The organism is Stenotrophomonas sp. YJH_SMC_119, assembly GCF_059368315.1.
In genome coordinates, this window is record NZ_JCAFRP010000001.1 from 225,424 (window position 1) to 282,162 (window position 56,739).

Annotated in this window: 50 protein-coding genes and 1 riboswitch (2 of these 51 cut by a window edge); of the genes, 19 read left to right on the forward strand and 31 right to left on the reverse strand. The window is 66.7% G+C overall.

The annotated features are described in order from the left end of the window. From AC5P6S_RS01080 to rlmD, 5 genes are all read right to left on the reverse strand, one after another. Nucleotides 1-463, reverse strand: the 5' portion of a protein-coding gene (locus AC5P6S_RS01080; protein WP_005410592.1) for a hypoxanthine-guanine phosphoribosyltransferase. Its footprint begins 92 nt before the window's first position; the window shows 463 of its 555 coding nt (coding positions 1-463); it begins with the start codon at nt 461-463; its stop codon lies beyond the left edge, outside the window. Beyond that, a complete protein-coding gene (gene nagZ, locus AC5P6S_RS01085; RefSeq protein WP_005414204.1) occupies nt 463-1,470 on the reverse strand; it encodes a beta-N-acetylhexosaminidase in 1,008 nt (335 codons plus the stop codon). Before nagZ ends, AC5P6S_RS01080 begins: the two co-directional genes overlap by 1 nt. Nucleotides 1,471-1,630: 160 nt before the next feature. Then, nucleotides 1,631-2,326 carry a DsbA family oxidoreductase gene (locus AC5P6S_RS01090; protein ID WP_005414203.1) on the reverse strand — a complete coding sequence of 232 codons (696 nt, stop codon included), beginning with the start codon at nt 2,324-2,326 and terminating at the stop codon, nt 1,631-1,633. 113 nt (nt 2,327-2,439) lie between these two features. Continuing rightward, the gene (locus AC5P6S_RS01095) at nt 2,440-2,925 is read right to left on the reverse strand and encodes a CYTH domain-containing protein (RefSeq protein ID WP_012480971.1); all 486 of its coding nucleotides are present in this window, start codon (nt 2,923-2,925) and stop codon (nt 2,440-2,442) included. 34 nt (nt 2,926-2,959) lie between these two features. Continuing rightward, on the reverse strand, nt 2,960-4,294 hold the full coding sequence (gene rlmD, locus AC5P6S_RS01100) for a 23S rRNA (uracil(1939)-C(5))-methyltransferase RlmD (protein WP_005414201.1): 1,335 nt from the start codon (nt 4,292-4,294) through the stop codon (nt 2,960-2,962). Nucleotides 4,295-4,421: 127 nt separating this feature from the next. Here rlmD and AC5P6S_RS01105 point away from each other — a divergent pair, with 127 nt between their 5' ends. Next, entirely contained in the window at nt 4,422-5,150 is a 729-nt protein-coding gene (locus tag AC5P6S_RS01105) for a response regulator (protein WP_005410597.1), read from the forward strand. A gap of 568 nt (nt 5,151-5,718) precedes the next feature. Here the strand turns inward: AC5P6S_RS01105 and recO are convergent. The 9 genes from recO to rpoE all read right to left on the reverse strand — a co-directional run bounded on the left by recO (nt 5,719) and on the right by rpoE (nt 14,387). After that, a complete protein-coding gene (gene recO, locus AC5P6S_RS01110) occupies nt 5,719-6,438 on the reverse strand; it encodes a DNA repair protein RecO (RefSeq protein WP_005410598.1) in 720 nt (239 codons plus the stop codon). 18 nt (nt 6,439-6,456) lie between these two features. After that, a complete protein-coding gene (era, locus tag AC5P6S_RS01115) occupies nt 6,457-7,353 on the reverse strand; it encodes a GTPase Era (RefSeq protein WP_005410599.1) in 897 nt (298 codons plus the stop codon). Continuing rightward, nucleotides 7,350-8,030, reverse strand: a complete 681-nt coding sequence (gene rnc / locus AC5P6S_RS01120; protein ID WP_005410600.1) for a ribonuclease III — start codon at nt 8,028-8,030, stop codon at nt 7,350-7,352. Before rnc ends, era begins: the two co-directional genes overlap by 4 nt. Continuing rightward, the gene (locus tag AC5P6S_RS01125; protein WP_005410601.1) at nt 8,020-8,403 is read right to left on the reverse strand and encodes a DUF4845 domain-containing protein; all 384 of its coding nucleotides are present in this window, start codon (nt 8,401-8,403) and stop codon (nt 8,020-8,022) included. Before AC5P6S_RS01125 ends, rnc begins: the two co-directional genes overlap by 11 nt. 52 nt (nt 8,404-8,455) lie before the next feature. Continuing rightward, nucleotides 8,456-9,250 carry a signal peptidase I gene (lepB, locus tag AC5P6S_RS01130; RefSeq protein ID WP_005410602.1) on the reverse strand — a complete coding sequence of 265 codons (795 nt, stop codon included), beginning with the start codon at nt 9,248-9,250 and terminating at the stop codon, nt 8,456-8,458. Between the two features lie 54 nt (nt 9,251-9,304). After that, nucleotides 9,305-11,098 carry a translation elongation factor 4 gene (gene lepA, locus AC5P6S_RS01135; RefSeq protein ID WP_005410603.1) on the reverse strand — a complete coding sequence of 598 codons (1,794 nt, stop codon included), beginning with the start codon at nt 11,096-11,098 and terminating at the stop codon, nt 9,305-9,307. A 180-nt stretch (nt 11,099-11,278) separates the two neighbouring features. Continuing rightward, nucleotides 11,279-12,814, reverse strand: coding sequence for a DegQ family serine endoprotease (locus AC5P6S_RS01140; RefSeq protein WP_005410604.1), 1,536 nt, complete (start codon nt 12,812-12,814; stop codon nt 11,279-11,281). A 74-nt stretch (nt 12,815-12,888) separates the two neighbouring features. Beyond that, complete coding sequence (locus AC5P6S_RS01145) at nt 12,889-13,770, reverse strand: sigma-E factor negative regulatory protein (RefSeq protein WP_005414198.1); 882 nt, start codon at nt 13,768-13,770, stop codon at nt 12,889-12,891. Then, the gene (gene rpoE, locus AC5P6S_RS01150; protein WP_005414197.1) at nt 13,767-14,387 is read right to left on the reverse strand and encodes an RNA polymerase sigma factor RpoE; all 621 of its coding nucleotides are present in this window, start codon (nt 14,385-14,387) and stop codon (nt 13,767-13,769) included. The genes AC5P6S_RS01145 and rpoE overlap by 4 nt, the downstream gene beginning before the upstream one ends. Before the next feature lie 235 nt (nt 14,388-14,622). Here rpoE and AC5P6S_RS01155 point away from each other — a divergent pair, with 235 nt between their 5' ends. From AC5P6S_RS01155 to AC5P6S_RS01170, 4 genes are all read left to right on the forward strand, one after another. Further along, on the forward strand, nt 14,623-16,686 hold the full coding sequence (locus AC5P6S_RS01155; RefSeq protein WP_495204430.1) for a 3-hydroxyacyl-CoA dehydrogenase NAD-binding domain-containing protein: 2,064 nt from the start codon (nt 14,623-14,625) through the stop codon (nt 16,684-16,686). Nucleotides 16,687-17,321: 635 nt separating this feature from the next. Next, nucleotides 17,322-18,185: a pirin family protein gene (locus AC5P6S_RS01160; protein WP_012480977.1), complete on the forward strand. Its 864-nt coding sequence runs from the start codon at nt 17,322-17,324 to the stop codon at nt 18,183-18,185. Between the two features lie 121 nt (nt 18,186-18,306). Next, complete coding sequence (gene aqpZ, locus AC5P6S_RS01165) at nt 18,307-19,026, forward strand: aquaporin Z (RefSeq protein WP_005414195.1); 720 nt, start codon at nt 18,307-18,309, stop codon at nt 19,024-19,026. 195 nt (nt 19,027-19,221) lie between these two features. Beyond that, nucleotides 19,222-19,680, forward strand: coding sequence for a hypothetical protein (locus tag AC5P6S_RS01170; RefSeq protein WP_005410610.1), 459 nt, complete (start codon nt 19,222-19,224; stop codon nt 19,678-19,680). Nucleotides 19,681-19,808: 128 nt separating this feature from the next. On the opposite strand, the gene AC5P6S_RS01175 is transcribed toward AC5P6S_RS01170, so the two are convergent. Continuing rightward, the gene (locus tag AC5P6S_RS01175; RefSeq protein ID WP_033834360.1) at nt 19,809-20,660 is read right to left on the reverse strand and encodes a pirin family protein; all 852 of its coding nucleotides are present in this window, start codon (nt 20,658-20,660) and stop codon (nt 19,809-19,811) included. Nucleotides 20,661-20,875: 215 nt separating this feature from the next. On the opposite strand from AC5P6S_RS01175, the gene AC5P6S_RS01180 reads away from it, so the two are divergent. Beyond that, nucleotides 20,876-22,957: a carbon starvation CstA family protein gene (locus AC5P6S_RS01180; protein ID WP_005410612.1), complete on the forward strand. Its 2,082-nt coding sequence runs from the start codon at nt 20,876-20,878 to the stop codon at nt 22,955-22,957. Then, nucleotides 22,957-23,181 (forward strand): YbdD/YjiX family protein, encoded by a 225-nt coding sequence (locus tag AC5P6S_RS01185; RefSeq protein WP_005410613.1) that lies wholly within the window; start codon nt 22,957-22,959, stop codon nt 23,179-23,181. Before AC5P6S_RS01180 ends, AC5P6S_RS01185 begins: the two co-directional genes overlap by 1 nt. A 351-nt stretch (nt 23,182-23,532) precedes the next feature. Here the strand turns inward: AC5P6S_RS01185 and AC5P6S_RS01190 are convergent, their stop codons facing one another. Next, nucleotides 23,533-24,783 carry a DUF819 family protein gene (locus tag AC5P6S_RS01190; RefSeq protein ID WP_012480981.1) on the reverse strand — a complete coding sequence of 417 codons (1,251 nt, stop codon included), beginning with the start codon at nt 24,781-24,783 and terminating at the stop codon, nt 23,533-23,535. 127 nt (nt 24,784-24,910) lie between these two features. Here AC5P6S_RS01190 and AC5P6S_RS01195 point away from each other — a divergent pair, with 127 nt between their 5' ends. Beyond that, nucleotides 24,911-25,300 (forward strand): VOC family protein, encoded by a 390-nt coding sequence (locus tag AC5P6S_RS01195; protein WP_005410615.1) that lies wholly within the window; start codon nt 24,911-24,913, stop codon nt 25,298-25,300. An 86-nt stretch (nt 25,301-25,386) separates the two neighbouring features. Here the strand turns inward: AC5P6S_RS01195 and AC5P6S_RS01200 are convergent, their stop codons facing one another. Together AC5P6S_RS01200 and AC5P6S_RS01205 are read right to left on the reverse strand one after the other, a co-directional pair. Next, nucleotides 25,387-26,673, reverse strand: coding sequence for a sensor histidine kinase (locus AC5P6S_RS01200; protein WP_005410616.1), 1,287 nt, complete (start codon nt 26,671-26,673; stop codon nt 25,387-25,389). Next, a complete protein-coding gene (locus AC5P6S_RS01205; RefSeq protein WP_005410617.1) occupies nt 26,660-27,373 on the reverse strand; it encodes a response regulator transcription factor in 714 nt (237 codons plus the stop codon). The genes AC5P6S_RS01200 and AC5P6S_RS01205 overlap by 14 nt, the downstream gene beginning before the upstream one ends. A gap of 131 nt (nt 27,374-27,504) precedes the next feature. Between AC5P6S_RS01205 and AC5P6S_RS01210 the strand changes: the two genes are divergently transcribed. The 4 genes from AC5P6S_RS01210 (at nt 27,505) to AC5P6S_RS01225 (ending at nt 34,298) form a co-directional block, all read left to right on the forward strand. After that, entirely contained in the window at nt 27,505-29,208 is a 1,704-nt protein-coding gene (locus AC5P6S_RS01210) for an ArnT family glycosyltransferase (RefSeq protein ID WP_005410618.1), read from the forward strand. A gap of 111 nt (nt 29,209-29,319) precedes the next feature. Then, nucleotides 29,320-30,072 carry a phosphatase PAP2 family protein gene (locus AC5P6S_RS01215; RefSeq protein ID WP_005410619.1) on the forward strand — a complete coding sequence of 251 codons (753 nt, stop codon included), beginning with the start codon at nt 29,320-29,322 and terminating at the stop codon, nt 30,070-30,072. Beyond that, entirely contained in the window at nt 30,069-31,718 is a 1,650-nt protein-coding gene (locus AC5P6S_RS01220; RefSeq protein ID WP_241876195.1) for a phosphoethanolamine transferase, read from the forward strand. Before AC5P6S_RS01215 ends, AC5P6S_RS01220 begins: the two co-directional genes overlap by 4 nt. A gap of 615 nt (nt 31,719-32,333) precedes the next feature. After that, the gene (locus AC5P6S_RS01225) at nt 32,334-34,298 is read left to right on the forward strand and encodes a M2 family metallopeptidase (RefSeq protein WP_111189069.1); all 1,965 of its coding nucleotides are present in this window, start codon (nt 32,334-32,336) and stop codon (nt 34,296-34,298) included. 635 nt (nt 34,299-34,933) lie between these two features. On the opposite strand, the gene AC5P6S_RS01230 is transcribed toward AC5P6S_RS01225, so the two are convergent. From AC5P6S_RS01230 to AC5P6S_RS01240, 3 genes are all read right to left on the reverse strand, one after another. Further along, the gene (locus tag AC5P6S_RS01230) at nt 34,934-35,326 is read right to left on the reverse strand and encodes a hypothetical protein (RefSeq protein WP_005410623.1); all 393 of its coding nucleotides are present in this window, start codon (nt 35,324-35,326) and stop codon (nt 34,934-34,936) included. A 68-nt stretch (nt 35,327-35,394) separates the two neighbouring features. Beyond that, nucleotides 35,395-36,291: a siderophore-interacting protein gene (locus AC5P6S_RS01235; protein WP_043034529.1), complete on the reverse strand. Its 897-nt coding sequence runs from the start codon at nt 36,289-36,291 to the stop codon at nt 35,395-35,397. A 140-nt stretch (nt 36,292-36,431) separates the two neighbouring features. Then, a complete protein-coding gene (locus AC5P6S_RS01240) occupies nt 36,432-37,658 on the reverse strand; it encodes a multidrug effflux MFS transporter (RefSeq protein WP_032966071.1) in 1,227 nt (408 codons plus the stop codon). A gap of 299 nt (nt 37,659-37,957) precedes the next feature. Beyond that, nucleotides 37,958-38,060, forward strand: a riboswitch (glycine riboswitch). A 62-nt stretch (nt 38,061-38,122) separates the two neighbouring features. Between AC5P6S_RS01240 and gcvP the strand changes: the two genes are divergently transcribed. Beyond that, on the forward strand, nt 38,123-40,990 hold the full coding sequence (gene gcvP / locus AC5P6S_RS01245; RefSeq protein ID WP_495204431.1) for an aminomethyl-transferring glycine dehydrogenase: 2,868 nt from the start codon (nt 38,123-38,125) through the stop codon (nt 40,988-40,990). A gap of 93 nt (nt 40,991-41,083) precedes the next feature. On the opposite strand, the gene AC5P6S_RS01250 is transcribed toward gcvP, so the two are convergent. From AC5P6S_RS01250 to AC5P6S_RS01260, 3 genes are all read right to left on the reverse strand, one after another. Further along, nucleotides 41,084-41,494, reverse strand: a complete 411-nt coding sequence (locus tag AC5P6S_RS01250; protein ID WP_005410627.1) for a VOC family protein — start codon at nt 41,492-41,494, stop codon at nt 41,084-41,086. A gap of 103 nt (nt 41,495-41,597) precedes the next feature. Next, nucleotides 41,598-42,965: an amino acid permease gene (locus tag AC5P6S_RS01255; protein ID WP_414498612.1), complete on the reverse strand. Its 1,368-nt coding sequence runs from the start codon at nt 42,963-42,965 to the stop codon at nt 41,598-41,600. 82 nt (nt 42,966-43,047) lie between these two features. Then, the gene (locus tag AC5P6S_RS01260) at nt 43,048-43,770 is read right to left on the reverse strand and encodes a helix-turn-helix transcriptional regulator (RefSeq protein ID WP_005410629.1); all 723 of its coding nucleotides are present in this window, start codon (nt 43,768-43,770) and stop codon (nt 43,048-43,050) included. Between the two features lie 114 nt (nt 43,771-43,884). On the opposite strand from AC5P6S_RS01260, the gene AC5P6S_RS01265 reads away from it, so the two are divergent. Further along, entirely contained in the window at nt 43,885-45,975 is a 2,091-nt protein-coding gene (locus tag AC5P6S_RS01265) for a catalase (RefSeq protein WP_005414177.1), read from the forward strand. A 22-nt stretch (nt 45,976-45,997) separates the two neighbouring features. Further along, on the forward strand, nt 45,998-46,489 hold the full coding sequence (locus tag AC5P6S_RS01270) for a hypothetical protein (RefSeq protein WP_099480891.1): 492 nt from the start codon (nt 45,998-46,000) through the stop codon (nt 46,487-46,489). A 9-nt stretch (nt 46,490-46,498) separates the two neighbouring features. On the opposite strand, the gene AC5P6S_RS01275 is transcribed toward AC5P6S_RS01270, so the two are convergent. Then, a complete protein-coding gene (locus AC5P6S_RS01275; RefSeq protein WP_111198032.1) occupies nt 46,499-47,239 on the reverse strand; it encodes an alpha/beta fold hydrolase in 741 nt (246 codons plus the stop codon). 140 nt (nt 47,240-47,379) lie between these two features. Here AC5P6S_RS01275 and AC5P6S_RS01280 point away from each other — a divergent pair, with 140 nt between their 5' ends. After that, complete coding sequence (locus AC5P6S_RS01280) at nt 47,380-47,919, forward strand: hypothetical protein (RefSeq protein WP_049459392.1); 540 nt, start codon at nt 47,380-47,382, stop codon at nt 47,917-47,919. Nucleotides 47,920-47,933: 14 nt separating this feature from the next. Then, entirely contained in the window at nt 47,934-48,224 is a 291-nt protein-coding gene (locus tag AC5P6S_RS01285; protein ID WP_044570698.1) for a hypothetical protein, read from the forward strand. A gap of 89 nt (nt 48,225-48,313) precedes the next feature. Here the strand turns inward: AC5P6S_RS01285 and AC5P6S_RS01290 are convergent, their stop codons facing one another. Next, nucleotides 48,314-50,440, reverse strand: a complete 2,127-nt coding sequence (locus tag AC5P6S_RS01290) for a methyl-accepting chemotaxis protein (RefSeq protein WP_049396059.1) — start codon at nt 50,438-50,440, stop codon at nt 48,314-48,316. 232 nt (nt 50,441-50,672) lie between these two features. Between AC5P6S_RS01290 and AC5P6S_RS01295 the strand changes: the two genes are divergently transcribed. Together AC5P6S_RS01295 and AC5P6S_RS01300 are read left to right on the forward strand one after the other, a co-directional pair. Then, entirely contained in the window at nt 50,673-51,635 is a 963-nt protein-coding gene (locus AC5P6S_RS01295) for a L,D-transpeptidase family protein (protein ID WP_049459393.1), read from the forward strand. Between the two features lie 4 nt (nt 51,636-51,639). After that, nucleotides 51,640-52,317 (forward strand): M23 family metallopeptidase, encoded by a 678-nt coding sequence (locus AC5P6S_RS01300; protein ID WP_049459394.1) that lies wholly within the window; start codon nt 51,640-51,642, stop codon nt 52,315-52,317. On the opposite strand, the gene AC5P6S_RS01305 is transcribed toward AC5P6S_RS01300, so the two are convergent. The 5 genes from AC5P6S_RS01305 to hflK form a co-directional block, all read right to left on the reverse strand. Then, nucleotides 52,253-52,915: a hypothetical protein gene (locus AC5P6S_RS01305; protein WP_197584617.1), complete on the reverse strand. Its 663-nt coding sequence runs from the start codon at nt 52,913-52,915 to the stop codon at nt 52,253-52,255. The two genes, AC5P6S_RS01300 and AC5P6S_RS01305, sit on opposite strands and share 65 nt — an antisense overlap. Before the next feature lie 117 nt (nt 52,916-53,032). Then, entirely contained in the window at nt 53,033-54,325 is a 1,293-nt protein-coding gene (locus AC5P6S_RS01310) for an adenylosuccinate synthase (protein ID WP_005410639.1), read from the reverse strand. Beyond that, the gene (locus tag AC5P6S_RS01315; protein ID WP_425519296.1) at nt 54,282-54,851 is read right to left on the reverse strand and encodes a DUF2065 domain-containing protein; all 570 of its coding nucleotides are present in this window, start codon (nt 54,849-54,851) and stop codon (nt 54,282-54,284) included. Before AC5P6S_RS01315 ends, AC5P6S_RS01310 begins: the two co-directional genes overlap by 44 nt. A gap of 67 nt (nt 54,852-54,918) precedes the next feature. Further along, nucleotides 54,919-55,782, reverse strand: coding sequence for a protease modulator HflC (gene hflC, locus AC5P6S_RS01320; RefSeq protein ID WP_005414169.1), 864 nt, complete (start codon nt 55,780-55,782; stop codon nt 54,919-54,921). Continuing rightward, nucleotides 55,779-56,739 carry the 3' portion of an FtsH protease activity modulator HflK gene (gene hflK / locus AC5P6S_RS01325; protein ID WP_005414168.1) on the reverse strand. It continues 173 nt past the right edge of the window, so only the last 961 of its 1,134 coding nucleotides appear in the window; its start codon lies off the right edge, out of view — the gene reads right to left on this strand; the stop codon is at nt 55,779-55,781. Before hflK ends, hflC begins: the two co-directional genes overlap by 4 nt.

Sequence of the window (56,739 nt, forward strand, 5' to 3'; positions counted from 1 at the left end):
TGCCGGCGTAGTCGGCGGTCACGTCCGGCAGCGCGCGGTCGTGCTTCTTCACCGTCATCGCGGCGATGCGCACGTCGGTTGCGCCCTGTTCCAGGCACCAGGTGCGAACGCCCTGCAGGGTGTAGCCCTCGTCAAGGATGTCGTCGACCAGCAGCACGCGGCGGCCGAACAGCGAGGTGGCCGGCTTGTGCTTCCAGACCAGGTCGCCGCCGGTGGTTTCACCGCGGTAGCGGGTGGCGTGCAGGTAATCAAACTGCACGTCCTGGCCGCGCGCGCCCAGTTCCAGCGCCAGCTGGCCGGCGAACGGCAGCGCACCGTGCATGATGGACAGGAACAGCGGCACCTCGCCCTTGTAGTCGCGCGCGATGGCGTCGGCGATACCAGCGATGGCCTTGTCGATGGTGGGGCGGTCGACCAGCAGGTCAGCCTGGGCCAGGGCCTGGGAAATGGTGAGGTTGGGCATCAGACGGTTCTTCCAAGGGTTTCAAGCAGACGGGTTTGGGTGTCGCCATGGCGGGCATCGGCCAGCAGGCCATCCCAGCCAAGCGCGCCGCGGCCGATCAGGCCCAGCAGCGCAGCGGTATTGAGGGAGCGCCCCTGCACCGCGTGCAGGGCTTCATCGACCAGCTCCGGGTGGCAGACGAGCACCACGTCGCAGCCGGCGTCCAGATGGGCGTGCACGCGCGCCGGCACGCCGCCGGCGCTGTGCGAGGCGGCCATGCCGATGTCGTCGGAGAACACCACGCCACGGAAGCCGAGCTCGCCGCGCAGGATGTCCTGGATCCAGCGCGGCGAGTAACCTGCCGGTTCAGGCGCAATCTGCGGGTAGATCACGTGCGCCATCATCACCGCATCGGCACCGGCGGCGATGCCGGCCTGGAACGGCACCAGGTCCTGCGCACGCAGCTCGTCCAGCGCGCGCGGATCGATCGCAGTATCGACGTGGGTGTCTTCCAGCACGGTGCCGTGGCCGGGGAAATGCTTGAGCGTGGCGGCCATGCCGACCGAGTGCATGCCACGCACGTAGGCGGCGGTGAACGCGGCCACCACCTGCGGGTCTTCACTGAAGGCGCGGTTGCCGATGGCACGGTTGCCACGGCCAAGGTCGACCACCGGCGCGAAGCTCAGGTCCAGGCCGCTGGCGCGTACTTCGCTGGCCATCAGCCAGGCGTGCCGTTCGGCCAATGCCAAGGCCTGCTGCGGGTCGGTGGCATACAGGGCACCAATGTCCTGCAGTGGCGGCAGATCGCTGTAACCCTCGCGGAAACGCTGTACACGACCGCCTTCCTGGTCCACGCAGATCAGCTGCGGGCGCGGCGCGGCGGCGCGGATCGCCGCGCTAAGATCGGTCACCTGCTGGCGGGAGGCGAAGTTGCGCTTGAACAGCACCACCCCGGCCACGGCATCGTGCTGCAGCCAGTCACGTTCCTGGGCGGTCAGTTCGGTGCCGGCAACGCCGATCAGCAGCATGGTCGATCTCCACAACGCGCGCCCGCATGGCGCAGTGCCGCATTGTCGCAGAACCGGCCGACAGGCGCAGTGGTCAGAAAAAGGGGAGTGTGCGGTCAGAGCCCCTGCGGGGATCTGTCCCCGGGGCCGGATCCCCGCAGGGGCTCTGACCCCGATCTGCTCAGACCTTGCAGCCGTCCGGGCCGCAGGCCTCGTCGTCGCCAGCCGGGGTGGCCGGGGCGCCCTGTTCGGCGGCAATCTGGCGCAGGGCGTTGGCGAAGGCCTCGGGGGGCTGCGCCCCGGAAATGGCCCACTTTCCATCGATGACGAAGGTCGGCACCGAGGAGATGCCCAGCGCATGCGCCTCCGCCAGCTTGGCTTCGACCTCGGCCAGGCCGCGGTCGGAGGCCAGCATCTGCGCGATTTCGCCGCCGTCCAGGCCGCCCGCCACACCGGCCTTGATCAGCACCGCGCTGTCCGCCAGGTTCTGGCCAAGCTCGAAGTGGGCGCGGAACAGCGCCTCCCCGACCGCGTCCTGCACGCCGTGCTGGCCGGCCAGCCACAGCACCCGATGTGCCGGCAGCGTGGTCACCCGCACCTGGCCCCGGCTGAAGTCCATCGGCAGGCCTTCCGCACGCGCCGTGGTCTGGGTCTGGCCGAGGATCTGCTCGGTGCGCTCGACGCCACCGAACTTGCGCACATAGGCCTCGCGCAGCGGCACCGGGGTGTCGTCCGCGTCCGGGTCCAGCTGGAACGGCTGCCAGTGGATATCGAGTTCAGGCGCATCGGCGCCCAGCAACTGCACGCCCTGCTGGAAACGATGCTTGCCGATCCAGCACCAGGGACAGACCACGTCGGAGTAGATGTCGATTCTCATCCCCCCGACATGGGGCCCGCCCCCGCCGAAAAAAGGGGACGGAGGGGATTAAGTCGCTTTCCGCACAGGCGGGGTAAGGACGACTTAATCCCCTCCGTCCCCTTTTCAGGGTTTCACCACTGTGAATAGGGATGACTGGCGAGCGCGACGTTGTAGTAGCGGGCGTCGTCGGTGACTTCCGCGCCGGCCCAGTCCGGCAGCTCGATGGCCTGGTCGGCGCTGTCCAGTTCCACCTCGGCCACCACCAGGCCGGCGTTGTCGCCGAGGAACTCGTCCACTTCCCAGGTCAGGCCGGCGTGCTCGACCAGATGGCGGCGCTTGTCGATCAGGCCACCCACGCACAGCGCCAGCAGCGCGCGCGCGTCCTCCACCGGAATCGGGTAATCGAATTCCTGCCGGGTGTGGCCGATGGTGCGCGACTTCAGGTTCAGCGCAGCATGGTCGCCCTCGATACGCACGCGCACCGAGGCGTTCTGGGTACCGCGATCCAGCGCGCCCATGTCGTTGATGTAGCCCTGCGCCATCGGGATCACCCGGTGCGCAGCGGATCGCCAGCCATCGTTGATGACCAGGAATTTGCGTTCGATTTCAATGCCCATGGCGCGATTATGCGCCATGGGTGATGACAGCCGCTCAGCGCTTCTCGAACACCGCGATGCTTTCCACGTGCGCGGTGTGCGGGAACATGTCCATGGCACCGGCACTGACCAGGGTGAAGCCCTGTTCGTTGACCAGATAGCCGGCATCGCGCGCCAGCGAACCCGGGTGGCAGCTGACGTAGACGATGCGCTTGAACTGCTTCAGCGGCAGCTGCTGCAGCACTTCGATGGCGCCCGAGCGCGGCGGGTCCAGCAGCAGCTTGTCGAAGCCCTGGCGCATCCACGGCGTGCTGCGCTGGTCCTGGGTCAGGTCGGCGCTGAAGAACTGGGCGTTGGCCAGGCCGTTGCGCACGGCATTCTCACGGGCACGCGCGACCAGGCCGGCATCGCCCTCCACACCCACCACTTCGCGCACGCGGCGGGCCAGCGGCAGGGTGAAGTTGCCCAGGCCGCAGAACAGGTCAAGCACGCGTTCGTCCTCGCCCGGCTCAAGCAGGTCCAGAGCGTGGGCGATCATCTTTTCGTTGAGCTTGGCGTTGACCTGGATGAAGTCCAGCGGGCGGAACGCCAGTTCCACGTCCCAAGGCGCCAACCGGAACGACAGCGGTACCCCCTGCCCGTCCAGCGGCTGCACGGTGTCCACGCCGCCGGATTGCAGGTAGATCACGAAACCATGCTGCTGGCCAAAGGCGGCCCAGGCGGCGCGGTCGGCATCGCTGAGCGGCTGCAGGTGACGTACGGTCAGCACCACCGCCTGATCGCCGGCGATGAACTCGATCTGCGGGATGTCGCGCTTGCCATCGAGCGATTCGATGAAGGTCGACAAGGCCTCGACCTTGGTACCGATCTCCGGGATCACGGTCAGGCACTGGCTGAGATCGGCGACGAAACGCGGGTCCTGTTCACGGAAACCGACCAGGGTCTTGTCCTTCTTCTCGACCCGGCGAACCGAGAAGCGGCCCTTGCGGCGATAACCCCAGCTCTCGCCGACCAGCGGCGCCAGCACCTTGCCCGGCTTCACATGGCCGATCCGCTCCAGGTTGTCCATCAGCACGCGCTGCTTGGCGACGATCTGCTGGTCTTCGTCCAAGTGCTGCAGCACGCAGCCGGCGCAGGTACCGAAATGCGGGCACTTCGGGGTCACGCGCTGGGGCGAGGCCTGCAGCACTTCCACCGTGCGTGCCTCGTCGAAATGGCGGCTGCGGGCGGTCTGTTCGGCCATGACCACCTCGCCCGGCAGGGCGCCGCTGACGAAGGTGACCTTGCCGCCCTCGCCTTCACGGCGGGCGACACCGCGACCATCATGGCTGAGGTCGAGGATCTCGGTCTGGAACGGGGTACGGTCGATGCGGGAGCGGGATCGGGCCACGTGGCAACAGGCTGCGGGCAAAAATGGGGGCACATTGTCGCAGATCCTGACTGGCAGGGTCCGGACCCGCTTGCGCCCGCCGCCGCCGTGCTTGATGATTGCAGCAGCTGACATGGAGGCAGCCCTGATGCAGATGACCCCGCGGGCCAGCCGGCCCCGCTTCCTGCTTGTCGAGGACGACATCATCAGCCGCGGTTTTTTCAAAGCGGCGTTGGAAACGTTACCGGCGGACGTGGACACCGCAGATTCATTGGCCAGCGCGCTGGCCAGCGCCGAGCCCGGCGCGCATGACCTGTGGCTGATCGACGTCAACCTGCCGGACGGCAATGGCGCGCAGCTGCTGCGTGAACTGCGCCGTTCACACCCCGATACCCCGGCATTGGCGCATACCGCCGATGGCGACACCTCCATCCATGCCCGCCTGCGCGAAGCTGGCTTCAGCGACACGCTGGTCAAGCCGCTGGGCCGCGACCAGTTGCTGAAGGCCGTGCGCCGGGCACTGGTGAACAGCCCGGCGGGGATCTCCGTTGCCCCGGCTCCGGCAGCGGTCGAGCTGCAGGTACAGGACTGGGACGAGACCGCGGCACTGGCCGCGCTCAATGGCCAGCGCAACCACTTGATCGCGCTGCGCGAGCTGTTCCTGGCCGAGTTGCCGGGCGTACGCGACGCGGTCGAGCAGGCCGTGGACCAGCACGACGAGCGCCAGCTGCGCAGCCAGCTGCACCGGTTGCAGGCGAGCTGTGGGTTTGTCGGCGCGGCACGGCTGGGACGGGCGGTGCGGCAGCTGCATCATGCGCCCGAGTCCGGGCAGGCCCAGGCGGGGTTCCGCGACGCGGTGGCGGCCCTGCTGCATTGAGGGTTTTTCGGCAGGGCTGCGCCCTGCACCTGCCGAAGCTTCAAGCCAGGGCAACACCAAAGGCCAGAGCCAGAGCGGCTCTGGCTTTCTGCTTGTTGGGCGGGGCGGTGTGGGTTGGCAGGACACGCCGTAAACCCATCCCTGGGGGCTCGATGGCGCCATCCATGGCGCCAACGGTCCTGCCAACCCACACCGCCCCACCCCCGACAGATTCCCGGTGACGGCGGGTAGATCCACGCCATGCGTGGATGAATCTCAATCAGAATCAAATATTTCGAATTGAAATCGAAACGCATCCACGCATGGCGTGGCTCTACTGTGTCGACCAAGGTCGACACCCACCAGAGCAGAGTGCCGTTCCGACAGCTCGCAGGAATCTGTCGAAGGCGGGGTGGGTCCGGTTGCGGGAGTGTCCGCGGCATGGATGCCGCGGCCAAGCCCCCAGGGACGGGTTTACGGCGTCTCCCGCAACCGGACCCACCCCGCCATCCCACGGAATGCATGCTGTTGTTGTTGCTGTTGCTTTGGCCTCGGCAGGTGCAGGGCTGCAAGCCCTGCCGAACACCCCCTACCTGCGGGGCGCGAGCTGCTCGAGCATTTCCCAGGACTTCAGGCCGCGTGGCCCGAGGTGATGGGCCAGCACCCGCCGCATCGGCAGGCGCAGGCTGGCCAGGTCGGCGGCAGCGGGCTCTTCGTCGGCCGCCAACGCCAGCAGCGCCGAGCCAGTGGCCGCTGCCCGGCGTTCCCCACCGCGCTCACTGAGCAGGCGCTGCGCGCCTTCCTGTGGGTCCAGCTCGTAGCGCGCGGCCGGGTCGATCGGCTGGCCGTCGCTGGCACTGTCCAGTTCGAAACCCAGGCCCAGCGCGGTCAGCAGCTCGCGCTCGAAACGACGCAGCGTCCAGGCCAGGCCGGCACCGACCGCCAGCCGCGCGCGCGCTTCGCCATAGGCCAGATACAACTCAGGCAACGGATCCTGGCGAGGTGCCAGGCGCAGGGTCAGTTCACTCAGATAGAAGCCGGCCAGCATCGCCTGGCCGACCAGGCGCGGGGCCGCATCCAGCGCTTCAGCGCCGCGCAACTGGGCCAGTTCACCGCGCTGCTGGGCGCTGAAGCGGATCCACTGCAATGGCTGCAGGGCAGCGCGCAGCACCTGGCCCTTCGCGGTTGACACACCACGCGCGAGCAGGCCGACGCGGCCATGCTGCGCGCTCAACACCTCGACCAGCAGGCTGGTCTCGCGGTAGGCCCGCGCATGCAGCACGAAGCCGGTGTCGTCCTCGATCATCATCGAAGCGACCGCAACGGCTTACTCGTAACCGAAGGCCTTCAGCGCGGCCTCGTCATCGGACCAGCCTTCACGCACGCGCACCCAGGTCTCAAGGAACACCTTGGCCCCGAACAGACGCTCCATCTGCAGGCGGGACTTGGCGCCGATCTCCTTGAGGCGGGCGCCGCCCTTGCCGATCACGATGGCCTTCTGGCCTTCGCGCTCGACCCAGATCACCGCGCCGATGCGCAGCAGGTTGCCGTCCTCGGTGAAGCGCTCGATCTCAACGGTGGTGGCGTACGGCAGCTCCTCGCCGAGCTGGCGCATCAGCTGCTCGCGTACCAGCTCGCCGGCCAGGAAACGCTGGCTGCGGTCGGTGATCTCGTCCTCGCCGAACATCGGCGGCGCTTCCGGAAGCAGCTTCAGCACGTCGCGCACCAACGCTTCCAGGCCATTGCGCTTCTGCGCCGAGATCGGATGCACGGCAGCGAAATCACGGCCTTCGGTAACCTGCTGCAGGAACGGCAGCAGCGCGCCCTTTTCCTTCAGGCGATCGATCTTGTTGACCACCAGCACCACCGGAATGCCGGCATCGCGCAGCACATTGAAGGCCAGGCTGTCTTCTTCATCCCAGCGACCGGCCTCGATCACCAGCAGGCCGGCATCGACGCCCTCCAGCGAGCCGCGCGCGGCACGGTTCATCACCCGGTTCATCGCCCGCTTCTGCACCTTGTGCAGGCCGGGGGTATCAACCAGCACCAGCTGGCCTTCCGGGTAGGTGGCGATGCCCAGCAGGCGATGGCGCGTGGTCTGCGGACGGTTGGAAACGATGCTGACCTTCGCACCGACCAGGGCATTGGTCAGGGTCGACTTGCCCACGTTCGGGCGGCCGATGACGGCCACGCTGCCGCAATGATGAGGAGTTTGTTCGCTCACTTGGAATCCAGTTGTTCTAGGACGGCCGCAGCCGCCTGTTGTTCGGCAAGCCGCCGCGAGGCGCCTTCGCCCTCGGTGCTGGCGGCCGGGTCGGCTACGTTGCAGCGTACCCGGAAGTGCTTGGCATGGTCGTCACCGGATTCTGACACCAGTTCATACTGCGGCAACGCCTTCTGTCGGGCCTGCAGCCATTCCTGCAGGCGGGTCTTGGGGTCCTTCTCGGGACGGCCGGAGGCCGGCAGCGCCTCGATCGAAGCGCTGAACCAGGGCAGTACCACCGCCCGGCAGGCCTCGAAGCCGGCATCCAGGTAGATCGCCGCCACCACGGCTTCCACTGCGTCGGCCAGGATCGAGTCGCGGCGATGACCGCCGGACTTCATTTCGCCCGGACCCAGGGTCAGCCGCTCGCCCAACTGCAGGGTGCGCGCGATCACCGCCAACGCGCCTTCGCGCACCAGCTCGGCACGGGCACGGGTCATCGCCCCTTCGTCAGCCTTGGGCCAGCGTCGGTACAACGCCTCGGCCGCCATCATGTTGACGATGCTGTCGCCGAGGAACTCCAGGCGCTCGTTGTGCGGCGCACCGGCACTGCGATGCGTCAGCGCCTGCTTGAGCAGGGCCGGGTCGCTGAAGGCATGACCGATCAGGTCGCCACGTTGGATGAATTTACTGGGCACCGCTTCGTGTCAGGTCCTGGGAAGAATCGAATTTGCCAACCACATCGAGGTTGCCGATCAGCTGGCGACGCACTTCGTAGTTGACCTTGAGGGTCCAGCCATTGTCGCGACGGTCGAACTTCACGTTGGCCGGCTTCACATTGTCCGAGTAGTTGATGTACAGGCGCTTGAAGAACAGGTCCTGGATCCGCGACGGCTCCATGCTGCCCACGCCCGGCTCGTTGGCCAGGCTCTTCATCGCCGAGCGCACGGCGTAGTACTCCTGGTACATCGGGAACAGCTTCATGCCGATGTAGAGGAAGAAACCGACCACGATCAGGACCGTCAGGAACGAGGTCAGGGTCATGCCGCGCTGCGTGTTCATCGTCTTCATTGCGTTCTCCCCAGATACGCGTTGGATGTGAAGGTACTCAGTTGATGCCCGATCAGTTGATGCTCGAGCCGATCCGCGACGGCTCGAAGCCATCCTTGCAGAACCAGCCCTGGCAGTTCAGCCAGATCAGGAAGGCCTTGCCGCGCAGGTTCTCTTCCGGCAGCAGGCCCCAGAAACGGCCATCGTCGCTGTTGTCGCGGTTGTCGCCCATCACCAGGTACTTGCCGGCCGGCACCGTCCACTGGCCCTGGCCGCGCGGGTAGTCGGTCTCCAGCACGGTGTGGGTGCGGCCCGGCAGGTGCTCGACCAGCAGGTTGGCGCCTTCGCCCTGACCCTTGTGGCCGGCGTAGATGCCCTTGTTGTCGTACTTCAGCGGCTCGCCATTGAGGATCACGCCGTCGCCTTCGAAGACCACGGTGTCACCCGGCACGCCGATCACGCGCTTGATGAAGTTCTCGCCCTTGGCCGGGTCGTTGTCGCTGTGGCCGGGGAAGTGGAATACCACCACGTCGCCACGCGAGGGCTCGCCGAACGGCACGATCCTGGTGTTGCTGATCGGCAGGCGCAGGCCGTAGGAGAACTTGTTGACCAGGATGAAATCGCCGATCAGCAGGTTCGGCATCATCGAGCTGGACGGGATCTTGTACGGTTCGGCAATGAAGCTGCGCACGATCAGCACGATCGCCAGCACCGGGAAGAACGCACGCGAGTAATCCACCAGCACCGGCTCGGAATCGAGCAGGCCGGCGCGCTGGGCGCGACGCTTGGCGAGGTACAGCTTGTCCGCAAGCAGGATCAGGCCCGAGGCTAGGGTCAGCACGACCAGGAGGATCTCAAACAGTTTCATTCAGGGTCCTTTGCAACGTCACCGGACGACCGGCCCCGCAGGGCCGGTGCGGGATTACTTGTTGTCCATCTGCAGCACGGCCAGGAACGCTTCCTGCGGGATCTCCACGCGGCCGACCTGCTTCATGCGCTTCTTGCCTTCCTTCTGCTTTTCCAGAAGCTTCTTCTTGCGCGAAACGTCGCCACCATAGCACTTGGCCAGCACGTTCTTGCGCATGGCCTTGACCGTGGTACGGGCGATGATCTGCGAGCCGACCGCAGCCTGGATGGCGACGTCGAACATCTGGCGCGGAATCAGGTCCTTCATCTTCTCGCACAGCTCACGGCCACGACGGTCGGCATGGCTGCGGTGCACGATCAGCGACAGTGCGTCGACCTTGTCGCCGTTGATCAGCACGTCCACGCGCACGAACGGGCCGGCGTCGAAGCGGACGAAGTGGTAGTCCAGCGAGGCGTAGCCACGGCTGACCGACTTCAGCTTGTCGAAGAAGTCCAGCACTACCTCGGCCATCGGCAGCTCATAGCTGATCTGCACCTGGCTGCCCAGGTAGTTGATGCCGATCTGGCTGCCGCGCTTTTCTTCGCACAGCTTGATGATGTTGCCGATGTACTCCTCGGGAGTGAGCACGTTGGCACGGATGATCGGCTCGCGGATCTCCTCGACCTGGTTCACCGGCGGCAGCTTGGCCGGGTTGTCCATGTTGATGATCGAGCCATCGGTCTTCAGGACTTCATACACCACCGTCGGCGCGGTGCTGATCAGGTCCAGGTTGTACTCGCGCTCCAGGCGTTCCTGCACGATTTCCATGTGCAGCATGCCCAGGAAGCCGCAGCGGAAGCCGAAGCCCATCGCCTCGGAGCTTTCCGGCTCGAAACGCAGCGCGGCATCGTTCAGGCGCAGCTTGTCCAGCGCTTCGCGCAGGTCCGGGTAATCTTCGGCATCGACCGGGAACAGACCGGCGAACACGCGCGGCTGCATTTCCTGGAAGCCCGGCAGCGGCTTCGGTGCCGGGTCGCCAGCCAGGGTCAGGGTGTCGCCGACCGGCGCACCGTGCACGTCCTTGATGCTGGCGGTGACCCAGCCCACTTCACCGGCACGCAGCGCAGGCAGCACTTTCCGCTTCGGCGTGAACACGCCGACGTTGTCGACCTGGTGGTTGCGGCCGGTGGACATCACCTGCAGCTTGTCACCGGCCTTGATCTCGCCCTGCATCACGCGTACCAGCGAGACCACGCCTAGGTAGTTGTCGAACCAGGAGTCGATGATCAGCGCCTGCAGCTTCTCGGTGTCGCGCGGTGTCGGCGGCGGGATGCGATGCACGATCGCTTCCAGCACGTCCTGCACGTTCAGGCCGGTCTTGGCACTGACCGGCACGGCGTCGGAGGCGTCGATGCCGATCACGGCCTCGATCTCGGCCTTGGCGCGCTCGATGTCGGCGGTCGGCAGGTCGATCTTGTTGATCACGGGCACCACTTCCAGGCCCTGCTCCACCGCGGTGTAGCAGTTGGCCACCGACTGCGCTTCCACGCCCTGGGCCGCATCGACCACCAGCAGCGCGCCTTCGCAGGCGGCCAGCGAGCGGCTGACTTCATAGGAGAAGTCGACGTGGCCGGGGGTGTCGATGAAGTTCAGATGGTAGGTCTGCCCGTCCTTGGCCAGGTACGGCAACGACACCGACTGCGCCTTGATCGTGATGCCGCGCTCGCGCTCGATCGGGTTGGAGTCGAGCACCTGCGCTTCCATCTCGCGGGCCTGCAGGCCACCACAGAGCTGGATGATGCGGTCGGCCAGCGTGGACTTGCCGTGGTCGACATGGGCGATGATGGAGAAGTTGCGGATGTTCCGCATCGAATCAGAAGACATAGGTGGCGGCGGCGCGCGGCGTCGTCAGGGTAACGGTCGATTATCGCATGCCCGGCGCCCCACCGCGAAAGCGGACTGCTCGGGCCCCGCCCGGAAAGGCCGAAGCCCCGCCAGGGCGGGGCTTCAGGGGAGACACAGGGGCCGCCGAAGCGGCCCCGGCAGGCCTTACTGGCCGGCCTTGACCGCCACGAAGGCGCTGTTGCCGTTGCCGGTGCGCACCAGCAGCATCACCACGTCGTCCTTCTTGTAGCTGGACAGCGCCCGGTTCAGGCTCTCCACGCTGCCGACCGGGGTGCGGCCGACCTGCAGGATCACCATGCCCGGAGACAGGCCGGCATCACGCGCCGCCTGGCCCTTGACTCCGGTGATACGCACGCCTTCGTTGCCATCCAGGCCGAACTGCTTGCGCTGCGGTGCGGTCAGGTCGCTCACGTCCAGGCCCAGCAGGGCATTGGCGCCGGCCTGCGGTGCCGCATCGGGCCTGGCGGCAGACGCCGCACGGGCATTGCCCTGACCGTCTTCGCTCAGCGCCGTGAGCGTGGCGCTGAGGTCGCGCGGCTTGCCGTCGCGGATCACCCCCAGCGTGACCCGGCTGCCCGGTGCCATCGCACCGATCAGCGGCGGCAGGTCGGACCAGCTGTTGACCGGGCTGCCGTTGACCGAACGCACCACATCGCCGATCTGCACACCGGCCTTCTCTGCGGCACTGCCGGCGACGATCTGGTTGACCAGCGCGCCACGGCTGTCGGGCAGGCCCAGGCCCTGCGCCTTCAGCGCATCGATCGGCTCGACCACCGCACCCAGCTGGCCACGGGTGACCTTGCCACTCTTCTTGATCTGCTCGACCGCGCTCATCGCCAGGTCGATCGGGATCGCGAAGCTGATGCCCATGTAGCCGCCGGAGGCGGAGAAGATCTGCGAGTTGATGCCGACCACTTCGCCGCGGGTGTTCAGCAACGGACCGCCGGAGTTGCCCTGGTTGATCGCCACGTCGGTCTGGATGAACGGCACGTAGCGCTGGTCGGCGCCACCCGTGCTACGCCCCAGTGCACTGACGATACCGGCGGTGACCGAATGGTCGAGACCAAACGGCGAGCCGATCGCGACAACCCACTGGCCGGGCTTCAGCGTATTGGAATCACCCACGCGCACGGTCGGCAGGTTCTTGCCATCGATCTTCAGCAGCGCCACGTCGTACTGCTGGTCGCTGCCCACCACCTTGGCGTTGAACTCACGGCTGTCGCCCAGCTTGACCTTCACGTCGCTGGCATCGGCCACCACGTGGTAGTTGGTCAGCACATAGCCATCGGGCGAAATGATGAAGCCCGAGCCCATGCCGCGGCCCTTGATGCTGGGGCCACCGTCCGGGCCGCCCGGGCCCTGCCCCGGCATCGGGAAGTCCGGGCCGAAGAAGCGACGGAAGAATTCCGGCATGTCGTCGTCACCGCCCATCGGGCCCCGCGAAGCCTGGCGGTTGGTGCGGACGATGGTGGTGTCGACGTTGACCACACCCGGCCCGACCTGTTCAACAAGGTTGGTGAAATCGGGCAGGCCGGTAACCAGCGGCTGTGCCGGTGCCCTTGGCGCGGTGGCTGGAGCAGCCTGGGTCGGGGCGGCCGGAGCCGGTGCCTGCGCGCAGGCCACCAGCGGCAGGGTCAGGGCCAACAGGCCCATGGCCTGCGTGCGGAGTCGGGGAGTCATCGGACGGCAACCTCCGGATCGGATGGAAAGAGGAATACGGGCCCCGCTGACGGCGGGGCGTGAAAGCGCCCGGCTCAGTCGCGCGGGCGCGGCGGCACCGGCAGGTCGTCCTGCAGGCGCGGCTCGAACGGGTAGAAGGCGGCGCCACCGGTATGGGCCGGGAAGCTGGCATTGAGCGCGCCGCCGGCGGCAGGCGCCAGGCTGGAACGCGGCCACGGCCGCGCCTGCAGCCCACCGACCTCGCCAAACGGCATGTTGCGGCTGCCATTGGCCGGTACGGTCGGGGTCAGCGGCGCCTGCGCAGCAGCCACCGCGCGTTGCGGCACGTCCTCACGCTGGGCGGCACGCGCGGCCTGCTGGCTGCGGGTAGCACTGGCGCGGCGGGTGTCCTGGCGGCGACCGGCAGTGGCCATCGCCAGGGCGGGAGCCGCCGCCACAGCCATCGCGGCCGTGTCTGCAGAGGCTTCGGTAACCGGGGCAGGATCGGTCGGCACGGTCGGCAGCTCCGCCTGGCTGGCGATCACCTGAGGTGCCAACGGCTCGCCCGGGGTGGCTTCCTTCAGCTTCTCACCGCCCATGAACAGCGCCACCGCCGCCACTGAAGCGGCCAGTGCGGCACCACCGCCCCAGGCCCGCCAGCCACTGCGACGCACCTGACGGCGCGGCTCGGCCTGCGGCGCAGGCTCGGCGGCGATGGCAGCAGCCACGGCGGAACTGAACCCGGCCGGGGCCAGTGCCGACGCCTGCCCACGCATCACGTCGCCCAGCAGCTGCCAGCGCTCCTGGCAGCCGGCCAGTTCGGGGTCATGCTCCATCCGCCGCAGCAGGAAGCGCGCTTCATCGGCGCCCAGCTCGCCATCGACCAGGGCCGACAGCTGCTCGCGATGGCGCTGGTCCAGGCGCTGCCCGGCGGGCGATTGATGGTTCTGCGATTCGTTGAACGGGTTACTGGTCATACGCGGCTCTTCTCACGGGTGGCGCTGCCGATGTCCAACAGCGGCCGGAGTTCGGTGTCGATCGCCTCGCGCGCCCGGAAGATCCGTGAACGCACGGTGCCGATCGGGCACCCCATTTTCTGCGCGATTTCCTCGTAGCTCAGGCCTTCCACCTCGCGCAGGGTGATCGCCGACCGGAGCTCTTCCGGCAGCGCGTTGACGGCCTTCATCACCGTCTGTTCCAGCTCCTGGCGCATCAACTCGCGTTCGGGCGTGTCGGTGTCGCGCAGGCGCGTACCACTGTCGAACTGTTCGGCATCGCCGATGTCGATGTCATCGGTCGGTGGCCGTCGATTGTGTGAAGCCAGGTAGTTTTTGGCGGTATTCACGGCGATTCGATGCAACCAGGTTGAGAACTGGGCGTCGCCACGGAAACTTCCGATCGCGCGATAGGCGCGGATGAAAGTGTCCTGGGCAACGTCCTGACATTCGCTCCAGTCGGCGATGTAGCGGCCGACAAGGGCCACCACGCGATGCTGGTACTTGCGCACCAGGACATCGAACGCGGCGCTCTCGCCGTGCTGCACGCGCCGGACCAGTTCCAGATCCAGCTCCTGTGGTGTATCAACCTCGGCCATGAGGGGCCGCACTCCTGTCAGCCCAACCGACGTCGGGCAATGAGACTGCCAATCCCGGGAAAAGTTCAGTCGCCGATCACCCGGCGCCGCACCAGCTTTTAACCACCGTTCCGTTAGCGTTCCGGTCCACGGCCATGGATCCGGGGTCGCCACTCCCCTGCTATTGGGATTTGACGCGGGGGAAACAACCTCTGGATCATAGCCGCTTCTCCATACACAACCGGATGGAACGTCCATGCTCTCAGGCTTCGATGGTCTCCGCTTCAGCCACTGGCACCCCGAGATCCGCGACGACGGCGTGGTGGTCCTCTCCCTGGATCGCCAGGACAGCAGCGTCAATGCCATGTCGCAGGATGTGCTGCTGGAGCTGGGTGACCTGCTTGAGCGCATTGCACTGGACCCGCCCAAGGGCGTGGTGATCCAGTCGCTGAAGAAAGCCGGCTTCATTGCCGGGGCGGACCTGAAGGAGTTCCAGGAGTTCGACCGTCGCGGCACCGTCAACGACGCCATCCGCCGCGGCCAGGCTACCTACCAGAAGCTGGCCGAGCTGCCCTGCCCCACCGTGGCGGCCATCCACGGCCATTGCCTGGGCGGCGGCACCGAGCTGGCGCTGGCCTGCCGCTATCGCGTGGCCTCCAATGACAGCAGCACCCGCATCGGCCTGCCGGAAACCCAGCTGGGCATCTTCCCGGGCTGGGGCGGCAGCGCGCGCCTGCCGCAGCTGGTCGGCGCTCCCGCGGCAATGGACATGATGCTGACCGGCCGTACGCTGTCGGCCTCGGCCGCGCGTGGCATCGGGCTGGTCGACAAGGTGGTGGCACCGGCCGTGGTGCTCGACACCGCCGTGGCGCTGGCGCTGTCCGGCACCACGCGCCCGTTCAAGCAGCGCGCGACGGCCTGGGCCACCAACACCTGGCTGGCACGCACGCTGCTGGCACCGCAGATGGTCAAGCAGGTCGCACGCAAGGCCAAGAAGGACCAGTATCCGGCGCCCTACGCGCTGATCAGCACCTGGCAGCGCAGTGGCGGCAAGCCGATCCAGGCGCGTTTGGACGCCGAGCGCCGCGCGGTGGTGAAGCTGGCCAGCACCCCGACCGCGCGCAACCTGATCCGCATTTTCTTCCTGACCGAACGCCTGAAGGGCCTCGGTGGTGGTGATTCCGGCATCCGCCACGTGCACGTGGTCGGCGCCGGCGTGATGGGCGGTGACATCGCCGCCTGGGCCGCCTACAAGGGCTTTGAAGTGACTCTCCAGGACCGCGAGCAGCGCTTCATCGACCCCGCCATGGAGCGCGCGCAGGCGCTGTTCGCCAAGAAGGTGCGCGACGAGAGCAAGCGCCCCGCCGTGGCCGCGCGCCTGCGTGCCGACCTGGAAGGCAACGGCGTGGCCGAGGCCGACCTGGTGATCGAAGCGATCATCGAGAACCCGGAAGCCAAGCGTGCGCTGTACCAGACGCTGGAGCCGAAGATGAAGCTGGACGCGCTGCTGACCACCAACACCTCGTCGATTCCGCTGGTGGAACTGCGCGACCACATCCAGCGCCCGGCGCAGTTCGCTGGCCTGCACTACTTCAACCCGGTGGCGCAGATGCCACTGGTGGAGATCATCCACCACGACGGCATGGCGCCGGAGACCGAGCGCCGCCTGGCCGCGTTCTGCAAGGCGCTGGGCAAGTTCCCGGTACCGGTGGCCGGCAGCCCGGGCTTCCTGGTCAACCGCGTGCTGTTCCCGTACATGCTGGAAGCCGCCACCGCATATGCCGAAGGCATTCCGGGCCCGGTGATCGACAGGGCCGCGGTGAAGTTCGGCATGCCGATGGGCCCGATCGAACTGATCGACACCGTCGGCCTGGACGTGGCCGCCGGCGTCGGCCGCGAACTGGCGCCGTTCCTGGGCCTGCAGATTCCAGCGGCCTTGCAGACGGTGGAGCCGGACAAGCGCGGCAAGAAGGACGGCCAGGGCATCTACACCTGGGAAAACGGCAAGCCGAAGAAGCCGGACGTGGCCAGCGATTACCAGGCCCCGGCCGATCTTGAGGACCGCCTGATCCTGCCGCTGTTGAACGAGGCGGTGGCGTGCCTGCACGAAGGTGTTGTGGCCGATGCGGACCTGCTGGATGCCGGCGTGATCTTCGGTACCGGCTTTGCCCCGTTCCGCGGTGGTCCGATCCAGCACATCCGTGCGGTCGGTGCCGATGCGATCGTCGAGCGGCTGAAGGCACTGCAGCAGCATCACGGTGACCGCTTCGCCCCGCGCCCGGGCTGGGACAACCCCACCCTGCGCGAACCAGTGGTTTGAGTTTATCGGCCGGGCCTGCGGCCCGGCACCCGCAGAGGCAACCGCCGAAGCCAGAGCCGAAGCCAGAGCCAGAGCCAGAGCAACAGCCGGCTCTGGCTTTTCTGTTTGTTGGGCGGGGGGGGGTCGGCAGGCAGGAGAGGCCGCAAACCCATCCATGGGGGCTCGATGGGGCCATCCATGGCGCCAACGGTCCTGCCTGCCCACACCGCCCCACCCCTGACAGTTTCCCGGTGACGGTCGGTGAATCTCGATTCCGGTGTGGATCACTACGAACGGGTGGGTGGCTACCTGGGCCGCCACCAGGAGCGAAGCAACCGGCGTTTGATTTTGACTTTGATTTTCTTTTTTCTTCTCCGTGGCTGGACGCACACGGAAACTGTCAGAGGTCGGGCGGGGTGGATTCGCGGGGGTGTCCGCGGCATGGATGCCGCGGCCAAGCCTCCACGGACGGATTCACGGCGTCCCCCGCGAACCCACCCCGCCCGGCCAAGCGCGGCTTTTGCTTTACGCGCCCCCCCCACAGCCACGAGGGGCTGCGCCGTTGGCTGGAACACCCTGTTACCCATACGGGGCATGTCCCCGTCACAGCCGCATGCGATGCTGATCACCTGATCCCTGCCAGCGAGAACGCCCGCATGACCACCATCATCGCCCCGCGCGTGCACGACATCGGCGGACTCGAAGTCCGTCGCGCCGTCCCCACCGTGCAGGCGCGCAGCATCGGCTCGTTCGTGTTCGTCGACCAGATGGGCCCGGCGCTCATGCATCCCGGCACGGCCATCGACGTGCGCCCGCATCCGCATATCGGCCTGGCCACCGTCACCTATCTGTGGTCGGGCGCCATCGGCCATCGCGACACACTCGGTTCGGACCAGGTGATCCGCCCCGGAGACGTCAACTGGATGACCGCTGGCCGCGGCATCGCCCATTCCGAACGTACGCCGCAACCGGACCGCGATCACGACAACCCGATCCACGGGATGCAGACCTGGGTGGCGCTGCCGAAGTCACATGAAGAGATCGAGCCGGCGTTCTACCACCACGCCGCGGCCACCCTGCCCGAGCAGCGCCGCAACGGTGCCTGGCTGCGCGTCATCGCCGGCCGCGCCTATGGCGAGGAATCGCCGGTGAAGGTGTTCGCCGACACCCTCAACGTGGCAATCGATCTCGACCCGGATGCGGAAATCGATATCGACGACGGCCACCGCGAGCGCGCGCTGTACATCCTCGAAGGCGACGCACAGCTGGATGGCGTGGACATCCCTGCACAGCATCTGGTGATTCCCGAAGCCGGCGCACGTGGCCGCCTGCGCGCGAAGACGCCGGTGAAGGCGATGCTGTTCGGTGGCGAGCCGCTGGATGGCCCGCGTCACCTGTGGTGGAACTTCGTGTCCAGCTCGAAGGAACGCATCGAGCAGGCCAAGCACGATTGGGAGGCCGGCCGCTTCGGCACCATTCCGGGCGACGACAAGGAATTCATCCCGCTGCCGCAGTACTGAACATCGCGTGTTGCACACATCCGAAGGTGTATGCCTGCACCCGGCGTTGACGCTACAGTCACCCGCTGATCATTGAAATGTGACATAAATCACACTTTCGACCGTCAAAGGAGTGCAACACATGAGCATGGGTAAACGCTTGTCCGCCGAATTCCTCGGCACGTTCTGGCTGGTTCTGGGTGGCTGCGGCAGTGCGGTGCTGGCCGCCAAGTTCGGCGGTGACAGCAATCCGCTGGGCATCGGGTTCCTCGGCGTGGCGCTCGCCTTCGGCCTGACCGTGGTGACCGGCGCCTATGCGTTCGGCCATATCTCCGGCGCGCACTTCAATCCGGCGGTCAGCGTCGGCCTGTGGGCCGGTGGCCGCTTCCCGACCAAGGACCTGGTGCCGTACATCATCGCCCAGGTGGCTGGTGGCCTGTTGGCCGGCTTCATCCTGCTGCAGATCGCCTCGGGGGCCAGCGGCTTCGCCATCGACGGCAGCCAGGCCGGTGCGTTCGCCAGCAATGGCTATGGTGCGCTGTCGCCCGGCGGTTACAGCGTGGCGGCGGCCTTCCTGTGCGAAGTGGTGCTGACCGCCGTGTTCCTGATCGTGATCATGGGCGCCACCCACGGCAAGGCACCGGCTGGCTTCGCGCCGCTGGCGATCGGCCTGTCGCTGACCCTGATCCATCTGATCAGCATCCCGGTCACCAACACCTCGGTGAACCCGGCCCGCTCCACCGCCGTGGCCTTCTTCGCCGGCAGCGGGGCGGTCAGCCAGCTGTGGCTGTTCTGGGTCGCCCCGCTGCTGGGCGGTGCGATCGGCGGCATCATCTACAAGTGGCTCGGCAACGACCGCTGAGGCCTGTGCGGACCATTGCGGCCGACCTTCGGCCGCAATGGTTACGCTTGTAACCGCAATTTGTGCGATCGCTCACGTTCCGTTAAGGTTGAGTTGACCGTCCGTGCACATGCCGGCCGGCGGGGCATCCGGGGATGGGATGCCAAGGCCGCCGGTCCATCCGACGGAGCCACGACACACCACCTTGGGGGATGCATGAAGTTCGCGCCTGTAGTGTTGTCGAGCCTGCTGTTCGCTGCGGCCCAGGCCGCCGCGCAGGCTCCCACCGAATGTCCTTCATTGCCGGCCAACAGCGGCCTGCAGTGGCAACAGCAGGCACAGGCCGATTTCCTGGTCTGCCGTGCCAGCACCAGCGATGGCCGCGAGGTACTGAGCCTGATGCTCAGTGCACGCGATCCCAACCTTCCATTGAACCGCTCGCTGCGCCACGAAAAGGGCAGCTTCGGCGGTGAATCACTGTACTGGTACCAGCCCGATCTGGGAGGCCAGCAGCCGCCCGGTTATGCCGAGCGCCGCATCAGCGTGGTCAAGCTCGACAAAGGGCGTTACGCGCAGATTTCGCTGTATCCGGACAGCGCGCAGGAACTGGGTTCGCTGCAACAGCTGGCGCAGGGGATGAGCCTGACCCCGTCGGCCGTGGCTGCCGGGAACTGACGATGGCGGGGATGACTGCCTTGCAGCATCCCCGCAATGCGAGCCGACCTGACGGTAGTGCCGGCCGCTGGCCGGCACCTCGATCCGCCGTGACCGCAGGCAGTTGCCGGCCAGCGGCCGGCACCGCCTCAGAACTTGCCTTCCTGGAAATCGACGAAGGCCTGCATGAGTTCCTGCCGCGTGTTCATCACGAACGGGCCATGGCGCATCACCGGTTCTCGCAACGGACGACCAGCCACCAGGATCAGCCGCGCACCCTCGCTGCCGGCCGACAGATGCAGCTGCTCGCCACCGCCCAGCACCGCCAGTTCCTGGCGGGCGACGTCGCGCGCCGCGTCCTGCTCACCCACCGTCACCGCACCTTCGAACACATACGCGAAGGCGTTGTGCCCTTCCGGCAAGGCATAGGTCCAGGCGCGATCCGGGGCCAGCGTGATGTCCAGGTACAGCGGATCGGTGGCCGGCTGCACGATCGGGCCCTGCGTGCCATCCACGTTGCCGGCGATCACCTTCACTTCCACGCCGGCGTCCGGCCGCACCACGGGAATGCGCTCGGGCGCGAACTCCTGGTACTTCGGCTCGGTCATCTTCTCTTTCGCCGGCAGGTTCACCCACAGCTGGAAGCCGCGCATCTGACCGCTTTCCTGCTCGGGCATTTCCGAATGCACCAGGCCACGGCCTGCGGTCATCCACTGCACGCTGCCCGGGGTAAGCAGGCCCTCGTTGCCGTGGTTGTCGCGATGCCGCATGCGCCCGTCGAGCATGTAGGTGACGGTCTCGAAACCGCGATGCGGATGCTCCGGGAAGCCGGCGATGTAGTCCTCGGCACGGTCGGTGCCGAATTCATCGAGCAGCAGGAACGGGTCCAGGTCAGGCAGCGTCGGGCCGCCGATGACGCGGGTCAGGCGCACGCCGGCACCGTCGGAGGTGGGCATGCCACGGATGGTCCGCAGTACGCGGACCGGTTCGGGAAAGCTCATGGCGACTCCTGTTGGATGGATGCCACTGAAGATGGACGCCACATGGCCGCACGCCAATGGACGGCGCCGCAACCGATTGTTCCATCCCTGATGTTCGCTGCATGTCAGCACAACAAGCGTACGACCAAAGTACTACCGCCGATTCGTCCTGTGCCAATTGACCCTGCCGTGGGCACGCGGGACTCTTTGACTGTCTTTCCGGGAGAGAGCACCTCATGAAAGGGTTTTCCAAAATAGGCTGGGCGGTACTCGCCCTGCTCGGCGCCTTCTGTCTGGGCACCGTGGCTCTGCGCCGCGGCGAACACATCAATGCCCTGTGGATCGTCGTCGCCGCCGTTTCGCTGTACCTGGTGGCCTACCGCTTCTACAGCCTGTTCATCGCCAACAAGGTGATGCAGCTGGATCCGACCCGGGCCACCCCGGCGGTGATCAACAACGATGGTCTGGACTACGTGCCGACCAACAAGCACGTGCTGTTCGGTCACCATTTCGCCGCCATTGCCGGTGCCGGCCCGCTGGTGGGACCGGTGCTGGCCGCACAGATGGGCTACCTGCCCGGCCTGCTGTGGCTGGTGGTGGGCGTGGTGCTGGCCGGCGCGGTGCAGGACTTCATGGTCCTGTTCCTGTCCAGCCGCCGCAACGGCCGCTCCCTGGGCGATCTTGTGCGGGAAGAGATGGGCCAGGTGCCCGGCACCATCGCGCTGTTCGGTGCGTTCCTGATCATGATCATCATCCTGGCGGTGCTGGCGATGGTGGTGGTCAAGGCGTTGGCCGAAAGTCCGTGGGGCATGTTCACGGTGATCGCGACGATGCCCATCGCGATCCTGATGGGCGTGTACATGCGCTACATCCGCCCCGGCAGGATCGGCGAGATTTCGGTGGTCGGCCTGATCCTGCTGCTGGCCGCGATCTGGTACGGCGGCAAGGTCGCCGCCGATCCGGTCTGGGGCCCGGCCTTCACCTTCACCGGCACCCAGATCACCTGGATGCTGATCGGTTACGGCTTCGTTGCCTCGGTGCTGCCGGTGTGGCTGCTGCTGGCCCCCCGCGATTACCTGTCGACCTTCCTCAAGATCGGCACCATCATCGCGCTGGCCGTCGGCATCCTGATTGTGATGCCGGAACTGAAGATGCCGGCGCTGACCCAGTTCGCTGCCAGTGGTGATGGCCCGGTGTGGAAGGGCGGCATGTTCCCGTTCCTGTTCATCACCATCGCCTGCGGTGCGGTCTCCGGTTTCCACGCGTTGATTTCCTCCGGCACCACGCCGAAGCTGCTGGCCAATGAAGCGCACATGCGCTACATCGGCTACGGCGGCATGCTGATGGAATCGTTCGTGGCGGTGATGGCGCTGGTGGCGGCCTCGATCATCGATCCGGGCATCTACTTCGCGATGAACAGCCCGGCGGCGGTGATCGGTGCCGATGCGGCCTCGGCGGCGCACTACATCACCAACACCTGGGGCTTCACCATCACGCCCGAGCAGCTGACCGCGACCGCGGCGGCCATTGGCGAGCCGACCATCCTGCATCGCGCAGGTGGCGCACCGACACTGGCGGTGGGCATCGCGCAGATCCTGCACGAAGCGATTCCCAGTGGCAGCGACGCGATGATGGCGTTCTGGTACCACTTCGCGATCCTGTTCGAAGCGTTGTTCATCCTCACGGCAGTCGACGCTGGCACCCGTGCCGGTCGCTTCATGCTGCAGGACCTGCTGGGCAACTTCGTGCCGGCCCTGAAGAAGACCGAATCGTGGACCGCCAACATCATCGGTACCGCCGGCTGCGTGGCGCTGTGGGGCTACCTGCTCTACACCGGCGTGGTCGATCCGTTCGGTGGCATCCAGACGCTGTGGCCGCTGTTCGGCATCTCCAACCAGATGCTGGCGGGTATCGCACTGATGCTGGGCACGGTGGTGCTGTTCAAGATGAAGCGTGACCGCTATGCGTGGGTGACGGCCGTGCCGGCCATCTGGCTGCTGATCTGCACCACCTACGCCGGCTTCATCAAGATCTTCGACAGCAATCCGGCGCAGGGCTTCCTGGCCCAGGCACACAAGTTCCAGGCCGCCCTCGCCAGCGACACCATCACGGCACCGGCCAAGTCGGTGGCGCAGATGAAGCAGATCGTGGTCAACGCCTACGTCAACACCGGCCTGACCGCGCTGTTCCTGCTGGTGGTGGGCGCAGTGCTGGTGTATTCGATCAAGACCATCCTGGCGGCCCGCCGCAATCCTCAGCGCAGCGACCGCGAGACCCCATACGTGGCGCTGAAGCCGCATGAAATGGTGGATCTGTGATGAGCACGCAACTGGTTCCCGCCGGCCAGTACCAGGCACACCGCCGTATCTGGCGGCGCCTGGTGCAAACCGCACGACTGTGCTGTGGCATTCCTGATTACGACAACTACGTCCGGCACATGCTGGAAAAACATCCGGACCAGGAGCCGATGGATTACAAGACGTTCTTCCGCGAGCGCCAGGAAGCGCGCTACGGCGGACGCAACGGTGGCCGTTGCTGTTGAGGTTCCAGGGTGGGTGCCGGGCTTGCAGCCCGGCGCCCGCAGAGGCCGGAGCAACGGCAACAGCTGAGGCGTCGGCTCTGGGTTTCTGTGTGCTTGGCGGGGTGGTGTCGGATGGCGGGGACGCCGTAAACCCATCCCTGGGGGCTTGGCCGCGGCATCCATGCCGCGGACACCCCGCCATCCGACACCACCCCACCTTCGACAGATTTCCGGTGACGGCGAGATGCATCAGGGGTCAGATCCGTTTCCTCCGGGAAACGGATCTGACCCCTTCCATGTTCATGGAGGCCCATGAAATGCATCCACGCATGGCGTGGATCTACGCAAGCATGACGCCGGGGCGGCCCGGACTCAGCCGTTGGCCATCCACTTCAGGATCAGGCCAGTGACATAGGCCAGCCCGGTGCCGGTGGCGTAGCCCACCGTGCCCAGCAGCACGCCCACCGGAGCCAGCGTCGGATGGAACGCTGCGGCCACCACGGGGGCCGAAGCGGCTGCGCCGATGTTGCCCTGCGAACCGATCGCGAAGAAGAACAGCGGCGCGCGCAGCAGCTTGGCCACCACCCACAGCACCAGCACATGCGTGGCCATCCAGATCGCGCCGAGCAGGAACAGCCACGGCCGGTCCAGCAGCGACAGCAGGTTCATCTGCATGCCGATGCAGGCGATCAGGAAGTACAGGAACACCGTGCCCAGCCGCGAAGCGCCTGCGGCTTCCAGCCGGCGCGCACGAGTGAAGCTCAGGCCCAGGCCCATCGCTGTCGACAGCAGGATCACCCACACGAACTGGCTGTCCAGGCTGAACTGGCTGGCCCAGCTGACATTGGTCTTGAACCAGCCCGCCAGCGGCGCGGCGATGGCATGGGCCAGGCCGACGCCGCCCAGTGCCACGCCGACGATCACCATCAGGTCGGTCATGCTGGGAATGCGCGCGTTCTGCGCCTCGTAGGCGCTGATACGCGCCTTCATCTCGTCGATGGCACGGGTATCGGCACCGTTGCGGGTATCGATCTGCTGCGCGCGGTTGGCCAGAAACAGCAGGATGGCCATCCACAGGCTGGCGCAGGCCACGTCGACCACCGCGAACTGGCCGAAGGTGGTGGCATCGGTGCCGAACACTTCACGCATGGCCACCATGTTGGCGCCGCCGCCGATCCAGCTGCCGGCCAGCGCCGCCATGCCGGCCCAGGTATCACCGGCCACGGTTTCGGGGTGGATCAACTTCATCAGCTGGAACGAGACGATGGCGCCGAGCATGATGCCGGCGGTACCGGCGCAGAACACGATCAGCAGTTTCGGGCCGAGCTTGGCAATACCCTTGAGGTCGATCGACAGGGTCAGCAGGACCAGCGCGGCCGGCAGCAGCACGTCACGCGCGACCGGGTTGTACAGCGAGGTGTTGTGGCCGTCGATGACACCGGCGGTGTTGTAGATGGCGGGGACGAAGTAGCACAGCAGCAGCGCCGGCACCCAGGCGAAGATCTTCTTCAATAACGGGGTCGGGCCACTGGCAGCCCAGAAGATCAGGGCCAGGGTGGCGGCAATCAGGCCCAGGCCAACGATGTCGTTGCTGATCAGGGCAGTAGCGGGTTCGGTCGGCATGGGATCCTCTGTCGATCGAAAGAGCGGGAAAAAAAAGCGCCGCATGAAGCGGCGCACCCCGAGATTAACATTGTCTTCACGCCGGGTCATGCTGCAGTGCCGGCTGCCCTTTCCCGGAGCCACTCCCATGCAGCTCGGCGCCTTCTCCGTCAGCCTCTCGGTCAGGGACCTGGCGGCCTCCCGCAGCTTCTACGAAGCACTGGGCTTCTCGGTGACCGGTGGCGAGCCGGCGCAGAACTGGCTGGTGATGCGCAACAACGGCATTGTCATCGGCCTGTTCCAGGGCATGTTCGAGGGCAACCTGCTCACCTTCAACCCGGGCTGGGACCAGCACAAGCAGGAACTGCCCCACTTCCAGGATGTACGTGAACTGCAGGCGGAACTGGATGCGAAGGGCATTGAACTGGCGGTGCGTACCGACCCTCATGGGCGGGGCACCGGCTACCTGCAGTTGGCCGATCCCGACGGCAATGTGATCCTGATCGACCAGCATGTGGCGCGGCCGAACGGCCGATAATGCGAACGGACATTGCGTGGGCAGGCGTCGACCTTGGTCGACGGGCAGCATGCCAACCAAGGTTGGCATCTACCAGGACGGCCGGTTCAGGCCGGACGTGAAGCGCTGAAATCGAGCGTGGCGCGCGTGCCACGCGGCTCGCAGGGCTGCAGCTGCAGGGTCCAGCCAAGGTGCTCGCAGAGCCGGGCGATCAGGTCCAGGCCGATGCCGCCGCCACGGTCGGCGCGCTCGCCGCGGGCCATCCGCGCGTGGATCGCCGCAATCTCCTCCGGGCTCATGCCATGTCCCGGGTCCTGCAGGGTCAGCACCGCCGACGAGCTCAGGCGCAACTCAATGTGGCCACGCCCACTGTTCTCGATGGCATTGCGCAGCAGGTTGCCGATCGCGGCCTGCACGACGGCCAGCGGCGCGACAATATCCACCGGGGCCGCCTGGATGCCGATGCTCAGGTCCTTGTCACCGAGCAGGTGGCGATGGTCGTCGACGATTTCCGGCAGCAGCTGGTCCAGGGCGATGCGCTCGGCGCGCGCGGCCAGGCGCGCCGGGTCACGCGCCAGCACCAGCAGCAGTTCGATCAGCTGCTCCACGCTCTGCGCGGTGCGCAGCACGCGTTGCATCTGCTGGCGCGCGCGCTCGGGCAGGCCCGGCTGTTCCAGTGCCAGCTCTGCGGCACCGGTCATCACCGCAATCGGCGTACGCAGCTCGTGGCTGGCGGTGCTGATGAACACCCGCTCGCGTTCGACAAACTGCTCGTTGCGGTCCAGATAGTCGTTCAGTGCATCGGCAATGGTGTGCAGCTCGGAGCTGCCGCGCGGGTCGACCTCGATGCGCTGGCCCTGGACGCCCGGCCGCAGCGCGGCGATGTGCTGCGCCAGCAGGCTCAACGGGCGCACCATGCGTTCCATGCCGAACGACGCCATCAGCACGGTGACGAAGATCATGATCACCCCGGCCAGCATCACCCAGCGCGTGGCGAACTGTTCCAGGTCATGGAAGTCGGAAATGTCCAGCGCCAGCGCCACCCGCCCCATCGAGCCGGTGTCACGCACCATCACCGCAGTCTGCCGCCCGTTGATCGGCACCCCGTCATGCAGCCCCGGGTGCAGCATGCGCACGCTTTCCGGCATGTTGCCTTCATCGAAGCGGAACAGGCTGAGCGTGTCCGAGTCCTGCCAGCGATAGTGCGGCTCGTGCTCGGTGTGCTCGACGATGCTGTCCAGTTCGGAATTGAGCAGCGCGCGCCAGGCAGCGTGCTCCGCATGTTCATGCACGTAGTTGCCGACGCTGAACACCGCGATCGACAGCAGCGCCAGATAGCCCAGCAACCACCACACCACGCGCCGGTACAACGGCCCCGGCTTACTCGCCTTCATCATCATCCTTGCCGGCATCGCTGGGCGTGGTCACGGCCAAGCGGTAACCCACCCGCGGCAGGGTATGGATCAGTTTCTCGGCGAACGGTCCGTCCACGCTGCGGCGCAGCTCGTAGACATGCGAACGCAGCAGGTCGCCATCCGGCGGTTCGTCGCCCCACAGAGCGAATTCCAGCTGCTGGCGGGTCACCGCGCCGGGGCTGGCGCGCATGAGCACTTCCAGCAGCTTGCGGCAGGCCGGGTACAGGTGCAGCACCTGGGTGCCGCGCTGGGCTTCCAGGGTGGCCAGATCCAGCACCAGATCGCCCACCTGCAGGCGCTTGCGCGGGTTGCGGCCCTGCGCACGCAGCAGCAGCGCTTCCAGCCGCACCTCCAGCTCCGGGAGTGCGAACGGCTTGGTCAGGTAGTCGTCGGCACCGGCGCGGAAGCCCGCAATCTTGTCCGGCAGCTCGTCACGCGCGGTCAGCATGATCACCGGCACTTCCGATGCATGCTCGGCGCGCAGCCGGCGCAGCACCTCCGGGCCCTCCATGCGCGGCAGCATCCAGTCCAGGATGACGGCGTCATACGGATGGCTCCCGGCCAGGTGCAGTCCGGTGATGCCATCCGGCGCCACGTCGAGCACGTGCCCGCGCGACTCGAAATAGTCGAACAGGTTGGCCACCAGCTGGCGGTTGTCCTCGATCACCAACAGACGCATGCACGAAACATCCACGGAAGTTCGTACCATGGTAGCGCCGCACATGTCGGAATGCGGTCGCCCCGGCGCCGCTCTGACGCTTTTCCCACCCCTGCCACCTCAGAATGGCCGTTTTGCTCCCGGAGCCTGCCGTGCCCGTAGCCCTGCCCCGCCGTTGGCGCCTGCCCCTGTTGTGGCTGCTGATCATTGCTGCGCTGGCAGCGGGGATCGGCCTTCGGCAGCCGCAGCCGCCGGACGAGCCGCGCTTCGTGCTGGCGGCCCGGACCATGGTCGAGAGCGGGCAATGGCTGCTGCCGCACCGTGGCGTGGAACTGTATGCGGAGAAGCCACCCGTCTTCATGTGGCTGCAGGCCGCCGCCTACGAGATCGTCGGCAGCTGGCAGTGGTCCTTCCTGCTGCCGTCGTTGCTGGGCGCCCTGCTCAGCCTGTGGCTGGTGTCGGACCTGGCGCGGCGGCTGTGGTCGCCACGACATTCCATCTACGCCCTCGCTGCGCTGTTCTGCACCCTGCAGTTCGGGCTGATGGCCAAGCGTGCGCAGATCGACATGGTGCTGGTGGGCATGACCACCGTGGCCCTCTGGGGCCTGATGCGTCATCTGTGTGAACGCCGCAACCTGCCCGCCCTGTGGCTGGCCGGCTTCGCCGCAGGCGTCGGCACGGTGACCAAGGGCGTGGGGTTCCTGCCGCTGCTGATGGTGCTGCCCTGGTTCGGCTGGTGGCTGTACCAGCGCCGCCGCGGACGCACGGTGGAAGGTCCGCATCCGGCAACCCTGCTCTGGCTGATCCCGGCCTTCCTGCTGGGTGTCGGGGTGTGGCTGGCGCCGCTGGGCTGGGCCCTGCTGCACACGCCCAGTGCCGAACTGCAGGCTTATGCGCACGAGCTGCTGTTCAAGCAGACCGGCACCCGTTATGCCAATGCGTGGCACCACCGGCAGCCCGCCTGGTATTACCTGCAGGTGATCCTTACCCTGTGGCTGCCGGGCAGCCTGCTGCTGCCGATGCTGTTCAAGCCCTGGTGGCGCCGTATCCGCCGTGGCGACCGCCGCCAGTGGCTGCTGCTGGGCTGGGCCGTGCTGGTACTGGTGTTCTTCAGCGCCAGCCCGGGCAAGCGCGAGGTGTATCTGTTGCCGATGCTGCCGGCGATGGCACTGGCGGTGGCGCCGCTGCTGCCCGGCCTGCTGCGCCGCCTGTGCGTGCGCCGCTACCTGTTCGGCTACAGCGTGGTGCTGATGCTGGCCACTGGCACGCTGGGCGTGATGCTGCTGACCGAACACGCTTGGGCGGTGGCCCAGCTGGAACGCCGCGCCATGCCCGATACCCTGCTGCCGGTGCTGGGCGATGGCCTGCTGACCTTCGCCATCGCGCTGGCCACGCTGATCGTGTGGTTGCGGGTGCGCCGCGCGGCGACGCTGGTGCTGCTGACCCACGGCATGCTGTGGATGCTCTACGGCCTGGTACTGATCCCGGCGCTGGATCCCTATGCATCGGCGTCAGCGCTGATGCGCCGGGTCGGCGCGCGGATCGGACCGGATGCCGAACTGGCGCTGGTGGCCTGGCGCGAGCAGAACCTGCTGCAGGCCGACCGCCCGGTACGCGAATTCGGCTTCAAGCGGCCCTGGGCAGAGCAATGGCATGACGCCGGCCCTTGGCTCGCTGAGGCGCCGGACAAGCGCTGGCTGCTGGTGCTGGACGATGCGATGAGCCCCTGCGTGGATCCGGCCAAAGTGATCGACATCGGTGTTGCCAACAGGAATCGTTGGCAACTGCTTCCCGGTACCGCATGGAACCCGGAGTGTCACGCCGAGCGGACAGGATCGACTGCCGAAGAAGACTGAACGTTGACATGCGCCTGGGACTCATTAACCCGGCGCGAACGGGCGTCCGACCCTTCTCCGACATCAAGGTGACGAGCATGAGCGCGGATTCCCGAACCGCCCCTTCCCAGCATGCCCGTCCGTCCCCTTGATTCGGTAGCGCCGCTTGCGACATCACCACTGGCGTCTCGATTTGCGGTAACTCACCTCTGGCTGCCTGTCGCAATCGGCCTGCCATTGTTTACGCTGCTGATGGACTTCGGCGGTGATCAATGGGTGGCCGATCACCTGTTCCGTCTTGAAGGCAGCCACTGGGCGCTGCAGGACGCCTGGATCACCCGCAGCGTCGTGCACAAGGCCGGCAAATGGTTGAGCACGGCGGCAGCGCTGGTCGTGACCCTGCTGTGCTTCCACCACTGGCGTAGGGGTCGCGATCGCACCCTGCAATGGGCGCTGCTTTATGTCGTGATTGCCATGGCACTGGGCACCGGCGTGATCTCCCTGCTGAAGTCGCTGGTGCCGATGGAATGCCCCTGGGACCTGCTGCGCTACGGTGGCCACCAGCCTTTCATCGGTCTGTTCACCCTGCGCCCGGAAGGCATGCCGGCACAGGCCTGCTTCCCGGCAGGCCACGCCAGCGCAGGCTATGCGTGGCTCTGCCTGTATTTCTTCGCGTTGCTGTGGCGGCCGTCCTGGCGCTGGACCGGGCTCTGGATCGGCCTCGGCACCGGCCTGGTGTTCGGGATCAGCCAGCAGTTGCGGGGCGCCCATTTCCTTTCGCATGACATCGCCACCGCGTTGATATGTTGGCTGCTTTCGTTGGGCCTGTATGTTCTGATCCACCGTCAGCTGGACCGTCCCCACCGCCAGGAGGCAAACGCATGAGTGCATCGGTCCAACGCTCCGCCCGCCTCCCCACCCTTGCGGGTCTTCGCAACTGGCGGCCGCAGCTCTCCACGGAAGCACTGATCGCGCTGACCAGCCTGTTCTTCGCGGTGGCCGGCAACGGCCTGTTCTGGCACAGCGCGATGGCGAGCCATCCGGGCAGCCTGCGTTACGCGCTTTCGCTGCTGCTGTTGCTGCTGGGCGCGCACGGCGTGCTGCTGGGCATCCTGGTCTGGCGCTGGAATGCCAAAGTGGCAATCAGCCTGTTGCTGCTGGTGACGGCGTTCGCTGCGCACTACATGAGCCGCTACCACATCTATCTGGATGCGGACATGCTGCGCAACGTGCTGGCGACCGACCCGAAGGAGAGCCGCGAGCTGATGACCGTATCGCTGCTGTGGCCGGTGCTGCTGCTGGCCGTGCTGCCGATGGTGGTGCTGTGGCGCGTGCAGCTGCGCCGACGCAGTTGGGGCCGCAGCCTGCTGTGGCGACTCGGCTTCCTGGTCGTGGCGGCGACGACCGCAGTTGGCGGTGCGCTGATCTCGTTCCAGGATGTCTCGGCGCTGATGCGCAACCAGCGCGAAGTACGCTATCTCGCCACCCCGGCCAACGTGCTGCTCGGTATGCCGCGCGCGCTGCGTGGCGACAACCCGGTGCAGCGCGCGCCGAAGCTGCCGATCGGCACCGACGCCAAGGCCACGCCACGCGCCCCGGTCAGCAAGCCGCGCCTGCTGGTGATCGTCATGGGCGAAACCGTGCGCGCGCAGAACTGGGGGCTCAACGGTGGCCGCAGCACCACCCCGGAGTTGGCCCAGGCACCGGTGATCAACTTCCCCGACATGCACTCCTGCGGCACCAGCACCGAAGTATCGCTGCCGTGCCTGTTCTCGCCGTGGGGACGCCACGACTACGATGAAAAGAAGATCCGCGCACACCAGTCGCTGCTGCACGTGCTGAACCGCGCCGGCATCGCGCCGTTGTGGCGTGACAACCAGTCCGGCTGCAAGGGCGTCTGCGAAGGGCTGGAGTTCCAGTCGCTGTCCGATGCGACCACGCCGGGGCTGTGCGCCGATGGCCGCTGCATGGACGAGATCCTGCTGCAGGACCTGGCCACCCAGGTGCGTGCCAAGCCCGGCGACCGCGTGGTGGTGCTGCACCAGCTGGGCAACCACGGCCCGGCCTACTTCGAGCGTTACCCGGCAGCCTTCGCGCGCTTCAAGCCAACCTGCGACACCCGTGACATCGGCCGTTGCTCTCGCGAAGAGATCACCAACAGCTATGACAACGCGGTGTTGTACACCGATCATTTCCTGAGCAAGACCATCGGCACCCTGCAGGGCATGCAGGATTACGACACGGCGATGATCTACCTGTCCGATCATGGTGAATCGCTGGGCGAGAAGGGCCTGTTCCTGCATGGCGTGCCGTATGCGATCGCTCCGGCCGAGCAGACCCGCGTACCGATGACGATGTGGTTCTCGCCGGGCTTCGCCAGCAGCCGTGGGTTGGACCTGCAGTGCGTGCGCAAGCGTTCGGCGGCCTATACCGACCACGACAACCTGTTCCCGTCGGTGCTGGGCCTGATGCAGGTGAAGACCTCGCTGTACGAGCGCGATCGCGACCTGTTCGCCAACTGCGAAGGTTGAGGGTTGTTCGGCAGGGCTTGCAGCCCTGCACCCGCGGTAGTGCCGGCCGCTGGTCGGCAGCCTCGACAGCAACAGCAACAGCAACAGCAAATGCTGGCATTCCGTGGATTGGCGGGGTGGGTCCGGTGGCGGGGGACGCTGCAAGTACGTCCATGTAAGCTCGGTCGCCGCATCCATGCGGCTCACGCCCCCGCCACCGGACCCACCCCGCCTTCGACAGTTTTCCGCGCTCTGTTGGACATGCCGATGGGGTCGGATCCGTTTTCCGTAGGAAAACGGATCCGACCCCATTTTGATTGTCGATATCTGACAGATGTGTCGACCAAGGTCGACACCTACCGACAGCACATGGAATCTGTCAGAGGTGGGGCGGTGTCGGAGTGCGGGGTGTCAGCCGCATGGATGCGGCTGCCAAGCCTACACGGACGTACTTGCGGCGTCCCCGCACTCCGACACCGCCCCGCCAAACCACGGATAGTCCGCTGTTGCTTCGGCCTTCGCCGTTGCTTGAAAGCCTCTGCGGGTGCCGGGCGCCGCCCGGCCGACTTCCGCCACTTGCGGTCGCAGCCACTGCCCACTAGCCTTCGGCCGTCGTTCACCACCCAAGGACCGCCCGTGAAACACCGTCATCTCCTGCTGGCCTCGGCAATCGCCGCCGCCACGCTGGCCCTGGCCGCCTGCAAGAAGGAAGCTGCCCCAGGCACCGATACCGCCAGCAGCAGCGCCCCGGCCGGCGAAACCGCCGACCAGTTCGTGGCCCGCATCAATGCCGAATTCAAGGCCGCCTACCCGGAGATGACCTCGGCGCAGTGGCTGTCTTCCACCTACATCAACAGTGATTCCGAACGCATCGCGGCCAAGGCCAACGAGCGCTCGCTGACCCAGCTCAACAGCTGGATCGAACAGGCCGCCAAATTCGATGGCAAGCCGATGAGCGAGGACAGCAAGCGTGCGATCCACCTGCTGAAACTGATGTCCTCGATGCCGGCGCCGCGCGATCCGGCCAAGCTGGCCGAGCTGACCCAGATCGCCACCCGCATGGAAGGCAGCTACGGCGCCGGCAAGTACTGCACCGACGCCAACGATCCGAACTCCTGCCGCCAGCTGGGCGAGCTGGAACAGGTACTGGCGCGCAGCCGCGACTACGACAATCAGCTTGACGCCTGGCAGGGCTGGCACAGCACCACCAAGAGCATGCGCGGCGACTACCAGAAGTTCGTCGGCCTGGTGAACGAAGGCGCCAAGGGCATGGGTTTCACCGATGCCGGCCAGATGTGGCGCAGCGGCTACGACATGCCGCCGGAGCAGATCGGCCCGGAAACCGACCGCCTGTGGGAACAGGTCAAGCCGATGTACGAGCAGCTGCACTGCTACGCGCGCGGCAAGCTGGACAAGACCTATGGCAAGGACAAGGCCGAAGTGGGGAATGGCCTGATCGCCGCGCACCTGCTGGGCAACATGTGGCAGCAGGACTGGTCGAACCTGTGGGACCAGCTGGAACCGTACCCGGGCGCCGGCAGCCTGGACATCACCGCGGCGCTGGAAAAGCAGTACCAGACCAACCTGAGCGCGGCGCTGGCCAAGGCCGGCAAGGATGCGAACGTGGCCGCGCAGTACAAGGCGCAGCGCGAGGCCGAACTGCGTACCGCCAAGCAGATGACCGAGCGCGCGCAGGACTTCTACGTGTCGCTGGGCATGCCGTCGCTGCCGCAGTCCTACTGGGAAAAAACCCAGTTCATCAAGCCTGACGACCGCGACGTGGTCTGCCACGCCAGCGCCTGGGACATGAACATGGAAGGCGACGTGCGCACCAAGATGTGCATCAAGCCGAACGAAGAGAACTTCACCACCATCTACCACGAGCTGGGCCACATCTATTACGACCTGGCCTACAACCCGCTGCCACCGCTGTTCCAGGGCGGTGCCAACGATGGCTTCCATGAAGCGATCGGCGACACCATCGTGCTGGCGATGACGCCCAAGTACCTCAGCTCGATCGGCCTGGTCGATGCGCCGACCGAAAGCCGCGAGGCGGTCATCAACAACCAGATGCGCATGGCGCTGTCAGGCGTGTCGTTCCTGCCGTTCGGGCTGATGATCGACCGCTGGCGCTGGGGCGTGTTCGATGGCTCGATTACTGCCGACAACTACAACAAGGCGTGGTGGGACCTGAAGGCCAAGTACCAGGGCGTGGCGCCGGCCAGCACCCGTGGCGAAGAGTTCTTCGATCCGGGCGCGAAGTACCACGTGCCGGGCAACACTCCGTACACCCGCTACTTCCTGGCGCGCATCCTGCAGTTCCAGTTCTACAAGGGCCTGTGCGACGCGTCCGGCTACAAGGGCCCGCTGCATGAGTGCACCTTCTACGGCAACAAGGAAGCCGGCCAGAAGTACTGGGCGATGCTGAGCAAGGGTGCCAGCCAGCCGTGGCAGGCCACGCTGAAGGAGCTGACCGGTACCGACAAGCTCGATGCCGGCCCGATGATCGAGTACTTCACCCCGGTCAACGAGTGGCTGAAGCAGCAGAACGAAGGCCAGATGTGCGGCTGGCAGGCCAACGCGGCCCCGGCGGCGAAATAAAAAAAGGGGCGGATCCGCGAGGATCCGCCCCTTTCCGGTAGTGCCGGCCGCTGGCCGGTAACTGCACGGTGGAAATCCATCTGGCAGCCGGCCGGCGGCCGGCTCTACCGCAACAGCAGTCAAAGGCCAGATGTGCGGCTGGCAGGCCAACGCGGCCCCGGCGGCGAAATGAAAAAAGGGGCGGGTCCGCAAGGATCCGTCCCTTTCCGGTAGTGCCGGCCGCTGGCCGGCAACTACGCGATGAAGACCCAACGGGCAGCCGGCCAGCGGCCGGCTCTACCGAAACAGCAGTCAAAGGCCAGATGTGCGGCTGGCAGGCCAACGCGGCCCCGGCGGCGAAATGAGAAAAGGGGCGGATCCGAAAGGATCCGCCCCTTTCCGGTAGTGCCGGCCGCTGGCCGGCAACTGCACGGTGGAAATCCGTCTGGCAGCCGGCCAGCGGCCGGCTCTACCGAAACAGCAGTCAAAGGCCAGATCTGCGGCTGGCAGGCCAACGCGGCCCCGGCGGCGAAATGAAAAAAGGGGCGGATCCGAAAGGATCCGTCCCTTTTTGGTAGTGCCGGCCGCTGGCCGGCAACTGCACGGTGGAAATCCGTCTGGCAGCCGGCCAGCGGCCGGCTCTACCGCAACAGCGGTCAGCTGTTCTTCTTCGCGGCCATCGCTGCGGCCAGCTCGGCCTTGAATTCCTCGAAGGTCTGGCCCTTCTCCCTGGCTTCGGCCTGTGCGGCATCGCGCAGCGCATCGGAGTACATCAGGCGCACCGGCGTGCCGTTGCGCTCGTGCAGTTCACCGGCCTGCATGATCAGCGCCAGCACCTGCGCAGCGCTCTCGCTGTGGCCCGCGATGCGGCCATCCATGCCCAGCACCCATTCGCCGTCGCGGCGCACGACACCGGCCAGCAGGGTGCGCTGTGCATCGCGCAGTTCCGCATGCGGCTCCACCGGCGAGGCCTGCGCGGCGGCCTTGTTGGCGGCCTGCTTTTCCTGGCGACGGCGCTGGTCGCGGCGGGTCTTGGAGCTGGTGGACATGGTGCGGTACCGCTGCGAAGGGGGGCGCAAGGATAGCGCACCCCGCCCGCAGCACCGCTTCACACCCCTCAGTCCAGCACTTTGCCGTGCCGCCAGTAGCCCATGAAGGTGATCGCGCGGCGGTCCAGCCCGCAGTCGCGCACCAGATGGCGACGGATCGCCATCACCGCCCCCGCCTCGCCCGCCACCCAGGCATACAGCGGCCCGGCCACACCGGTTTCGGCCTGCTCCCAGAGGATCTGCGTATCGACGTCGATCTCCTCCAGCGCATCGCCGGCAGCCACGCCCGAGGTCGCTGCCAACCGCGCCTGGACCGCCTGCAGCAACCGCTGTCCGTAGGCGGCCTGCCCGCGCGGCAGCCAGACCAGCTCGGCGCTGGAGGGCGCCTTCAGGTGCACCGCATCACCGGCCTGCGCCACCTCCAGCAGCGCCAGCGTGCGCGGTGGGTCGACCATGGCCGCCAGTTCCTCGAGGATGCCGGCCACCGCAGGCAACGCGGTTTCATCGGCCACCAGCAGCACCTGGCCGACACCGGCCGGTGGCTTCCACTCCCAGCCCTCGCTGCTCCCGGCACAGTCGGCGTCCGGGGCCAGCAGCACCACGCGGTCGCCAGGGCGGGCGTGCATGGCCCAGCGCGAGGCGGGGCCGGTTTCGCCATGGATGACGAAATCGACGTCGACCTCGCCCTGCTCGGCGCGCAACTGGCGGATGGTGTAGGTACGCATCGGCGGGCGCTTGTCGTCCGGCAGGGCCCGGTAGCGTGGGTACCAGTCTTCACCGCTGGGGACCTGCGGCACCTCCTGGCCGGGCAAGGGGAAGAACACCTTGATGCGCTGGTCAGGGCCTTCGGTCTTCATCCGCGCCACGTCGGCACCGGTGAACACCATGCGGTCCAGGGAAGGGGAAAGAACGCGGCGCTCCTTCAGCGCCACCTCGAACAGGCGGTAGGTCTGCTGCGCAGCCATGGGGAACCTCATGCAACGACATCGGATTGGCTGGCTGTCGTGCATCCACGCACCGGCTGGCTGGAGTGCCCAGCCTAGTCCGGTCGTTCCTCTTCGCAAGCGTTGCGGGCAAAGCGGCCGGCCCTACCCCTGCGCGCTGCTCAATGGCCCGTGCAGGCCGCCTGTGCCGCGCGTTCACGCTGGTGTTCCCAGTACCAGAACACGAAGCCGGCGGCGAAGAACGCGGCCTGCCCCAGCGCCAGGTGCAGCGGGCTGGCGCTGAGCAGCGGCGACACCACGCCGGCCACCACCGTGCTGATCATCAGCTGCACGAAGGCCTGCAGCGACGAAGCCAGGCCGCGCTGGTGCGGGTACATGTCCAGCACCGCCAGCGCCAGGATCGGGAAGATCAATGCCATGCCCATGCCGCCCAGGAAGATCGGCAGCACCGCCCACGGCAGCACGAACTGCGGCGACAGCGCCACGTAGCCGACATTCAGCAGCACCGACAGCGCACACAGGCCGAAACCAATGGACACCTGGCGGGTGGGCGTGGTGTGCCCGGCCATGCGCCCGGACAGGAACGAGCCGGTGGTCATGCCGCCGATGGTGGGGATGAACAGCCAGGCAAAACCACCCTCGCCCAGATGCAGGTGCTGCATCACGAACACCGGCGCCGAGGAGATGTACAGGAAAATGCCGCCGAAACCGATGCTGCCGGCCAGCGCCAGGCGCAGGAACCGCGGGTTGAAACCGATGCGCACGTAATCACGCAGCAGCACGCGCGGTGACAACGGCACCCGTGCCTCCACCGGATGGGTTTCCGGCAGGTAGCGTGCAGTGGCCGCCAGCAGGAGCAGCGCAAACACCACCAGGAACCAGAAAATCAGTGGCCAGCCGGCGCCACTGAGCAGGATCCAGCCGCCAATGATCGGTGCGATGGCCGGAGCGATGCCGAACAGCATCGATACCTGGCTCATCAGGCGCTGCGCATCGTGGCCGTGGTACAGGTCGCGGATCACCGCGCGGCCGACGATCATGCCGACGCCTGCTGACAGGCCCTGCAGCGCACGGAACGCCAGCAGCGTGGTCAGGTCGGTGGACAGCGCGCAGCCGACCGAAGCGCCGACGAACACCACCAGGCCACCGAGGATCACCCGCTTGCGGCCCCAGGCGTCGGACAGCGGACCGTGCGCCAGGCTCATCAGGCCGTAGAACAGCAGGTACACGCTGATGGTCTGCTGCACCGCCACTTCGTCCACCGCCAGGCGCTGGGCCAGCTGCGGGAACGCGGGGAAGATGGTGTCGATCGAGAACGGACCGAACATGGCCAGGCCGGCGAGCAGCAGGGCCATGCGGCGGGTGGAGGGAGCAACAGCGGCGGTCATGGGAAAGGCGTCCGGCAGGGCCATGCGCGGCACGCACGGCGGGCGCCGGTCCCCTGCAGCAGGGACGGCGCCAGATGAATTCGGGTATCCGCCCATCATAGGTGGGGAATGCGCCTGATGCCATGCAGCAGTGCACAAAACGCACGGACGGGCCATCGGCCATTCAGGCGCGGCCGCCAGGTCCGAAGGCGGCCGCCGCGCCCGCAACGGGCTATAATCGGCGGGCAACACGGTGGGAGAAGCGGAACACCGCTGCCGAAGGCGCAACGCCCGTAATCGCTCAGGCCCGATACCACCCGTAACACAACTCTGGAGAGACCGGTTCGATCCGGCGCCGAAGGGGCACGAAGCTGCGGTCCGCCGCGCTTTTAAACTCTCAGGCAAAAGGACAGAGGGGCGCCCCGCAGACCGCCGACCGGCGGCTTGTGCCCGTGCGTGTGCCCTTTCCTGACGGATCCTTCGCCATGTCCCAGAACACCCCTTCCCTGCGTGAGCTCGAGCACCACAACGCGTTCGTCGAGCGCCACATCGGCCCCAACGACGCCGAGATCGCGCAGATGCTCGCCGTCGTCGGCCACGCGTCGCTGGATGCGATGACCGACGCCATCGTGCCGGCCAAGATCAAGTCGCCGGCACCGCTGGCACTGCCGGAGTCGATGACCGAAGTGCAGGCACTGGCGAAGATCCGTGCGATCGCCGACAAGAACACCGTGCTGCGCAGCTTCATCGGCCAGGGTTACTACGGTACCCACACGCCGAACGTGATCCTGCGCAACATCCTGGAAAACCCGGCGTGGTACACCGCCTATACCCCGTACCAGGCGGAAATCTCGCAGGGCCGCATGGAAGCGCTGATCAACTTCCAGACCCTGTGCGCCGACCTGACCGGCATGGAAATCGCCAACGCCTCGCTGCTGGACGAAGCCACCGCCGCCGCCGAAGCGATGACTCTGGCCAAGCGTTCGGCCAAGTCGAAGTCGGACACCTTCTTCGTGCACGACGCCGTGCACCCGCAGACCCTGGAACTGCTGCGTACCCGCGCCGAGCCCATGGGCATCGTGCTGCGCGTCGGCACCCCGGCCGAAGCACTGGAAGCAGAAGCGTTCGGCCTGCTGCTGCAGTATCCGGACACCTTCGGCCAGGTCGGCGACTACAAGGCGCTGGTCGATGCCGTGCACGCACGCGGCGGCCTGGTGGCCGTGGCCACCGACCTGCTGGCCCTGACCCTGCTGGCTGCCCCGGGCGAATGGGGCGCGGACATCGTGGTCGGCAACAGCCAGCGTTTCGGCGTGCCGTTCGGCTTCGGTGGCCCGCACGCCGCCTTCATGGCCTGCCGTGACGCCTACAAGCGCTCGATGCCGGGCCGCCTGATCGGCGTTTCGATCGATGCCCAGGGCAACCCGGCCTACCGCCTGACCCTGCAGACCCGCGAACAGCACATCCGCCGCGAGAAGGCCACCTCCAACATCTGTACCGCGCAGGTGCTGCTGGCGGTGATGGCCTCGATGTACGCCGTTTACCACGGCCCGGAAGGCCTGACCCGCATTGCCCGCCGCACGCACCGCCTGGCCTCGATCCTGGCCGCAGCGCTGCGCAATGCCGGCGTGCAGGTCGGTGGCGACTTCTTCGACACCCTGCACGTCACCGGCGTGCATGCCGATGAAATCCATGCCAAGGCACGCGCCGCCGGTTACAACCTGCGCGCGATCGACAGCGACTCGGTCGGCATCAGCCTGGACGAGACCACCACCCGCGCCGACATCGTCGCCGTGGCTGCGGTGTTCGGTGCCTCGCTGGACGTCGACGCGCTGGATGCCAGCACCGCCGACGCGCTGCCGGCCGGCCTGCTGCGCCAGTCCGCGTTCCTGACCCACCCGGTGTTCAACACCCACCACAGCGAGCACGAACTGCTGCGTTACCTGCGTTCGCTGGCCGACAAGGACCTGGCGATGGACCGCACGATGATCCCGCTGGGTTCGTGCACCATGAAGCTCAACGCCACCGCCGAGATGATCCCGGTGACCTGGCCGGAGTTCTCGCAGATCCACCCGCTGGTGCCGGCCGACCAGGCGCTGGGCTACAAGGAACTGATCGACACGCTGGAAGCGATGCTGGTCGAATGCACCGGCTACGACGCGGTCAGCCTGCAGCCGAACTCCGGCGCACAGGGCGAGTACGCCGGCCTGCTGGCGATCCGCGCCTACCACCGCTCGCGCGGCGAAGGCCACCGCGACATCTGCCTGATCCCGGATTCGGCGCACGGCACCAACCCGGCCTCGGCGCAGATGTGCGGCATGAAGGTGGTGGTCACCAAGACCGATGCCAACGGCAACGTCGATGTGGAAGACATCCGCCTCAACGCCGAGAAGTACAGCGACCGCCTGGCCGCGATCATGATGACCTACCCGTCCACGCACGGCGTGTTCGAGGAAGAGGTGGTCGAGATCTGCGAGATCATCCACCAGCACGGCGGCCAGGTGTACACCGACGGCGCCAACATGAACGCCCTGGTCGGCGTGGCCAAGCCCGGCAAATGGGGTTCGGACGTTTCGCACCTGAACCTGCACAAGACCTTCTGCATCCCGCACGGCGGCGGCGGCCCGGGCGTCGGCCCGTGCGCGGTCAAGGAACACCTGGCCCCGTTCCTGCCGGGCAAGCTGGGTGACAACGGCCCGGTCGGCATGGTCAGCGCCGCCAGCTTCGGCAGCGCCTCGATCCTGCCGATCAGCTGGATGTACATCGCGATGATGGGCCGCGAAGGCCTGCGCAAGGCCACCCAGGTCGCGCAGCTCAACGCCAACTACATCGCCAAGCGCCTGGCCCCGCACTTCAAGACCCTGTACACCGGCCGCAACGGCCTGGTGGCACACGAGTGCATCCTCGACGTACGCCCGCTGGAGAAGACCAGCGGCATCGGCGCCGAGGACGTCGCCAAGCGCCTGATCGACTTCGGCTTCCACGCCCCGACCCTGAGCTTCCCGGTGGCCGGCACGCTGATGGTCGAACCGACCGAGAGCGAATCGCTACACGAGCTGGACCGCTTCATCGACGCGATGATCCAGATCCGCGAGGAGATCACCGCGATCGAAGACGGCCGGCTGGACCGCGAGGACAACCCGCTGAAGAACGCGCCGCACACCGCCACCGCGGTGACCGCCAGCGAGTGGACCCACGCCTACCCGCGCGAACTGGCTGCCTTCCCGCTGGCCAGCCTGAAGCAGAGCAAGTACTGGCCGCCGGTGGCGCGCGTCGACAACGTGTACGGCGACAAGAACGTGATGTGCGCCTGCATCCCGGTCGATGCCTACAAGGATGATGAAGTCGAGGCTTGATTCCTCGCGGCATCGGTAAAGAGAACGGCCCGCGCAAGCGGGCCGTTTTCATGAGGGCGGGTGGACCAGGGTCCACACCCACGGTAATCCCGATCACGGGTCCGGCATCTGCCCCAGGCTCAACTGCCACGACACGCCGAAGCGATCCTGCACCCAGCCGTAGCGGTTGCTGAAGTCATAGTCGCCCACCGGCATCAGCCAGTGGCCGCCCTCGCCCAGCACGCGCGCGGCGCGCTCGAACTGCTCGGCGCCGGAGCACTCGACGAACAGCGAGATCGACGGGCTGAAGGTGAAATCGTGCACGTCCAGGCTGTCAAAGCACAGGTAGTGGGTGCCACCGAGCAGGAAGATGGCCTGTCGGACCTGCCCGGGCACGCCGGCACCGGCGCCGTCCGGATGGCGCTGCATTGCCAGCAGGCGGAAATCGGCGAAGGCCTCGGCGTACAGGGCCAGCGCGGCCTCGGCCTGGCCGGTAAACATCAGGAAGGGGCGACTGCGCAGCATGCGGTACTCCCGGTCGACGGGCCGATGACGGCCCACACGATCAGGATGGCACGGCAGATGTGCAGCCCCCGTGGTAGTGCCGGCCGCTGGCCGGCAGCTCCAGTCACGCCTCGCGCATGCGCCGTGCGATGGCGCTGCCGGCGGCGATCGTGGCGGTCAGCGCCACCATCGACAGGAACTGCAGGCGGGTGTGCGACTCGCTCAGCAGCAGGCCGAAGATCAGCGCCAGGATCGCCAGCGCGCAGCAGGTCAGCCACGGGAAGCCCGCCATGCGGAACGGCAGCCGGGTACCCAGGCGATCTGCGCGGCGGCGCAACACCAGTTGCGAGACCAGCGACAGCGTCCACACCAGCAGGCAGGTGGAACCGACGATGTTCAGCAGCACCGGCAGCACCCGGTCCGGGAACAGCAGTTCCATCACCGTGGCGGCGAAACCGAACAGCACGCTGGCCAGCACGGCAATCACCGGCACCTGGCGCGGATCGGTCCAGCCCAGCACCGCCGGCGCTTCGCGGCGCTGCGCCAGTGAATACATCATGCGCGAGGCGCCGTAGAGGTTGGCATTGAGTGCCGACAGCAGCGCGATCACCGCAATCAGGGTGATGGCGGTGCCGGCGCCCGGAATACGGGCAATGTCCAGCACGGCGGCGAACGGCGACTTCAACGCTTCGCTGGTCCACGGCACGACGGCGATGATCACGCTCAGCGAGCCGATGTAGAACACCAGGATGCGCCACGCCACGGTGCGGATGGCACGGGCGATGCTGCGCTCCGGATCTTCGGTCTCCGCCGCCGCAACGGCGACGATCTCGGTGCCACCGAAGGCAAAAACGACAACCAGCAGTGCAGCGCCAATACCGGCCAGGCCCTTCGGTGCGAAGCCACCATGCTCGGTGAAGTTGCTCAGGCCCGGCGAGGTCACCTGCGGCAGCCAGCCCATCAGCAGCGCCACGCCGATGGCGATGAAGGCCAGGATCGCCGCCACCTTGAGGATGGCGAACCAGAATTCGAACTCGCCGAAGTTCTTCACCCCGAGCAGGTTGATCGCGGTGAAGAACAGCATGAAGGCCAGCGCCGCCATCGGTACAGGTACTGCTGGCCAGACGGTGGCCAGCAGCCCGGCCGCTCCCACCGCCTCGGCGGCGATCACGATCACCAGCTGCACCCACCACAACCAGCCGACGGTGGAACCGGCGGTGGCGCCCATGGCATCGGCGGCATAGACCGAGAACGCGCCGCTGGTCGGTTTGGCCGCCGCCATTTCGCCCAGAGCGTTCATCACGATGATCACCAGCGCGCCGGCGACCAGATACGACACCAGGACCGCCGGACCGGCCGCCTGCACACCCACGCCCGAGCCGAGGAACAGGCCGGCACCGATGGCGCTGCCCAGGCCCATCATGATCAGCTGGCGGGGCTTGAGCGAATGTCCGAGGCGGGACGGCGAAGCGGTCGGAATCGAGTTGGGCATCGGCAGGGCTGGCGGCGGGCTACAGGGGCGACACCTTACCCTGTCCCATGCCCGCGGGGATAGGCACAGCGCAGCAGGCGGCTCAGGCCAGTGCCGGCTCTCCGACACTGCCACCAATACGGGCGCGGTAGGCACGCGGCGAGAAACCGGTTTCAGCCTTGAACTTGCGGGTAAAGGCGCTCTGGTCGCTGAAACCGCAGGCCTGGCCGATGCTGGCGATGCTCTCGTCACCGTGCAGCAGGTGCATGGCCATCTGGATCCGCAGCCGGGTCAGCACCTGCTGCGGGGTCATCTGGAACACCTTGCGGAAGCTGCGCTCCAGCTTGGACAGCGAAAAGCCGGTGATGTCCAGCAGGGTCTGCATGCGCACGTTCTCGGCGTAGTGCGCGTTGAGGTGGGCCAGCGCCAGCCGCAGCTGCTCGTACTGGGTACCCAGACTGTCCTTCTGGCCAAGGTCGCGGGAAATGCCGATCAGGCCCTCGATGGCCCCATCGACCACCAGCGGACGCTTGCAGGTCAGGCACCAGCCCGGTTCGCGGTTGGCGAACAGGTGCAGCTCCATCAGGTTCTCGATCACCTCACCGGCCAGCACGCGGGCGTCCTGGTCCACGTAGTCGGCGCTCAGCCCGGTCGGGTAGATCTCCGCCGCGGTACGCCCGATCACGTCCTTGCGGGCGCGCAGGCCCAGCCGCCGCAGCATGGTCTGGTTGACGTGGGTGTAACGCCCCTGAAGGTCCTTGATGAAGAACAGCACATCCGGGATGGCGTCGAACAGGGCTTCGATGTCGGCGGGCTCGACTCGCATGGAACAAGCATACCCGAGCCTGCTTTTGCCTGTACGTTCACCTTTGCCGGACCTCGGTTTAACGGGCCCGGTTCCAGTGTCGTGGTTCTCTTTGAGCATCCGGAGCCAACGTCAATGGCCGCCAGCAAGCCGACCGGCAAGCGCGCAACCACCCACGCCGAGAACCACCACCGCGGCAACGGCGATGAACTGCACCAGCAGGCCGGGGGCAGTCATCCGGCGATGACCACCGATCAGGGCATCCCGGTGGCAGACAACCAGAACTCCCTGCGCCAGGGACCTCGGGGGCCTACGCTGCTGGAGGACTTCATCCTGCGCGAGAAGATCACCCACTTCGACCATGAGCGCATTCCCGAGCGCATCGTGCACGCCCGCGGCAGCGCTGCGCATGGCTACTTCGAGTTGACCCGATCACTGAAGGCGCATACCCGCGCGCGCATCCTGACCGAGGTTGGCGTGAAGACACCCGTGTTCACCCGCTTCTCGACCGTGGCCGGTGGCGCAGGTTCGGTGGACACCCCGCGCGACGTGCGCGGCTTCGCGGTGAAGTTCTATACCAGGGAGGGCAACTGGGACCTGGTCGGCAACAACATCCCGGTGTTCTTCATCCAGGACGCCATGAAATTCCCGGACCTGGTGCACGCGGTGAAGATGGAACCGGACCGTGCCTTCCCGCAGGCCGCATCGGCCCATGACACGTTCTGGGACTTCATTTCGCTGATGCCCGAATCGATGCACATGATCATGTGGGCGATGAGCGACCGCGCCATACCGCGTTCGCTGCGGATGATCGAAGGCTTCGGTGTGCACAGCTTCCGCCTGCTGAACGAGGCCGGCGAGTCAACGTTCGTCAAGTTCCACTGGCGGCCCAAGCTGGGTATCCAGTCCACGGTCTGGGACGAAGCGCTGAAGCTGCAGTCGGCCGACAATGACTTCCATCGCCGTGACCTGTTCGAGGCCATCCAGCGCGGCGACTTCCCGGAATGGGAACTGGCGGTGCAGTTGTTCACCGAAGAAGACGCCGACGCATTCCCGTTCGATCATCTGGACCCGACCAAGATCATTCCCGAATCGCTGGTGCCGTTGCAGGTCATCGGGCGCATGGTGCTGGACCGCTGGCCGGACAACTTCTTCGCCGAGACCGAGCAGGTGGCTTTCTGCCCGGCCAACGTGCCACCGGGCATCGACTTCAGCAACGACCCGCTGCTGCAGGGGCGCCTGTTCTCCTACCTGGACACCCAGCTGCTGCGCCTGGGCGGCCCGAACTTCCACCAGATCCCGGTGAATGCGCCCAAGTGCCCGTTTGCCAATCATCAGCGCGACGGCCACATGCAGATGCAGGTTCCCAAGGGCCGGGTGGCCTACGATCCCAGTTCGCTGCAGGAGGACACCCCGCGCGAGACGCCTGCCGGATTCCGCAGCCATGCCAGCGCCGACGATGGCCGCAAGGGTCGCACCCGCGCGGAGAGTTTCGCCGACCACTACAGCCAGGCCCGCATGTTCTTTCGCAGCCTCGAAAAGCCGGAGCAGGCGCACCTGGCATCGGCGCTGGTGTTCGAGTTGTCCAAGGTGGAAACGCTGAAGGTGCGGGTACGCACCGTCAGCCACCTGCGCAACATCGATGACTCACTGGCGCAGCGCGTGGCCGATGGTCTGGCGTTGCCTGCACTGCCCGACCCGGCGCCGACCGCTACCCCAGTGCGGGACATGCCCCCCGCCCCCGAAGTGCGGGTGATCGGTCGCAACAAACCCACCCTGCAAGGGCGCTGCATCGGCATCCTGTTCGATGAGGGTTCTGATGCCCGGATCATTGCCAGCCTGAGCAAGGCAGCCAGGAAAGCAGGTGCGGATGTGAAGCTGGTCGCCCCCAGAGTGGGTGGCGCCACGCTCAGCGATGGCGCGCTGCAGGCGGCGGATGGGCAACTGGCGGGCACCCCGTCGGCCGTGTTCGATGCAGTAGCCGTGGTGCTCAGCCCGGAAGCGGCGAAGGCCTTGTCGAAAGAGAGTGCAGCCATCGAATTCGTCAGCCAGGCGTGGGCGCACCTGAAGGCCATCGCCAGCGATGCGGGCGGCCAGACGCTGCTGAAGGCGGCAAGGGTCGGCAACGACGCCGGCATCGTCGAAGCGGAAGACGCCAAGGCATTCCTGGCGGCGGCCGCCACCCGCCAGTGGGCGCGCGAACCCAAGCTGCGCCTGCTGGCCTGACTACAACAACAGGAGAACTGTCATGCCCCGTGGTGACAAATCCGCATATTCCGATAAACAGAAGCGCCAGGCCGAGCACATCGAGGAAAGCGAGCGCGAGCGCGGTGCCAGCGAAGGCACGGCCGAGCGCATTGCCTGGGCGACCGTGAACAAGCAGGATGGTGGTGGCAAGCGTAGCGGCAGCGCGCGCAAGGGTACGAAGAAGGCGACCAGCAAGACGGCCGCCAAGAAAACGCCTGCCAGAAAGTCGGGCACAAAGAAGGCCACGACCAAGGCGACGGCGGCGAAGAAGGCGCCTGCGAAGAAGACGACAGCCAGGAAGGCGGCGGCAAAGAAGGCACCGGCTCGCAAGACAGCCACAAAGAAAACCGCAAAGAAGACAGCGGCCAAGAAGGCCGGTACAGCCGCCTCGCGCAGTGCTGCAGCGAAGAAGGCGGCGAAGACACGTGCGGCGAAGAAGGCCGTGCGCAAGGTGGCGGCGAAGAAGGCAGCGCGTACCCGCGCGCGCGGCTGAGTCCTTCGATCAGGGCGACAGCGTCCTCATCCACGCGGCAACTTCGGCTGCGGCTGCGTCAGCGCGTGCCTGCAGCAGCAGATGCGGCCCTTCCAGCGAAACATGCCGGGCATCCGGCAAAAGGGCCTGCAGTTCTGCCACGCTGGGCGGCCACAGCAGGCGGTCATGGCACGCGTGCAGGCACAGCGTCGGCACGTCGATTGCCGGCAGCAATGCGCGTACGTCGACGCGCAGGGTCGCTGCGGCGCGTTGCCGCAATGTGGCCGCCGGAATCCGGGCCAGCGCATCGCGCAGCATCGACAGGTGCTCGCGGGTGCGCCACCGCCCCAGCAGCAGGCGCGCCAGCAACGCCACGGGAGGCAGAGGCCAGGCCGGCGTCAGCAGGGCTGCGCTGGCTGCCGGCAATGGCACCGGTCGACGCGCAAAGGTCGCGGCAAGCACCAGTCCGCGCAGCCCGGCGGGCTGTCGCGTGGCCAGTTCAACCGCCAACGGGCCCGAGAAGGACTCGGCAAGCAGGATGAAGGGATGGCCGGGCAGCTGCGACCACAGCCGTTGGGCCAGCGTGGCGTGATCCTGCCCTCCCTGCGCAGGCAGCGTAATCGCCTGCGTCGTCAGCCCATGAGCCTGGAGTGCTGACAGAAACGGGATCGACAGCCTGCCGGAGCCATCCAGCCCGGGCAGCATCAGCACGTGCTGCGGCGTGGGTGATGCTGAATCACAGCCCGGCTTTTCCTCGCGCCCGATTCCCATGTCACCTCCTTTGCTGGCAAGCATCGCCCACATCGGCAGGCAGCGGAACCTTCGCTCCGGCTCTCCTGCTGCTTTGCCGGTCAAGGTTGAGCGATACTCCCCGCTCTGCTGCGGGACGCGGCTGCCAAGGAGAGCCTCTGATGCGATGGACCTACGCGCTGGCCATGATGGCCATGATGCTGCCACTGAACAGTTCCGCCAGCGATGGCTGGATAAACGGGGCAGGCAAGGCGATGCCGGAGACCGATGCCATGAAATCCAGCGGTGGCTTTGCGGCATCGCTGCTGGTCACCTCCGATGCCGACTGGCGGGCCAAGTGGGAAACCCCACCAGAGACCACTCCCGGTTTTACCCAGGCCGACGAAGTCCACCCGGGCGGTGAATTGTTCCTGCTGACATTCCTGTCCAACCCGCAACTAGATGAGAACCGCGTACCCAAGGTGCACTGCGATCTGCGCATGCTGCGCCCGGACGGCAGTACCAGCATCGACGAACGCGATGTTCCCTGTTTCACCGCTGCCCTGCCCGGCCCGCCAACCCTGTTGTACATGACCAACCTGCACCTGAAGTTCGTGGCCGAGGCCAGTGATCCGAAAGGCACGTGGACTGCGCAGGTGGTGGTCAGGGATCTGCTGCGGAATGTGAGCCTGCCTCTGCAGGCTCACTTCGACGTCCGTTGAACGGAGGCGTGCGGATGAAGATGCGGCGATTACTGAGCTGGACCGGTCTTGCGCTTTGCGTGGTCTACCTGCTGTTGACCGCATGGCTGGTTCACGGCGCGCAGTCGGATGCGGACCCGAAGGGGGCCTATATCCTGATGTCGCTCCCCATCACCCTGCAGTCTGCTGCACTCGATGCCATCGGCGCAGGCAGCCTGCTGTACGGCAAACCCTGGTCGACCGCGTATGCAGTACTGGTTCCGCCAACACTGCTGTTGCTGTACGCAGCCGGCTGGCTGATCGAACGCGCCGCGGGCGGCCGCTAGCCAGCGGCACCGACCGGTTGCGTGCATGCGGTGCCCTGCATGCGGGGCATCGCATGCAGGGCGTCATCCAACATCCAGTCGCAGGTTGCTTACGCCGCCTGCGCAGGCACGATGGGCATGCGCGCGCCCTGCTCCACCTTGAACACCGCCACCGACGTGGTCAACGCATGCGCCTGTTCTTCCAGCGCGCGGCTGGCGGCAGTGGCTTCTTCCACCAGCGCAGCGTTCTGCTGGGTCACCTGGTCCATCTGCACCACCACCTGGTTGACCTGCTCGATACCGGCCGCCTGCTCCTTGCTGGCCGCTGCGATGTCGCTCATCAGCTGCGTGGTGCGCGAGCTGGCCTGGGCCACGCGGGCGATCGCGGCTTCCGATTCAACGGTCACCGCCAGGCCGCTCTTCACCTTGGCAGCGGCGTCTTCGATCAGCTCCTTGATCTCCTTGGCGGCGACACCGGCACGCTGTGCGAGCGTACGTACCTCGCTGGCGACCACGGCAAAACCACGGCCCTGCTCACCTGCACGCGCGGCTTCAACCGCAGCATTCAGCGCCAGGATGTTGGTCTGGAACGCGATGCCGTCGATCACGGTGGAGATTTCCGAGATGCGTGCCGAGGACTGATCGATCTCACCCATCACCGACGCCATCTGCGCCATCGCCTGCTCGGTTTCGCGTACGGCGGCACCGGCGGCATGCGCTTCACTGTCGGCCTGACGAGCGAGCTCGGCATTCTGGCGCACAGTCGAGGTCAGTTCCTCCATCGATGCGGCGGCTTCTTCCAGGTTGGCGGCCTGCTGCTCGGTGCGGCGCGACAGGTCGTTGTTGCCGGCGGCCAGTTCCTGCGCCGCGTTGTTGATGCTGTCGGCGGCAACCTGGATGCCACGCACGATGCCGGTCAGCTGCGCGGTGGTGGTGTTGGCGTCGTCACGCATGCGGGCGAATACACCGTCGTACTCGCCGTCCATGCGTGCAGTCAGGTCGCCGTGCGAGATCGCGCGTAGCACGTCGGAGACATCAGCTATGCTGGCCTGCGAACTGGCCATCATGCCGTTGAGGTGCTCGACCATCGCCTTGAACTGGAACTGGAACGCAGCGGCATCGCCACGCATGCTGAAATCACCGGCGCGCGCGGCGCGGGCCAGTGCATCGATCTGCGCGTTGATCGCCATCAGGCTCTGCTTCACTGCGGCCAGAGTGCGGGTCAGCGTGCCCTTCTCGCCCGGGTAGTCCGGCAGGTCGCGGCTGAGGTCACCGATGGCATAGCGCTGCATCACTTCGGCCATCAGCAGTTCCACCTGCACGTGCGATTCGACCAGGCTGTTGGTGGCCTGCACCATGCGGCCGAAATCGCCGGGGAAGGCGCTGGCGTCCATGCGGTAGCGGATCGCACCGGCCTCGTGCTGTTCGGCCATCTGCAGCTGCGCGCCGATCGCCGCCTGCACACTCTGGCGCACGCTGGCCATCGCCTCGCCCAACTGGGTCAGTTCGTCACGGCCGCCGAGGCGGAACTCCTGATCCAGCTGGCCCCTGGACAGGCGCTCGGCCAGGTTCACCGCGCGGGCCAGCGGGCCGGTCAGGCTGCGGCCGATCATCACCGAGGCACCGATGCCCACCAGCAGCGCGACGCCGCCCAGCACCAGCAGCTGCAGCAGGCTGCGCTCGCCCAAGCGGATCGCCTCGGCGGCCGCCTCACGGCTTTCCTTCTCCTCGAAGTCCACGCCATCGGACAGCGCCTTGTTCCAGCCGTTGGCGGCTTCCTGCACCGGGCCCAGGGTCAGCGCCACGGCGCCCGGGTAGTCGCCCTGCTCCATCAGTTCGCTGGTCTGCTTGTTGAGCGGACGCGCGATGGCACGCTTGGCGGCGATGGTTTCGGCAATGGCCTTGCCCTCGGCGTCGCTGGGCAGCGCCTGGTAGGCCGTCCAACTGGCCTCATAGCGCTTGACCAGATCGGCGATGCGCTGCTCATCATGGCCACGGTCATCGCCCTGGCGGATCAGCATCTCGCGGCGAACGACCATCATCTGGTTGTTGGCATCGAGCATCTGCGAGAGCAGGCGCACCTTGGCCACGCTGACATCGACCACCTGCTGCATCGCGCGCTTCTGCACGACACTGGCGGTGGCGCCGGTGGCCACCACGGCCGCAACCAACAGCAGCAACAGGCCAAAGCCCAGCCCAAGACGCCAGGCAACCCTGACATTCCTCAAGTAGTTCATCGGTACATCCAAAACGGGGGGATGTGGCGTTATCGGCGGCCCGCCAGGCAATCTTGATCGCCGACCGCCAACGGCGTGGGGCACCATTCACCTTGGTGAGCCCTTGGCCGGCCGCACCCGCGCGGGGACGGTGGCGCAACGACCCGACTGCTCATGCAGACGTCAGATCTCTTTCACGGCGGCTCGGCGCGGCCTGCAGGCAAGGTGGTGGCGTCATCTGCTGGAGTTCCCAATGCCATTACCCGTGTACCGATCCACCCTGCTGGCTCTCTCGCTGCTGGCATCGCCGGCGTTCGCGCAGGCACCGCCGCCTGGACTGCCCGCCCCCATTGCCGAGAAGGCCGGACCGGACACCGCAGCACGTTCCGCCCTGCATGCCCAGGTGCTGCTGGATCGCGCGAATTTCTCGCCCGGCCAGATCGACGGTGAAGTAGGCAGCAACCAACGGCGCGCGGTGTCGGGTTTCCAGGCGGCGCACGGCCTGGCCGTCACCGGTGAACTGGACGACGCGACCTGGCAGGCCCTGCAGGCTGATACGGTCACCCCCCTGGCCAGCTACACGCTGACCAGCGAGGATGTCGCCGGGCCGTTCCAGGCGGTGCCGAAGGGCCCCGCCGCACAGGCCAAACTGAAATCGCTGGGCTTCAACAACGTCGAAGAGTCGCTGGGCGAACGCTTCCACGCATCCCCTGAGCTGTTGAAGCTGCTCAATCCGGGCGTGGATCTGAGCAAGGCGGGCAACCGCATCCAGGTGCCCAATGTCGCACCATCGCCGCTACCGAAGGCGGCCAAGGTGGTCGTCGACAAGTCCGATTCCAGCCTGCAGCTGCTGGATGCGCAGGGCAAGGTTATCGCTCAGGTGCCGGTTTCCTCCGGCAGCCAGCATGATCCGCTGCCGATTGGCGAATGGAAGATCCTGGGCGTGTATCGCGACCCGCCGTTCCACTACAACCCCAAGCTGTTCTGGGATGCGCGCAAGGGCGAAAAGAAGGCGACACTGCCGCCGGGCCCGAACAATCCGGTCGGCCGGGTCTGGATCGACCTGTCCAAGCCACACTACGGCCTGCATGGCACGCCCGAGCCCGGCCATGTCGGCAAGACCGAGTCACATGGTTGCGTGCGCATGACCAACTGGGATGCGCTGCGCGTGGCCGATGCGGTGGATACCTCCGTCCCCGTGGTGATGCAGGAGTGAGCCGATGCGTCTTTCGCAGCTGATCGTGCTGGGTGTGCTGCTGGGACTGGGGGCCGGCTGGTGGCTGCGCCGCGATGCAGGCGAGCCGGTAGCCGCCTCGCTGCCGGAAGCACAACCGGCAGCCGCTGTGGCGCCGGCCAAGGGATCGGTAGCGCCGCTCGGCACGGCCCCTGCCCCCGCCGCCACCGCACCGTCAGCTGCGCGGACTGCGGATGCGCCGTCGGGTCTGCTGCTGCCGGTACAGGGCGTCCTGGCCTCCCAGCTGCGCGACACGTTCACCGATGCGCGCAGCGAAGGCCGCGTGCACGATGCCATCGACATCATGGCCGATGCCGGTACGCCGGTGCTGGCAGTGGCCGATGGCACGGTGGAAAAACTGTTCGACAGCGAGCGCGGTGGCCTGACGATCTACCAGTTCGAGCCCAGCGGACGCTGGTGCTACTACTACGCGCATCTGCAGCGCTACGCCGATGGCCTGGCGGAGAAGCAGGTGATCAAGCGCGGAGACGTCCTCGGCTATGTCGGCAGCACCGGCAACGCCAGTGCCGAGGCTCCGCATCTGCACTTTGAAGTGCACGTGCTGGGGCCGGAGAAGCAGTGGTGGAAGGGGGAATCGATCAATCCGTATCCACTGCTGAATCCGCCTGCTTCGAAGCCCGGTGCTGCCAGCGCCGCAAAGTGAACGTGAACACCGCCAAGGCAGCTCCTGGAATCAGCAGGAGCAGTGCCGCCACCTTCCAGAAGAAGAACGGCCACAACCAGACATAATCCAGGTCAGTCAGCTTCAACAGGTCCAGTGGCGGCTGCAGCTCGACGGTGGCCGCGCGATCGGCCAGCGCCGGGTCCACCTCCAGCACGGTTAGCCGCACCCATGAGCGGCCGCGTGGCAATGCATCGCCGCGACCATAGCCGAAGTAGGACGCCATGAGGCCGCTGGACTCAACCGAAGCCAGCCCACGATTGATGCCCTGTCCGGCCACTCCCGAACGCTCCCCTGCGCGGAAGTCTCCATGATCGGTCGGAGTTTCGATGCGCAGCAGCACCTCGGGGTCGGCCTCCGTACCGTCCGCGGCATAGCGCAGGCGCAGCCGCAGTTGATCATCGACGAGGCGGTAGACGGTGATCTGGGCGGTTGCGCCAGGGCTCAGCACCAACGGCACCGTCTGCGTGCGCGAAGCCAGGGTATTGGCGGCCGCGCCCAGCACCAGTACCAGGCAGGCGATGCCCCACAGGCTCCACAACACCCACAGGGTGATCCGCACGACCGTCTCGCCCTTCACGCTGACGTCCTGGTCATCGCTTTGCTTCCTCGCCGACCCCGCTGACACAGTAACGAAAAAGCCCCGCTTGCGCGGGGCTTTTCCTGTCACCTACGCCGGGCAGCGCCCGGCGTTACCTCAGGCAAACGGATCCTGCAGAACCATGGTGTGGTCGCGGTCCGGGCCGGTGGAGACGATGCTGATCGGGCAGCCGGCCAGCTCTTCCAGCGAACGCAGGTAGGCGCGCGCAGCCGGCGGCAGGTCGTCCCAGTTGGTGATGCCGTGGGTGTTCTCGCTCCAGCCCGGGAACTCCAGGTACACCGGCGTGCACTCTTCCCAGCCCTGCGCGTCCAGCGGCGCGTACTCGGTGCGCTTGCCGTTGTATTCGTAGGCGATGCAGACCTTCAGCTTTTCCATGCCGTCCAGCACGTCCAGCTTGGTGATGCACAGGCCGCTGATGCCGTTGATGGCCACGGCACGCTTCAGCGCGACGATGTCCATCCAGCCGCAACGACGCGGACGGCCGGTCGACGCACCGTACTCGGCGCCGCGGTCACGGATGCCCTGGCCGACTTCGTCGTCCAGCTCGGTCGGGAACGGGCCACCGCCGACGCGGGTGGCGTAGGCCTTGGCGATGCCCAGCACGTAGTCGATCGAATCGGCGCCGACGCCGGAACCGGCCAGCGCGCCACCGACGGTGGTGTTGGAGCTGGTGACGTACGGGTAGGTGCCGTGGTCGATGTCCAGCAGCGCGCCCTGCGCGCCTTCGAACAGCACGCGCTTACCCTGCTTGCGCAGGTCGTGCAGGATGCCGGCCACGTCGGACTTCATCGGCTGCACGTATTCGCCGAAGGCCAGCGCTTCGTCGAAGGTCTTCTGGAAGTCGACCGCATCGGTGTTCAGATACTTGGTCAGCACGAAGTTGTGGTAATCCAGCGCGGTGCGCAGCAGTTCTTCCAGCTGCTTCGGGTAATGCAGGTCGGCGATGCGGATGCCGCGACGCGCCACCTTGTCTTCGTAGGCCGGGCCGATGCCACGGCCGGTGGTGCCGATCGCCTTGCCACCGGCAGCGCGCTCGCGCGCCTGGTCCAGGGCGATGTGGTACGGCATGATCAGCGGCGCGGCCGGGGAGATCTTCAGGCGCGAACGCACTTCCACGCCGGACGCTTCCAGCTCGGCGATTTCCTTCTGCAGCGCGGCCGGCGAGATCACCACGCCGTTGCCGATCAGGCACAGCGCGTCGTCACGCAGGATGCCCGACGGGATCAGGTGCAGGACGGTCTTCTTGCCGTTGATGACCAGGGTGTGGCCCGCATTGTGGCCGCCCTGGAAGCGCACGACGGCGCCGATTTCCTCAGTGAGCAGATCGACGATCTTGCCCTTGCCTTCATCGCCCCACTGGGCACCCAACACTACGACAGACTGACCCATGACGGGCTCCTCGATTTGTTGCGGCCATCGGGGCCGCGGACGGGTAAACCGTGGCGGGGCTGGCCAGCACCTGCAAGGCGGCTCCAAACGGGGAGCGGCCGGCGATGGAAGGCCCAGACACGGAAAAAGCCGGACGGGGAGGCCCGTCCGGCTTTTGTGCATTATCCGGGTTTCCGGGGTCGGGTGCCACCTTTCCGACGGGTGGCTTTACCGGCCGGTCAGCCGCCCCGCCCGGTAGTGCCGGCCGCTCAGGCCCCGCCCGGTAGTGCCGGCCGCTGGCCGGCAACGCCAACCAAGGTTGGTATCTACCAGAGCCGGGCCATGCATGTGAACGCAGGCGGTAGTGCCGCACCCACCACAGCAGGCTCAGGCCGGCCAGCAGCACCAGCCCGCCGAAGCTGCGCAGGGCCGGGCTGGGCAGGTCCAGCAGACGTTCGGCCATGCGCTTCCAGGCGAACGGTGCGACGAACAGGAACAGGCCTTCCAGCACCGCGACCAGGCAGACAGCGGCAAACAGATCTTTCATGGGGGACTCCGGAAAAAGCACGGGGCCCGGCATATGGCCGGGCCCCGTGGGGTACTGCCCTGCGACCTCAGCGGTCGTTCTTCAGGTACTGCAGGAACGGGTCGTTCTTGTCGAGCACGATCACGCCGTTGCCGTCGGTCATGGAGCCACGGTAGGCCTCCAGGCTGCGGTAGAACGCATAGAACGACGGATCGGCCGAGCCGGCCTTGCCATAGATGCGGGCCGCCTCGGCATCGCCTTCACCGCGCAGGCGCTGGGCATCACGCTCGGCCTCGGCGATCAGCACGGTGCTGTCACGGTCGGCCTGGGCGCGGATGGTCAGCGACTGCTCCTCGCCCTCCGCGCGCAGCTTTGCGGCTTCCTGCTTGCGCTGGGCACGCATGCGCTCGTACACATCGTTGATCACCTGGCTGTCGGTCGGCAGGTCCACCTGCTTGATGCGCAGGTCGATCATCTGCATGCCGAGGCCGGCCACCGCTTCGTTGATCCCCTTCAGTTGCTCGGCGATCAGCTCGCTGCGGTCGCCGGAGACCAGCTGCTGCAGGGTGCGCGAGTTGATCTGGTTGCGCAGCGAGTCGGTGATGATCGGTGCCAGGCGGGCGTTGGCGATGCGCGGATCGCCGCCGGTGGCACGGAAGTAGTCACCCACGTTGGAAATGTAGCCGATGGCGAAGAAGTCGACGCTGACGTCCTTCTGCTCGGCGGTGAAGTAGCGCGCCGGCGCGGTGTCGAGCACCTGGAAGCGGCGGTCGAAGACCTTCACCGTTTCCACCACCGGCACCTTGAAGTGCAGGCCCGGCTTGATGTCCGAACGCACCACCTTGCCCAGGTTCAGCACCATGGCGGTCTGGTCCTCACGGACCACGTACACCGAGCCGAGCAGGCCCAGCACCACCGCCACGATCACGGCGATCCAGATAGGACTCTTCATCGGCTGCCCTCCTCACGGCCGCTCGGTCGCCCAGTCGGGCGGCCCACCGGCCGGCCCGGATCACGGGAAGCTTCCGTCGCTGCACCCGGCAGCGACGGCATCACCACGTCCGGGTTGGCCACTGCGGCCGGAGCCGACGTGCTCGGACGGGTATCGCCGGTCATCGGCACGTAGATCAGCTGGCGGCCATCGCCACCGATCACCTTGCGGTTCTCGCTCAGTACCTGCTGCACGGTCTCCAGCCACAGGCGCTTGCGGGTCACTTCCGGGGCGTCCTTGTACTGGGCCTGCAACAGGCTGAAGCGCTGCGCGTCACCCTCGGCCTTGGACACCACGGCCTGCTTGTAGCCTTCGGCGGTGGTACGGGCGCGCGAGGCCTGGCCCCGGGCTTCCGGCACGACCTTGGCGGCGTAAGCCTGGGCTTCGTTGATCAGGCGTTCCTTGACCTGCTGGGCGCCGTTGACCTCGTCGAAGGCCGGCTTCACTTCTTCCGGCGGACGGGCATCCTGCAGGGTCAGGCCAGTCACGGTCAGGCCGGTCTTGAACGCCTTCAGCAGCGCCTGCAGGCGCTCCTCGGCGGCCACGGCCAGCGGGCCACGGTTGTTCAGCACGGCGTTGAGATCGGCGCGGCCGACTTCCTCGCGTACGGCGCTCTGCGCCGACTGCTCCAGCACCTGGTTGGCATCGACGGTGCCGAACAGGTACTGCTGCGGGTCGTCGATGCGGTACTGGACGTTCAGCGAGACGTTGACGATGTTCTCGTCGCGGGTCAGCACCGGCACCTGGATCGAGAACGTCTTGATCTCGGTGGCGTTGACCTTGGTGACCGATTCGATCGGCCACGGCAGCTTGAAGTTCGGGCCGGGCTGCAGGATGCGCGAGAACTGGCCGAAGCGCAGCACCACGCCACGCTGCTGTTCGCCGATCAGCTGGAAGCTGGAGAACAGCACCAGCAGC

What these genes read in the sequence shown, in the direction of transcription:
- nagZ (WP_005414204.1), bottom strand. Translation starts at nt 1,470, where the DNA reads ATGCTGCTGATCGGCGTTGCCGGCACCGAACTGACCGCCCAGGAACGT.
- AC5P6S_RS01090 (WP_005414203.1), bottom strand. Translation starts at nt 2,326, where the DNA reads ATGAGAATCGACATCTACTCCGACGTGGTCTGTCCCTGGTGCTGGATC.
- AC5P6S_RS01095 (WP_012480971.1), bottom strand. Translation starts at nt 2,925, where the DNA reads ATGGGCATTGAAATCGAACGCAAATTCCTGGTCATCAACGATGGCTGG.
- AC5P6S_RS01105 (WP_005410597.1), top strand. Translation starts at nt 4,422, where the DNA reads ATGCAGATGACCCCGCGGGCCAGCCGGCCCCGCTTCCTGCTTGTCGAG.
- recO (WP_005410598.1), bottom strand. Translation starts at nt 6,438, where the DNA reads ATGATGATCGAGGACGACACCGGCTTCGTGCTGCATGCGCGGGCCTAC.
- AC5P6S_RS01125 (WP_005410601.1), bottom strand. Translation starts at nt 8,403, where the DNA reads ATGAAGACGATGAACACGCAGCGCGGCATGACCCTGACCTCGTTCCTG.
- lepB (WP_005410602.1), bottom strand. Translation starts at nt 9,250, where the DNA reads ATGAAACTGTTTGAGATCCTCCTGGTCGTGCTGACCCTAGCCTCGGGC.
- lepA (WP_005410603.1), bottom strand. Translation starts at nt 11,098, where the DNA reads ATGCGGAACATCCGCAACTTCTCCATCATCGCCCATGTCGACCACGGC.
- AC5P6S_RS01140 (WP_005410604.1), bottom strand. Translation starts at nt 12,814, where the DNA reads ATGACTCCCCGACTCCGCACGCAGGCCATGGGCCTGTTGGCCCTGACC.
- AC5P6S_RS01145 (WP_005414198.1), bottom strand. Translation starts at nt 13,770, where the DNA reads ATGACCAGTAACCCGTTCAACGAATCGCAGAACCATCAATCGCCCGCC.
- rpoE (WP_005414197.1), bottom strand. Translation starts at nt 14,387, where the DNA reads ATGGCCGAGGTTGATACACCACAGGAGCTGGATCTGGAACTGGTCCGG.
- AC5P6S_RS01155 (WP_495204430.1), top strand. Translation starts at nt 14,623, where the DNA reads ATGCTCTCAGGCTTCGATGGTCTCCGCTTCAGCCACTGGCACCCCGAG.
- AC5P6S_RS01160 (WP_012480977.1), top strand. Translation starts at nt 17,322, where the DNA reads ATGACCACCATCATCGCCCCGCGCGTGCACGACATCGGCGGACTCGAA.
- aqpZ (WP_005414195.1), top strand. Translation starts at nt 18,307, where the DNA reads ATGAGCATGGGTAAACGCTTGTCCGCCGAATTCCTCGGCACGTTCTGG.
- AC5P6S_RS01170 (WP_005410610.1), top strand. Translation starts at nt 19,222, where the DNA reads ATGAAGTTCGCGCCTGTAGTGTTGTCGAGCCTGCTGTTCGCTGCGGCC.
- AC5P6S_RS01175 (WP_033834360.1), bottom strand. Translation starts at nt 20,660, where the DNA reads ATGAGCTTTCCCGAACCGGTCCGCGTACTGCGGACCATCCGTGGCATG.
- AC5P6S_RS01180 (WP_005410612.1), top strand. Translation starts at nt 20,876, where the DNA reads ATGAAAGGGTTTTCCAAAATAGGCTGGGCGGTACTCGCCCTGCTCGGC.
- AC5P6S_RS01185 (WP_005410613.1), top strand. Translation starts at nt 22,957, where the DNA reads ATGAGCACGCAACTGGTTCCCGCCGGCCAGTACCAGGCACACCGCCGT.
- AC5P6S_RS01190 (WP_012480981.1), bottom strand. Translation starts at nt 24,783, where the DNA reads ATGCCGACCGAACCCGCTACTGCCCTGATCAGCAACGACATCGTTGGC.
- AC5P6S_RS01195 (WP_005410615.1), top strand. Translation starts at nt 24,911, where the DNA reads ATGCAGCTCGGCGCCTTCTCCGTCAGCCTCTCGGTCAGGGACCTGGCG.
- AC5P6S_RS01200 (WP_005410616.1), bottom strand. Translation starts at nt 26,673, where the DNA reads ATGAAGGCGAGTAAGCCGGGGCCGTTGTACCGGCGCGTGGTGTGGTGG.
- AC5P6S_RS01205 (WP_005410617.1), bottom strand. Translation starts at nt 27,373, where the DNA reads ATGCGTCTGTTGGTGATCGAGGACAACCGCCAGCTGGTGGCCAACCTG.
- AC5P6S_RS01215 (WP_005410619.1), top strand. Translation starts at nt 29,320, where the DNA reads ATGCCCGTCCGTCCCCTTGATTCGGTAGCGCCGCTTGCGACATCACCA.
- AC5P6S_RS01220 (WP_241876195.1), top strand. Translation starts at nt 30,069, where the DNA reads ATGAGTGCATCGGTCCAACGCTCCGCCCGCCTCCCCACCCTTGCGGGT.
- AC5P6S_RS01230 (WP_005410623.1), bottom strand. Translation starts at nt 35,326, where the DNA reads ATGTCCACCAGCTCCAAGACCCGCCGCGACCAGCGCCGTCGCCAGGAA.
- AC5P6S_RS01235 (WP_043034529.1), bottom strand. Translation starts at nt 36,291, where the DNA reads ATGGCTGCGCAGCAGACCTACCGCCTGTTCGAGGTGGCGCTGAAGGAG.
- AC5P6S_RS01240 (WP_032966071.1), bottom strand. Translation starts at nt 37,658, where the DNA reads ATGACCGCCGCTGTTGCTCCCTCCACCCGCCGCATGGCCCTGCTGCTC.
- gcvP (WP_495204431.1), top strand. Translation starts at nt 38,123, where the DNA reads ATGTCCCAGAACACCCCTTCCCTGCGTGAGCTCGAGCACCACAACGCG.
- AC5P6S_RS01250 (WP_005410627.1), bottom strand. Translation starts at nt 41,494, where the DNA reads ATGCTGCGCAGTCGCCCCTTCCTGATGTTTACCGGCCAGGCCGAGGCC.
- AC5P6S_RS01255 (WP_414498612.1), bottom strand. Translation starts at nt 42,965, where the DNA reads ATGCCCAACTCGATTCCGACCGCTTCGCCGTCCCGCCTCGGACATTCG.
- AC5P6S_RS01260 (WP_005410629.1), bottom strand. Translation starts at nt 43,770, where the DNA reads ATGCGAGTCGAGCCCGCCGACATCGAAGCCCTGTTCGACGCCATCCCG.
- AC5P6S_RS01265 (WP_005414177.1), top strand. Translation starts at nt 43,885, where the DNA reads ATGGCCGCCAGCAAGCCGACCGGCAAGCGCGCAACCACCCACGCCGAG.
- AC5P6S_RS01270 (WP_099480891.1), top strand. Translation starts at nt 45,998, where the DNA reads ATGCCCCGTGGTGACAAATCCGCATATTCCGATAAACAGAAGCGCCAG.
- AC5P6S_RS01275 (WP_111198032.1), bottom strand. Translation starts at nt 47,239, where the DNA reads ATGGGAATCGGGCGCGAGGAAAAGCCGGGCTGTGATTCAGCATCACCC.
- AC5P6S_RS01280 (WP_049459392.1), top strand. Translation starts at nt 47,380, where the DNA reads ATGCGATGGACCTACGCGCTGGCCATGATGGCCATGATGCTGCCACTG.
- AC5P6S_RS01285 (WP_044570698.1), top strand. Translation starts at nt 47,934, where the DNA reads ATGAAGATGCGGCGATTACTGAGCTGGACCGGTCTTGCGCTTTGCGTG.
- AC5P6S_RS01290 (WP_049396059.1), bottom strand. Translation starts at nt 50,440, where the DNA reads ATGAACTACTTGAGGAATGTCAGGGTTGCCTGGCGTCTTGGGCTGGGC.
- AC5P6S_RS01295 (WP_049459393.1), top strand. Translation starts at nt 50,673, where the DNA reads ATGCCATTACCCGTGTACCGATCCACCCTGCTGGCTCTCTCGCTGCTG.
- AC5P6S_RS01300 (WP_049459394.1), top strand. Translation starts at nt 51,640, where the DNA reads ATGCGTCTTTCGCAGCTGATCGTGCTGGGTGTGCTGCTGGGACTGGGG.
- AC5P6S_RS01310 (WP_005410639.1), bottom strand. Translation starts at nt 54,325, where the DNA reads ATGGGTCAGTCTGTCGTAGTGTTGGGTGCCCAGTGGGGCGATGAAGGC.
- AC5P6S_RS01315 (WP_425519296.1), bottom strand. Translation starts at nt 54,851, where the DNA reads ATGAAAGATCTGTTTGCCGCTGTCTGCCTGGTCGCGGTGCTGGAAGGC.
- hflC (WP_005414169.1), bottom strand. Translation starts at nt 55,782, where the DNA reads ATGAAGAGTCCTATCTGGATCGCCGTGATCGTGGCGGTGGTGCTGGGC.